This is a genomic window from Neobacillus drentensis (genome assembly GCF_036962125.1).
Taxonomy (GTDB): domain Bacteria; phylum Bacillota; class Bacilli; order Bacillales; family Cytobacillaceae; genus Neobacillus; species Neobacillus drentensis_B.
The window spans coordinates 160359-210085 of the sequence record NZ_JBALOA010000011.1 but is presented as its reverse complement, the minus strand read 5'-3'; the positions used below and the strand labels follow the sequence as shown (position 1 = coordinate 210085).

Below are 49727 nucleotides of genomic sequence, written 5' to 3'. Positions count from 1 at the left end.
AGTTTTCAAAGAACAATTACTTTTCAAAGATAATTTTCAAACGTCCGCTCGAAAGCGACTTCACTAATTTATCATATTCCTTATCGAGATGTCAACAAGTTTTTTAATTTCTTTTTTCATTTGTTGAACCCTCCAATGAGGACGAGATTTAATATAACATGATAAATTAATGTTTGCAATATAGTTTTATCAATTTTTTCAAAAACCCTTCTAATTAAAATTACATACTTTAGAAATTTAATTGAAGAATGTATAAATAATAGGTGTTTAAGCCTTTTTCGTACATTCTAAACATATAATAAGATGAACCGCATTGTTTAACAGCATTCATTCCAATAATATAAATTTGATTTTCTTCTAATTAAATCGAACCATAGATTTGGTTCTTCCATTAGATAAACTTTTATGTGTAGAATAAAAATTAGAAATCTTTTATTTTTATATGCTAATTTTTGAAAGATGCAACAATCCAGTCAACTCTGTATAATTGGACGTGATTCTGTGATGAGTAGTGTTGATATCCAAATATTAATTAAGCTAGGTGTTTCAGCTGTTTTTGGACTTATTATAGGTCTTGAACGGGAGTTAAAGAGAAAACCAGTAGGACTAAAAACTAGCCTTGTAATATCCGTGGTAAGCTGTTTGCTGACAATTGTATCAATTGAATCTGCTTACATGTTTCCCAAATCAGATGATCTCAAAATTACCATGGACCCACTTCGTTTAGCCGCACAGATTGTATCAGGGATTGGTTTCTTGGGTGCAGGTGTAATCTTAAGACGTGGAAATGATAGTATTTCTGGATTAACAACAGCTGCAATGATTTGGGGGGCAGCAGGAATTGGTATAGCTGTTGGAGCTGGCTTTTTCATTGAGGCTTTTGCTGGAGTTGCATTACTTATTATTAGTGTTGAATTTATTCCTTTTTTAATGAAAATCATTGGTCCGAAACAACTAAGGGAAAAAGAAGTGATGCTGCAACTATTTATTAGGGATCAGTGCCAAATCGATAAATCTATCTCTTTCCTATTGGAGAAAAATTATATCGTTCGAAGACTTAAAATAAAGGATCTAGACAATGGGGATCATCTTGTTCAAATTTTAGTTGCAGTTGATTACCGTGAAAAGACAACCGATGTGTATACCTCTGTGTCAAATCTAGAAGGTGTACAAAAAGTAGAAATAGAAAGTATCGGCTAACCAAAAAAGTTTATTATTTTCTAAATTTACTCTTGCAAGAATTTATTAATACAGATATAATTTTGCTTGTACCAATTATCTGGGGGATTAGCTCAGCTGGGAGAGCGCTTGCATGGCATGCAAGAGGTCAGGGGTTCGAGCCCCCTATTCTCCATTATTTGAAAACCTCTGCGTTTGCAGAGGTTTTCTTTTTTTTATAATAATATTATTTTCTCTAACCTCTACCTTTTGTGGGTATTTTTACCTTTTTTTATTTTTTCTCTTGCATCTCCCCTTATCACTATAATAATATTATATTTGTAGTTTAAAAATTTTGAAAAGTCTGTATTTTAGCGAGGTGACTTCATCTAAAAAATCCGATCTATATTTTTTTTCCATCCTTTGACCAATCAGCTATGTCATTAATTTTTACCTCATTATAATTAAGGTTTTTATTTGAGAGGGGGAGCTTCTATTGGAGGCAAAAAAAAATATGGCTAATTCTGAAAGCGATTACACCTCAGTTGTTCAATCAGCATCTTTTCAAACATTACTCTCCGAAAAGAAAAAATTCATCATCCCAGTTACCATTTTCTTCTTTTGTTTTTATTTTGCATTACCTGTACTAACATCTTATACCACCGTTTTAAATAATAAATTTATCGGAAGCATTACGTGGGCATGGGTGTTTGCCTTTTTACAATTCGTTATGACTTGGGTTTTATGTATGGTTTATTCAAAGAAAGCAGCAAGATTTGATGAATTAGCATCTAAAGTCATCCAAGAAGGAGGACATGGCGAATGAATACAGCTGCCTTTACGATGTTTCTATGTATCGTTTTTGTAACGTTAGTAATTACATACTACGCTTCAAAACGAACGAAAAATGCTAGTGAGTTCTATACGGCAGGAGGTGGATTAACGGGCTGGCAGAATGGACTGGCCATCGCTGGAGATTATATGTCAGCAGCATCCTTCCTTGGTATTGCCGGTGCAGTTGCCTTAACTGGCTTTGATGGTTTCTTTTATAGTATCGGGTTCCTGGTTGCCTATCTTGTTGTCCTTTATTTAGTAGCTGAACCACTAAGAAACCTAGGCAAATATACATTTGCTGATATGATTGCCGCTCGATTTGATGCCAAAAAGGTTCGTGGATTTGCTGCAATGAATACGGTTACGATTTCTATTTTTTATATGATCGCACAGCTTGTTGGTGCAGGTGCACTTATTAAACTATTATTAGGCTTAGAATATACCACTTCTGTATTAATCGTTGGGGTTTTGATGACCGTATACGTTATTTTTGGTGGAATGCACGCTACAAGTTGGGTGCAAATCATTAAGGCGGTTCTATTAATGGGCGGTACCTTGGTGATTTCGATTATTGTTTTTGCGAAATTTAATTGGAGTATTACCGATATGTTTGCCCAGATGAAAACCGCGACTCCATTAAAGGAATCATTCTTAAATCCTGGCGTAAAATACAAAATTGGTCTTGATACCATTTCCTTAAACATGGGGTTAGTTCTTGGAACTGCTGGTCTGCCACATATTCTTGTTCGTTTCTTTACAGTTAAGGATGCAAAAACTGCTCGTTCTTCGGTCGTATATGCCACATGGATCATTGGAATTTTCTACGTTATGACGATTTTCTTAGGTTTTGGCGCAGCTGCATTTGTAGGGAACAGCACCATTGTTGCGGCCAATCCTGCTGGTAATATGGCCGCTCCACTGTTAGCTCAAGCCCTAGGTGGAAATATGCTGTTTGCTTTTATTTCTGCAGTCGCCTTTGCCACGATTCTAGCGGTGGTTGCTGGTTTAGTTCTGACAGCTGCCTCAGCATTTGCCCATGATTTCTATAATGTAATCCTAAAAAAGGGAAAAGCAACGGAAAAGCAGCAAGTTGGGATGGCTCGCTGGGCAGCGGTTGGAGTTTCTGTTATTTCAATTCTTCTAGCCTTAGGAGCACAAACCCTTAATGTCGCTTTCCTAGTTTCCCTTGCCTTTGCAGTGGCAGCTAGTGCCAACCTGCCTGTCATTCTGTACACAATCTACTGGAAACGCTTCAATACAACCGGTGCCGTATGGGCGATGGTAGTTGGGCTTATATCAGCAATCGGCTTAGTTATCGTCAGTCCGAATGTTTTCAGCCCAGAAGTTGGAAAAGCTATATTTGTAGGCGAGCCTTGGTTCCCTTTTACAACTCCAGGGATTGTTTCCATTCCTCTTGGATTTATTGCCGGCTATCTAGGCACCATCTTCTCGAGCCAAAAAGCGGATGTGAAAAGATATGAGGAAGTCCTGGTGAAATCAAATACTGGAATTAAAGTTAATGGGTAATATAACAAATGGGACTGAATCATTTTCAGTCCCATTTTTAGAGTGCTCATCCTTGTTCTATTTAGTTCAAGATCTTGGTCCTTTTCTTCCTGAGCCTGTGCCTGTGCCTGCTCTCGGTTTGGATTTTCCCGGAGATTCGCCTCTTCGTTTAAATCGATTGTCCCTGCTGCTACTTGATTCGTTTCGTCTTCGTGATGTGTTTTGCTTTTCTTTCCCTATGCCTATTCTCTCTTTCTTTACCTTGGTATGCCTATTATCATTTTCTGTTTTCTCTCTGGTTTCTTCAGTATTTCCGATATTTTTTTTTGGAATGATGATGTTTAATTCCTGCTCAATTGTATCGAGCATGGGCATATCTGCTGAAGAATAGAAAGTAACTGCTAGCCCTGTCATACCAGCTCTGCCTGTTCGGCCAATTCGGTGGACATAACTGTCTGCATCTTCAGGAATATCGTAATTAAATACATGGGTAACCCCTTCAACATCAAGTCCGCGCGCCGCCACATCTGTAGCAACCAGCAATTGTATTTCTGCCTCCCGAAAACGCTTCATCACCCGCTCTCTTTTCGCTTGAGACAAATCACCATGCAATTCATCGCAGGAAAAACCGTTTACTTTCAAGGCATCAAAAAGTTTACTTACTCTCCGTTTTGTCCGACAGAAGATGACGGCTAAAAAAGGACGATACGTTTCGACTAATTGAAAAAGCGTTGCTTGTTTTGCTCGATCCGTGGTATGAATCGCAATCTGCTTTACATTTTCAGCTGGTCCTTGCGTTTTTTCTACTTGAATATATTCAGGTTCATGCATATGCTTTTTGGCTAGTTTGCGAATTTCAGGCGGCATTGTTGCTGAGAACAGCATCGTTTGCCTGCTTGCCGGTGTTTCTCTTATAATATCTTCCACTTCATTAAGAAACCCTATATGAAGCATTTGGTCTGCTTCATCTAAAACCAGGAAGGATATTTCTGATAATCGAATCGTTTCGCGTCTAATATGATCTAATAGTCGACCGGGCGTTCCAACGACAATCTGCATACCCCGCTTTAGTTTCTTTAATTGTTTATCAACATCCTGACCGCCATATACTGCGAGAACATTGACTCCAGCAATATCAGCAATTAGCTTTTCAATTTCATCCGTAATTTGCAAGGCAAGTTCACGTGTGGGAGTCACAATGAGCGCTTGAACATCTTCTACCTCATGAGTTATTTTTTCTAAAATTGGCAGGATGAAGGCAAACGTCTTCCCTGTTCCAGTTTGGGCCTGTGCAATAATATCGTGGCTACTCAACACTAACGGAATGGATTTTTCTTGAATCGGTGTTGGTTTGGCAATTCCCTGACTGCGTAATTTTCCCACGATTGCTTCTGAAATACCCAGTGATACAAAATCTGACAAAAATACCCCTACTTTCTATTAAAACCTATCCTATTCATATTGATTGTTTTTCCTGATAAAAGCAAATCATGGTTGCCCTTTTTAGATAAAAGATTTATAATTCAATAAAACCAACTTATTTCATCGGAATAGTAATAATTCGTTCCTAGGAGGGATTATAATGGACCAACAAAGTTTTCTTATCATTCATGGATTAGGCGGGAGTGGACCTGATCACTGGCAATCTTGGCTGGCAAAAGAATTAATAAAAAGGAACAATCACGTAATTTACCCGACTTTTACCAACTATAATTTACCAAATAAGGACATTTGGTTGGAGGAACTATCTAATGCGCTGAGGATGATACCGGAGGAAAATAACTTAACCATCATTACTCATAGTCTTGGATGTTTTTTATGGCTCCATTATGCTTCTAAGCAAAACAAACAAATTGCCAATCAGGTAATTCTAGTTGCACCACCTTCCCCAAATCATATACTTACTGAAGCAAAGTCTTTTTTTCCCGTACCATTGGTTGGAAACCAGCTTAAAAAAGTTGCTGAGCACACATTATTTATCCATTCAACTAATGATCCCTATTGCGGCTTGAAGGATTCAAGTACCTATGCAAACCTCGGGCTCCCTGCCATCACTCTCCCGAATGCTGGTCATATCAATACACAGTCCGGACATAGTGAATGGCCATGGATGTTAGAATTATGCCTATCTCAGGAAAAATTATCTCTATATGCCTAAAAAGAAGGAATGAAAATCATTCCTTCTTTTTATACTGAAATGATATGATAATATACATATAATCATCTATTTTATAAATGATAAGTAATCGACTAAACAAATATATGCGGGGAGAAGATTGGGATGGATTTACATCAGCTGTATGTTTTTACAAAGGTGGTTGAACACAGAAGCTTTTCTAAGGCTGCAGATGATATTTTTCTAAGTCAATCCACGGTTAGTTCTCATATTCAAGCATTAGAGAAAATGTTGAATATAAAGCTGTTTGACCGAGTTGGAAGGGAAAGTATTCTAACCCCTCAAGGGGAGCGCTTATATCAATGGGCTCTAAAGCTTTTGCTTATCAAGGACCAAGCTCTTCTCGATGTAAAAGAAGGAATGACGGACCTGCGCGGCATCATTCGGATTGCAGCGAGTTCTGTTCCGGGGCAATTTATGATACCGCGAATGGTGAAGCGATTCAGAGATCAGTATCCTGAAGTGACGTTTCATATCAACCAATCTTCTTCCAAAAATGTAGCTGAAAAGGTCCTACATGGGTCGGTTGATGTTGGTATTTTAGGTGATAAATACGAAAACGATAAACTTCGCTACATACCTATATTAAAAGAAAAATTAGTGTTAATTACTTCAAACCAAAATGAGATTGAGGGTCCGGTCAATATCGAAGAAATTTTGGCTTATCCCTTTGTCATGCGAAACTCTAACTCTGGAACAAACGCTCTTTTGGAACGATTCCTAAAAAAAAGGAAAATAAATAAGGACCAGATAAATATTATTGCTTATACAGAAAGCGGACAAAGTTTAATGCAATTTGTCATCCAAGATATTGCCATTTCGATTATTTCTGAAATCGCAGCTAGCGAATATTCTTCAAAAAAGATGCTTAAGATGCATGAAATAAATGGCTTTGATGATGAAAGATTTTTTTATCTAGTCTACAACATTAATAAAACCCAATCACTTTTATCAAAGTTATTTATTGAAGGAGCCTTGGACTTAGCAGGTGGTTTCGAACACAAAGTGGACTGAGAAATCCTCAGCCCACTTTTCATTTTATCTAAAACTACGGTTTTAATATTACTTTTATACAATCTTCCATTTTTGTATCAAACACTTCGTAGCCATGTTTCGCTTGATCAAGTGGTAATACATGCGTGATGATATCACCGGGATCTAACTTACCATCATTTATCATTTCGTAAAGGAATGGCATATAAGGGATAACAGGTGCCTGTCCTGTTCTAATATTCACGTTCCGCTGGAAAATATCTCCGAGAGGAAATGCATTATATCGACCGCCGTATACACCGGTTAATTGTATCGTTCCACCTTTACGAACAGCCTGACTAGCAATGACAATCGCTCCCATTGCTCCGCCATGAAGCTTTAATCCAGAAGCAAGAAACTCAAGTGGGGTCCATTTTCCATCCATTCCGACAGCATCGATGACGATGTCGGCACCACCTTGGGTAATTTCCTTCAAATATTCGCCTGTGTTTTGATGCTGTTCAAAATTAACAATTTCAACTTTATTGGTTCGTTTCGCATGTTGCAGACGGTAATCAATATAATCAACGGCAATCACGCGTTTTGCTCCCTTATACCAGGCAAATTTCTGTGCGAGTAATCCAACTGGACCACAACCGAGGATGATAACCGTATCCCCCTCTTTTACACCCGCATTATCAACACTCCAGTAAGCTGTCGGAACTGCATCGGCAAGTAATGCTAACTTTTCATCTTCCACCTCACAGTTTTCAGGAATCTTAAATGGGGTGAAATTTCCAAATGGTACTCGCATATATTCTGCCTGCCCACCTGCATAACCGCCTGTAGTTTCCGAATAACCGAAAAATCCCGCTCCTTGTCCATGTGGATTTCCGTTATCACATTGACTTGTTAAATCGTGCGTGCAATACCAACAATGGCCACAGCTAACATTAAAAGGAATGATGACTCGATCACCTTTTTTTAAGTTCGTTACCTCTGGCCCTGCTTCTTCAACGATTCCCATTGGTTCATGACCAATGACAAAACCCGTAGGCAAATTGGGAATCATCGCATGAATCAAGTGTAAATCAGAGCCACAAATGGCTGTAGAAGTAACTTTTACAATAATGTCATCTGCATTTTTTATTTTTGGATCTTTGACTTGTGTCACTTCAACATTCTTTATGCCTTGGTATGTTACTGCCTTCATCAGGTTTTCTCCTCCTTTTATTTGTATGGCGTGGCAAACATGCCAAGGCGATCAGTATCCATAGGGTAAAGGTTTAAACTAGCAATTTGTACGGCAGTTTCTGCAGACTTTAAGTCAATTGGAAATTGTTCTTTAAAGTTGTGGGGATGCAGCCATCCTTTTTTGATCATCAAATCCGATATCTCAGTGTGTAAATCGATTGCGTTCTCCATCTGTTTATGCAGTGCCCGTCTGAGTTCAGGGTTGGCCGTTTCAGTAATTGCAAAGCCGTAGTTACGAATACCATTTTTTACAGAAAGTAAAAAGTCCATGGCAAAAGCTGAATCGGCTAAGTTGGGCATTCCTTCCGCATTTCTTGGGTCTAAATAATCTTCCATTATTTTACTACCTCGCTTTATTGCAGTATTTGACTTTGTTTATAAAAGCCTAAAAGTTCATTAATGTCCTTAATTGACTGTTGCACATCTTTCTCCATTAGCGCCTTTAATTCATTATCAAAACAGATTCCTTGCATTAATTTGGAGCGAAGTAAGCAAACCGTTTTAAAGTTCAGGATTTCATGCGTTTCCATTGTTTCATGCAAGGCTAAGCTCTCTACTTCCATAAAGCACCTCCAGTTTCTTAACATATATATTTTCCCCTATTGATGTTTCCTTTTATGCATGGTGAATAAACAAGGGGCATCTAAGAAAATATAATGAGGATAAAGTACGTTGCGCCTGGAGGGAAAATAAATGACCAAGTATTTAGGGCTACATGAAACATTAGACCTTCATGAATTGCTTTCATTCAAAAATTTGTGTTTAACTAAAGCAACAACCATGAGTGCTTTAGCCCAGGATGAGGAGTTAAAAGCCATTCTTTCAGAGGATGCCGCTGCAGGAACACAGCATATCCAACAACTAAAGCAATTTTTGACAGAGCGGGAGGCAAACCAGTGAATCAATTCATTCAAAATATTATGGGAATGGGTGGTATGACTGACCAAGTGATTGCTACTGATTTTCTCATCTCTGCGAAGGCCGGTGTGAGAAATTATGCTGTAGCAATTACGGAAACGGCTACACCAGAATTAAAAGCAGCCCTACGAGCACAATTAAATGATGCTATTGCTACACATGAAAAAATCACTAATTATATGGCAGCGAAGGGCTTCTATCACCCGCACAACCTAAGTGAACAGTTGCAAGTGGACCTAACAGTTTCAGAAACAGCATTGAATCTTGCTCACAAAAAGGAAAATGCCTCAAGTTAATAAATTGGATTTGTTATAGAGGGGGATTTCTATGACTGAAAAATGTTTTTATTGTACCAATGAAATTGAAGAAAGACAGCTTCATTATGTTACATTTATCTCCTCAAACCGAGAAAGAGATGAATCGCTTTGTAATGATTGTTATCAAGAATGGCTCGAAGGGGTAAAAGGATAGCCACTAAAAAGATGCAGCATCTAGAAATTGTAATAAAAAAATGGAGAGATTATTTTACAAATCTCTCCATTTCTTTAACACTGCTTCCAATATAATCAATCGTAAGTAACTTTGCAGTCATTTCTGAAAATTGACTTATCAAGCCTTGTTCGAGCTTTTTCCCCTTTCCTTTCTCTGTAAAACAGAGTACAGTAGGGCCAGCGCCGCTCAGAGCTACTCCGAAAGCACCTAATGATTTTGCCACTTTTTCAATTTCTTGATAGCCGTGAATGAGCGGTTTTCGGTATGGCTGATGAAAGAGGTCTTGCTCCATCATTTTTCCAGCCAGCTCCCAGTTTTCAGTTAGTAGGGCAGCTACTAAAAGATTCGCAGTCGAAGAAGCTTGAATAGCGGTTTCACGGGTAAATTCTGAAGGGAGAACGCCGCGAGAATCCTTCGTTAAAAGAATTTCATTTGGGATGACTGCGACCATTTCAAAGGAAATATTAGAGATACTTAGCATGTCTACTTCGTTTTGCTGGTAGGCCCCAATAACCAATCCCCCGAAAAGGGATGCACCGACATTATCCGGATGGCCCTCAATCTCTGTTGCAATAAGTAGCTTTTCTTGCTGAGTTAAACCTATCCTTCCAACTGCATCAGCAAGTTCAATCCCCGCAATAATAGCTGCAGCACTTGAACCAAGTCCACGTGCTAAAGGAATGTTACTGTCGACTGTTATTTTGCAAGGCTGTAAATCAATTCCATACTTCGCAGCCGTTTGAATGGCAATTTGACAAATAAAATGAGTATCATCTGTTGGGAAGTCCATCAATTCAGCACTAGCAGACGAAACTTCCCATTTTACACTTTTCTCCACTTCCAATGACAAATACAAATTAACAGCAAGACCCATAGAATCAAAGCCAGGCCCTAGATTAGCTGTACTTGCTGGTACTTTTATTAAAAAACGATCATTTAAGTTCATAATGATTTCCGTACCACCTTATATGCACTTTTTATTTCCTTAACCGCTTGAAGATCATTTAATGCTAATAAAATTTTATCATAATTGGTTAAGGAGGCACGATGTGTGACTAACACAATTTCTGATGTCTCATTTTTCTTCACAGGAAGCTGTAGGATTTTTTCAAAACTAACCCCATATTTTGCAAAAATGGTTGTAATATCAGCAAAAACGCCAACTTCATCTCGGACATGAATCCTTAAGAAGTATTTAGAATATTTCTCACCATTATCTTTTAGCTTCTTTGGATATTGAGGTGTTACTGCACTACGGCCATTAACCCCAAGCCTTAAATTTTTAATCACCGCAACTAAGTCAGATACAATCGCAGTTGCCGTCGGCAAACTTCCCGCACCCGGCCCATAAAACATGGTCTCGCCTACCGACTCCCCATAGACATAAACGGCATTATACTCGTTTTGAACAGAAGCAAGCGGGTGATTATTGGATAAGAAGGTAGGAGCTACACTTACTTCAACTTTTTCCCCTTCACGATGGGCATAGCCAATTAGTTTCATGGTGTATCCCAATTGTTTTCCATAGCGCAAATCTTCATCTGTCACTTTTGATATTCCTGATACCTGAACATCTTCTAAATCGATATGCATAGAAAAACCTAGTGTTGCTAAAATGGTCATTTTACGAGCAGCATCTAGTCCTTCAACATCTGAGGTTGGATCCGCTTCAGCGAACCCAAGTTCCTGAGCTTCCTTAAGAACCTCGTCATAGGAACGGCCCTCTTCACTCATTTTTGTTAAAATATAATTAGTCGTTCCATTAACAATCCCCATTAACTGCTTAATACGGTCAGAAGCTAGTCCATCAACTAATCCTCTTAAAATCGGAATTCCGCCAGCCACACTTGCTTCATAAAATAAATCACAGCCATGTTCAGAAGCAACGGTTAACAACTCTGAACCATGTAACGCCATTAAATCCTTATTGGCGGTGACCACATGCTTGCCTTGGCTAAGTGCAGTAATTAAATAATCTTTTGTATCCTGTACACCGCCCATTACCTCAATCACTACATCTATTTCTTCATCATAAAGGATTTCGTCCGCATTTGAGGTTAACACTTTTGCATCTATTTCTACGGGTCTTGTTTTATGTAAATCCTGAACAAGAATCTTTTTTATGACAACAGGGCACCCCACTTGATGGATTAACTTATCTTGATTTTTTTTAATAATTTGGACTACCCCACAACCAACTGTCCCTAAACCTAATAACCCAATTGAGATTGCTTTCATGTTTTTCCCCCCCATGTATGTCCTCGTAAGACGCACAAATGTTTTTCTGTTGTAGACATTATATGATTCTCTTTACTTTTTTACAATAGATATGTTTCTAGTCTTCTAGTCTGTAAACGCTTAACTCCGTACCATGATAGGCTAATTTTTTTGAGCGAAATTTTTCAAAACAATATTGAAAATCTCCCCCATTTTTATCCTTGCCTAACTGTTTAGTTTCTAAGTGCACTGAGTAGTTCCTTTATTCCTATAAAATTCCTTTAATATCGAGCACCGAATCGAGAATATAATCTGCTTCATGTTTCTCAAAATCACTCCGTGCAGATTTTCCTGAGAGACCGGTCAACACGGCCGCAAACTTACAGCCCAATTCTCTTGCTGCTAACAAATCTGCTAACGAGTCCCCCACAACAAGAATGGTCTCCGCATCTGCAAGTGGCAGCTCTGCATCCAAACAATCCTGTACCGATGTTCCTTTTCCACGATGACCCATGATATATGTAAATGGATGAGGCTTTGACAGCGCCCCCTCGTCAGGAAACTCTTTCTCGGCCATTAATACATCATCAGCAGTAACAATTCGCTTTTCATCGAAATGCTTTAACCAATCTAAATGATAAAATGGCTGGATGGTTTCTAATTCAGGCCTGCCCGTCCCGATACCAATCGTCAAACCAGAGTTATTTAAAATTAGAAATAATTCCTCAATTTCCTGCTTAGGGGCTAAGGTTGTTTCATATGCCAAAAAGCCTTTTTTTCCAAGTTGAACCGAGGGTCTCCCAGTCGAGGCAAGAACATGCTTATCCCCTACATACCATTCCTGAGAAACATGCTCACAAACGTCCCAAAGTTCCCCTTTATGGAAAATCGAAGTTTCTATCCCCAGCTTTTCCTTTGCTAGCCCATTCAAATAGTTAAACAATTCCTGCTTCGTTGCATCTGAACGGACAAATTCCTTCACAAACAATCCAAAATCCAGTTTTACATCATAATTATTCAACACCGCGCCAATCTCTACTAATACTTCGCGATTAATTGGTGCCTGACACCATCGGTTAATTTTTTCAGCTTCCTTTTCCCTGATTTGCGAGAGCAGGTGGATGAGCTGGTGGCAGAAGGAAAGGTAAATCATGTCCCAGTTGGCGTTTAGACCACGGGATTTCAAAAACTTGAGAACTTGGTCCTTTTCAAATACGGTCTCTCTTATTTCTTTTATTTCCTCTTGATGATAATCAGTTTTATAGTGCCAAGGTTCAAGTCCCAAGTAATTAGAACTAATAAGCATTTCCCAAACAGTTAAGGCAGATGCATCAAAATAATGCTCCTCACTTAACAGAACCCCATCTACATCAAACAAAATTGTTTCAAACAACTACCCCACCTCATTCCCATGTACTTATTACGATATCGTAACATAGTAAGGTAAACGTTTTGAAGTAAATTTGTATAATAAACAGAAAATATTGTTAAATTGACATGCTTATTAAATTGTTATAAATTTAATCGTGCACGATTTACTTTACCAATAGGATCATCCACCTATTGATCACACTGAGGTGAGAACATGGAAATCACTCTAGAAAAACCATTTGAGGATACGAATCAACCCTTTAGAAATATCATCAAAAATCAAAAAAGCATTGTTGTTTTTGTTAGACACCCCGGCTGACCAGTTTGTCGAGAAATGCTTACGCAGTTGCGTGAGAGATATGAAGAACTTAAAGTGACAGGCTTTCAAATCCTTGTGATTACCCCGTCTCTTCAAGCGTATTTAGAGCAATTTGTTCAAGTATTTGGACCCTATCCATTCCCGATTTACGGAGATCCGGATAAAAATCTTTATCGTGAAATGGGTCACCAGACCATGCCAAAATGGAAGTTGCTCCTCCAAGCAGGAATGGCCTATCTTAAGCATGGGTCTAAAGCATTTTTGCCAGAAGATGAAGCACAAAAAAAGCTAGTCCAAAAGGCGATGAAAACCCATGATATCTATATCCAGGGTGGTACGTGGATTTATGATGAGAAGGGAAATGTTATTTGGAAACATATCGATTCAGAACCTGCCGATCACGCTTCAATTGATACTATCATATCCGTAATTAATCAACATTAAAAGAACAAGCCGCGTGACGGGATTCCCGACTGCACGGCTTGTTCTTTTTATTCAATCTACCCTTTAATTATTCTTTCTTTTTAGGATTTCATGTCCTTGTGGAGCTTTCAAGTAAAGCCAGCGAAACAATCATTAGAAAGAATACAGCTCCGATTGTTTCACTGGCAGTTTTTCACCACGTTAATTTAAATCCAACCCAATTGAAATATATTTTACTTCTAAGTATTCTTCAATCCCAAAATGACCACCTTCACGGCCAAGACCACTCTCCTTGTAGCCCCCAAATGGAGCTTGAACGACGGAAGGCAGGGCATCATTCAGGCCAATAATCCCGTACTCCAGCTGTTCTGTGATTCTAAAAGAGCGGCTTAAGTTTTCGGTATACACATAGGCAGCTAATCCGTAACAAGAATTGTTCGCCCGTCCAATTACTTCTTCCTCCGTTTTAAAAGTGGAAATCGGTGCGATTGGGCCAAAGATTTCATCCTTCATACATTCCATCTCATCATTAATGTTCGTCAAAATCGTTGGGGCATAGAAATAGCCATTATCCTTCACAGGCCCCGTCCCCTGATAAGTGACTATTCCCCCCTTTTCAACTGCTTCTTTAACCAGTCCTTCAACTTTTTTGTAGGCAGTTTGATCAATTAATGGACCAATATCCGTTCCCTCTTCAAGTCCGTTACCAACCTTTAGCTTTTCTAATTCCGCTTGAAAAAGCGTGATAAATTCATCTGCAATCCCCTCTTGAACATAAATGCGGTTAGTACAAATACACGTTTGGCCCGCATTGCGAAATTTCGATTGTACCAGTCCTTCAGCAGCCTTCGCTAAATTTGCATCATCCATCACGATAAATGGAGCATTCCCGCCAAGCTCAAGTGAAACCTTTTTGACTGTTTCCGCGGCACCGCGCATTAACCTCTTTCCCACCTCTGTCGACCCTGTAAAGGTTATCTTTGTGACGCGGGGGTCCTTCAGCCACGTTTCGCCTATTTCTGCCGACCTCCCCGTTATCACGTTCAATACCCCTGCAGGAATGCCTGCTTCATGAGCGAGCTCAGCTATTTTTAATGCCGTCAGTGGTGTTTGATTTGCTGGCTTTACAACAGCCGTACAACCTGCGGCAAGCGCGGGTGCTACTTTTCTAGTAATCATTGCGGCTGGAAAATTCCAAGGAGTAATTGCTGCGATCACCCCTACTGGTTCTTTCCTAACTAGGATTCTTTTATTTGGATGACTTGCTGGAATCGTTTCACCATAAATCCTTTTCCCCTCTTCGGCATACCAAGAGATAAAGCCATTGGCATACTGAACTTCCCCAAGAGCTTCCTTAAGAGGTTTACCCTGCTCCTTTGTCATGATTCGAGCAATTTCATGCTTGTTCTGGTCAATTAGGTAGAACCACTTCATCAAGAGCTGGTACCGCTCATCCGCTGTTTTTTTCGACCAGATTTTAAATGCTTTATGGGCAGCATCTACCGCTTGTTCTGCCTCATAAGCACCGCCTGTTGGCACCGCACCTATAACCTCTTTAGTGGCCGGATTAATCACTTCTGTTAAAATCTCGTAATCATTGCCAACCCATTCTCCATTGAGATACATCGGATAGATTTGATAATTTTGTTTTATACTATCCATTTTATTCCCCTCCAACCGATATGGCAGGATTATTTTTATAAACGGCTTCGAAGGCTTCCTCAAGAATTTGCAAACCTTCTTCCAGTTGGTCATCAGTGATGGTAATTGGCATGAGCAGACGAATGACATTGCTGTAAATCCCAGCACTTAGTAACATCAAGCCGCGTTCACTAGCAGCTTTGACCATTTTCCCTACTGCCTCTTTATCCGGTGATTTTGATTGTCTATCCTTGACGATTTCCATGGCACACATCGCACCGAGGCCGCGGACATCACCGATTCCCTCAAACCGATCAGCTAGAAGGTGCATCTTTTCAAGGACACGGTCTCCAATTTTTCGGGCACGGTCATTAAGTTGTTCACTTTCGATAATATCTAATACGGTCAGTGCAGCCCTGCAGCCAAGCGGACTTCCCGCATAAGTTCCGCCGATTTCACCAATGTCGGCAGTATTCATTATTTCTGACTTGCCAATCACACCGCTGATAGGTACACCTGCCCCCATCGATTTCGATATTGTTATTAAATCAGGAACGACGCCAAAATGTTCAATTGCAAAGTATTTTCCAGTCCGTGCGAATCCAGTTTGGATTTCATCAGCAATAAACAAGATGCCATACTGCGTGCAGATTTCTCTTACCCGTTTCACAAAGGCAGTGTCAGGTACGATAAACCCTCCTTCACCTTGCACAGGCTCCATCACGACAGCAGCAATTGTTTCAGGAGCGACTTCGGCAACTAAAAACTGTTCAAATTGTTCAATCATCATCGCACTATATTGCTGCTCATTCATTCCTTCTGGCCGGCGGTACACATAAGGATATGGCGCCTTATAAACCTCGGGGGCGAATGGCCCAAACCCATATTTATATGGCTTTACTTTACTAGTCATCGTCATCGTCATTAATGTCCGGCCATGGAATCCCCTTGTAAACGAAACAATTCCCTGACGTTTGGTGTATTTCCTAGCAATCTTTACAGCGTTCTCAACTGCTTCAGCACCACTGTTAAAAAAAGCGGCCTGCTTTTCAAATTCACCCGGCGCAAGCTCACAAAGACGCTGGGCTAAAGCAATATATGATTCATACATCATCACATTAAAGCCCGTGTGGATATATTGACTTGCTTGTTCCTGCAGAGCTCGAACCACTCTAGGGTGGGAATGACCCACATTCATCGTTCCAATAGCACCAGCAAAATCAATATAACAATTACCGTCCACATCTTCTACCAGAGCTCCTTGTGCTTTTTTTACAAAAGCTTGACAGTTATTGCTGATTCCTTTTGGGACATACTTATTTCTCCGCTCCAATAATTCCTTTGATTTGGGCCCAGGTATCTCTGTTTGGAGCTTGACATATTTCTTTTCCACTTGCTTGCTCCCCCTTTTAAGTAAATCGTTAAGCATTTATTTGCTCCAGTACTTCTTTGAAGGTTGAAACGACTTTATTAACCTCATCATAACTAATCGTTAGCGCTGGCTCGATACGAATAGTTTTGGAGTTTATTAATGTCCCAGCCACTAGGACCCCACGATCAAACATTCCTTTTGATACATCGTAGCCGATTTCATCTTGGTGGAATTCTATTCCGATCATTAGGCCTTGCCCACGGATTTCCTGCACTTTATCCTCATGACCAACTGCTGCATTTTTCAGTTCCTCAAGGAAATAGGCACCTACTTCAGCGGCTCTTTCCGGTAATTTTCCTTCAATTAAAACGCCAATCGTTGCAATCGCAGCCGCACAGGCTAGTGGATTGCCGCCGAAGGTTGTTGTATGCATAAACGGATTATCAAACCAGCTCTTAAAGACATTTTCAGTAGCTACCACAGCACCTGCTGGCATCACGCCGCCGCCAAACGCCTTGGCTAGACAGATAATATCTGGAACAACTTCATATAATTCTGCAGCGAACATTTTTCCGGTACGGCCCATTCCTGTCTGTACTTCATCAAAGATAAGCAAGGTTCCGTATTGATCACAGAGCTCACGGACTTGTTTTAAATAGTTTTCGGGTGGAAGAATAATTCCTCCCTCACCTTGAATCGGTTCTAAAATAACTGCTGCCACATCTTCACCAACGGAAGCACAAACCTCAAAGGTTTTTCTCATCATGTCAATATCACCAAAAGGCACATGACGGAAGCCAGGGATTAACGGTAAGAATGGTTTACGGAACATTCCTTTCGCCGTTCCTGACAATGAACCTAAACTTTTTCCGTGAAACGCTCGAGTGGTAGAAATAAACGTCGTCCGCTCACTGTACATTTTCGCTAGTTTTAATGCCGCTTCCACACTTTCTGTCCCACTGTTTGTAAAGAAAGCATATTTCAAATCACCTGGTGTGATTTCAGCTAGGATTTTTGCTAACATCGCTCGCAGTGGATCGAGCAAATCCTGGCTATGAAGTGCCTGACGTTTTAACTGATCCGTTACCGCCTTTACTACCTTTGGATTTCGGTGGCCGACATTATAGATGCCGAACCCGCCAAGGCAATCGATATATTCTTTTCCATTGACATCCTTGAAGCAAGAACCATTATCCGACCATTCCACTGCAGCAAATTGGCCGCCTTCAGTAACTGTTTTGCGGTATTCAAGGAATCCCGGATTTACATGCTCACGAAAACCGTCAACAGTTTCCTTAGTAATCCAAGAAGCTTCTGCTTCAGTAATTTCCTCTTTTTCTATTAAGCTTAAAACCTTATTAATATATTCACTTACATCCTGATTTAGCTTACTTTTTAACTCATGATTTAAATCGATACTCATATATCTATTCCTCCTATTTTATGATTAGTTTGAAAACCAGCCAATTGGCTCCACCTGCAGATTGATATTGATTTGTTTTATTTCTTGAAATTCTTCAAGCCCAAATGTTCCAAGGCTACGGCCAATTCCACTTTGCTTATAACCGCCCCAAGGTGCTTCGTTATATGTCGGATGATAGGAATTGATCCACGTTATCCCTGCACGCAGCTTTTTAATGACCCGTAAACCCTTCGCGCCATTATTAGTAAATACACCACCGGCTAACCCATAAACGGTACCATTCGCAAGTTTAATAGCTTCTTCTTCATCTGTGAACTTCTGGATTGTCACGACAGGACCAAAAATTTCCTCCTGAACAATTCGCATCTCTTGGTTCACATTAACAAAAACGGTTGGTTCAACAAAGTAACCTTTTTCTAAACCATTGCTTGTGATTCGGTTTCCGCCGCATGCAACGGTCGCTCCTTCTTGTTTGCCTATTTCTATATAGGAAAGGACTTTTTCTAAGTGCTCTTGACTCACCAGCGGGCCCATTTCGGTTATAGGATCATTTCCTGGCCCTACTTTAATTTGCTTGGCCCGCTCGACGAAACGATGGACGAATTTATCATAGATTTCTTCTTCGACGAGTATCCTTGAACCAGCAGAACATACTTGACCAGAACCGGCGAAGATACCAAATAGTGCATAGTCAACGGCCGTTTCAATATCAGCATCAGCAAAAATGATATTAGGCGATTTACCGCCAAGCTCTAATGATACCTTCTTCATCGTATCCGCTGCGGTTTTCATAATGTGCTTCCCTGTTTTCGTACCGCCGGTAAACGAAATCATATCCACCTCGGGATGGGAAGCGATTTCATTTCCAACCACCGCTCCAGCACCCATGACCAGATTTGCCACCCCATTTGGCAAGCCAACTTCTTCAAAAATCTCAAATAGTTTTTTGGGGGTTATTGGTGTCACTTCAGACGGTTTAAATACAATCGTATTTCCAGCAGCTAAGGCTGGGGCAATTTTCCAGACACTCATTAACAGCGGATAGTTCCAAGGAACAATCAAGCCGCACACACCGATCGGCTCACGGACAACCATTGCCTGCATCGGGTCGGCAACATGATAGGTCTGTCCATCTGGCTTGGTAATCAAGCCTGCATAATAGCGAAAACAAGCCGCTGCATCCCCAACATCGAAGCCAGCTTCTCTTAATGGTTTCCCGTTATCCATCGTCTCTAACTCAGATAATTCATCGGCATATTCTTCAATTTTGTCAGCAATTTTTAATAAATAGGAGGCTCTTTCCTGAGCGGATATCCCAGACCAAACACCCTCTTCAAAAGCTTGCCGCGCCGCATAAATCGCCGCACGAGCGTCAGCAACCGTTCCTTCAGGGGCATATGAAATCACTTCACCATTTGCAGGATTAATTACGGGGCGTGTTTCTTGATTTTCGGCATCTTTCCACTCACCATCAATAAACATCTTCAGGTTTACCACTCGTTTTTTTACCTCGACCATTTAAATTCCTCCTTTATTCACCCTCACTAACAATTATTGCAAGATTCGTGCCAACTAAAGAAACATAGCAAAATAGTTTTCTTTTGCAATATTAGAAAAAATGCCTATTCATTTTTGCATAACCCTATCGTATTTTGCATAATAAGAAAAGCCGCGGAAGATCGTTTGATCTATACCGCAGCTTTGGATTAAAGGCCGGAAAAGTTTTCAATTTTAATATTTTTTTCGTGGAGTATCTTTTGATACTTTCTACTAACCGAGGATTGGCTAATCCCCAAGGCTTTTGCCGCTTTTGTTGTTGTTTTATATTGGTCCATCGCCATCACAATTAACTGCTCCTCGACATGATCGATGGCCTCTTGCAGTGGAATGACCCTTGTAATGACTGGCTTCATCTTTTTATTTTCAAAACCCATCGATAAAAATTGGCTGACGAACTCAGCATCAATCGCTGGCTGTTCTGCAGTAACTACTAATCTTTCAATAATATTTTGAAGTTCCCTGACATTTCCCGGCCATGGATAAAACTCCAGTACATTAACAGCATCAGGTGTTAGATGGTAATTCCGTTCATATTTCTCATTCAATTGCTGTAGGAAATGGAAGGCAAGCAAGGAAATATCCTCCGTCCGTTCCCTTAATGGCGGGATATGTATTGGTATGACATTCAAGCGGTAGAACAAATCTTCACGGAATGTCCCTTCCTCTACCATTTTTTCTAATTTTTTATTTGTCGCCGCAATAATCTGCACATTCACCTTAAACGGGGTAGTGCTGCCAATCGGAATAACCTCCTGCTCCTGCAGTACTCGCAACAGTTTTACCTGGAGATGTATAGGCATCTCACCAATTTCATCGAGGAACAAAATTCCCCCATCGGCCTGTTTAAAGTATCCATCCTTCCCATTCTTATCGGCTCCAGTAAAAGCCCCTTTGGCATATCCGAATAGTTCACTTTCAAGTAAGTTTTCTGGAATTGCTCCACAGTTTAATTTAAGAAATGGTTTCACCTGGCGCCTGCCTAATTGATGGATTGCTTGAGCAATTACCTCTTTACCAACGCCCGATTCACCGTAAAGAAGCACGGTTGAAGAAAAGTCAGCAATTTTCTTTGCTTGATTGATAATCTTCTCCATCTTCGGACTGCAGTATATAAGCTTTTTCAAAAAACGGTCCTTACTTTTAAAATCATCTAATTCCTTCTTATATTGTTCTGAGATCTTTTTTATTTCCTGCAGTTCGCTTTTTAGCCTTGTTGTTTCGGTAATATCACGCGAGGCAATGATAATCCGGTCTAATTCATTTTTTTCATTAAAAACAGGATTTCCAACCGCAAGTATTTTTCTTCCTGCCTTTGTTTCTTGGACTACTGAGACCTTTTTTCTTTTTTCTAATACTAGTCTAGTCACTGAAGGCGTAAACAGCCCTTGGTCCTCAAGTTCAAGAATATTTTTTCCAATTAGTTCGTTTAAATCGACCTTCCAGAAATCTTGAATAATATTTTCACTGAACCTGATCAGTTCGCCCTTGTTATTCACAACAAGGATTTCATCATAAATACTCGACAAAATCGCATGTAAATCCTTATTTAAATCCTTAATATATTCAATTTCCATAGCCATTTCTTCAACCATTGGCAGGTCCTGTGCAACAATAATAATCCCATCGACTTCATTCTCATAGTTCAAAATCGGGCTATAGTCGACGAGAATTCCAATTTCATTTTTGATGACTAGATGATTAAGAAGCGTCTTACCGGTGGTAAATACCTGATCAAGATGGGTACGGCTAAATATTTCTGCTGCCGGAAGATTCATTACCTTTTCTGCAGTCGACCGAATCATTTTTAATCCAGCTTCATTATAATTAATAATTCTTTTTTCCCTATCTAATACAAAAATTCCCATCGGGATCGAGGTAAGAATAATCTTCAATAAGTCGACACTTTTATTTTCCTGTTTAAAAAGCTCGGCCAGAACATCTTCCCTACGAATATAGCCTGCCGGAAATCCTTCCTCACCTTTAATAATCGCAAAGGGCTCGCCAATTATTTGGAACAATGCAGGCAAAGAAATTTGTTCGCTAAGATGGCAGATACTTTCTAGCGATTTCGCTTGTTCAAGCAGATAGTCAATCGAAGCATTTTCTCTTTTATGGTTTTCCAGGATGACATATGCAAATAACTGATTTTGTCTTTTTAAAAACAAAAAGGGCTCTTTAAGGTTATTTAAGGTTGATTGAAAAACTACTTCACTTTCATCCACGTCCACTGAAATAATTGGTTTCACTTTTTCTTTGGCAACAGAAAACATCGTTTACTTCCCCCTTAACACCTTGTCACTCTAATACTATCACTTTATATAAAATATTTTATAATATTGCAAAAAAAAAAAAGAAGATGAGCGTCCCATCTTCTTTATCTCGTCATTAATCACTGCCGGTAACAAATAAGTCTTCTTTGATATAAGCGAGGACCATTCCTGGAACCACATAATCCCCTTCCTGGACTTCAAGCGATTCAACTTCACCGCTCAAACTAGTTTGAACAGTTTCTAATTCACCTGATTCTGATTTAATGATAAATAAGGTCTCCCACTCATAGATTCTTGACTCATCCAAGATTGAGATTCTTTCCACTTTCCCATAACATGGGCTAAGAACCACACCATAATACATGAACATACTCTCCTTTTTCGTTTAATACTGCTCTTGAAAAGGCCGTGGTTGTAATACTAAACTGAAAAATTCTTGAAACTCTGGGATATCTTCTGCTTCGATACCAAGTCTTTCCGCCCAATGATTATCTAAATAGGTATCCTCTTGGCATAGTAAAACCATTTTCCCTGACTGTATTGAAGTGACCATTGCTTTTCCAAAGAATTGCTCCGAATAGCCAATTGTCAAATCGTAGCGGTGGTTGTTTGAAATTAGACAAAAGTAATGTAATAGCTGCTGTTCCTTTTGTTCTGCTAATATATCCAGTTTCATATATTGTCCTCCCTTTTTCATATTTATTATTAATATTTCAACCAGCCACGAAGTCTCGAAGCCTCAGCAAGCTTTTGAATCCCTTCGATATAAGCAGCAATTTTCATATTTACACCATACCGTTTCGAGGTCTGGTAAACCTTTAAAAAGCTGTCCGTCATTTTTTCCTTGAGCCGCTCATCTACAGTTTCCTCCGTCCAGTAATATCCTTGATTATTTTGACACCATTCAAAATAAGAGACAATTACACCACCAGAATTGGCAAGAATATCCGGGACCACAAGGATCTGCTGTTCATCTAGAACCTTTAAAGCTTCTTTAGTGGTCGGTCCATTGGCGGCTTCAATGATAATTTGGCAGTTTAGTTTCTTGGCATTATACTTGTTAATAACCCCTGAGATGGCAGCCGGGATGAGAATATCACATTCTTTTTCTAATAATTCCTGGTTTGAGATCGCACTAGAATAATAATTAGATACAATGCCAAAGGAATCTCTATTTTCCAACAAAAATGGGATATCCAGGCCATTCTCATCGTATAAGCCGCCGAGCATGTCACCGATTCCAATTACTTTTGCCCCCAACTCATATAAATACTGGGCAAGGTAGCTACCGACATTTCCAAACCCTTGAATGATAACACGGGTATCTTTTACCTGCATTTTCTTTAATTCACAAACCATTTGGAGCGTATATAAAACACCTTTTGATGTCGCCGTTTCCCTGCCCTTGGATCCCCCAAGTGCAATTGGTTTTCCTGTAATAAAACCAGGGGAGTCAAATTCGCGGATATGGTCATATTCATCAAGCATCCACGCCATAATTTGCGAGTTCGTATACATATCAGGTGCTGGAATATCTTTCGTTGGACCAACCAGTTGACTAACTGCCCTTACGTAACCACGGCTCAACTTTTCTAATTCATCTAGACTCATTTTACGAGGATCACAAATGATTCCGCCTTTAGCACCGCCATAGGGCAGGTCAGTTATACCACATTTTAAGCTCATCCAGCCCGCCAATGCTTTTACCTCATCTGCTGTGACATCGGGATGAAAGCGAATACCCCCTTTGGTTGGTCCTGATGCATCATTATGCTGTGCACGATACCCCTGGAATATCTCTGTCTCTCCATTATCCATTCTAACCGGGATACTTACTTCTAAAAATCTCATTGGCTTCTTTAGAAATTCGAATACTTGCGGTGGATAGTTCAGGATGTTTACTGCTTCTTTTAACGTTTCCTGAAACTCTATCAGGGAGTTGTCCTGTTCTCTTTCTTCCGTATTCTTCATGTCGAGAGATTCGATTGCCATTCTAACACCTCATTTTTTATTGTTACCTAAGGTTAAAGCAAGTTTCGTGCCAATCCATCACCCGCAGTTTTTACAGCTTAAACTAGGATAAATGCAATGTGATTATGAGGAAATGATTTAATTATTCATTTATGCATAGATTATTAGGCATTCTAAATTTTCCTCACTAACTCTCTTATCCAAAGCAAAAACCAGGCATCAAGCCTGGCTCAGGTAACTTTATAGGGAAGTGGTACTTTCCGCGTCATCGATACTTAAATCCGCAATTTTGATTTTGAAGAACCTTGTTTGGAATAGCATATAAATCACACCAATGCCAATCCAAACAATTCCGCCAATCAGTGCATCAAATTGTAAGTTCGCCCACAAAATGCCTGTTAATCCTGCTCCAATAATCGGCATAATTAGGAAGGAGAAAATATCCTTAGCTGTTTTATATCTCTTCTGTCGAAAAACGAAATGAGCGATTACCGAGAGGTTGACGAACGTAAACGCAATTAAAGCTCCGAAATTAATAAAGGAGGAAATCAATTCAAGACTTGGGGCAATCGCAAGTAAGGATACCACACCAACTAGGATGACATTAAAAATGGGAGTCCTAAATTTTGGATGAACATAGCCAAATGTCTTTTTTGGTAGAACACCATTTCGTCCCATAACGTACAAAAGCCTTGACACACTTGCGTGGGAGGCAAGTCCTGAAGCAACAGTTGCAGCAAAAGCACCAGATAGGAAAATCAGTTTAAAGATAGTTCCACCCACAAACAAACCAATTTCAGGTAAGGTATCATCGGTCACTTTAAACCCTGAAACATCAGGAAATAAGGCTTGCGCAAAATAACTACAGACAAAAAAGATGGCTCCTCCTATAAAGACCGTTAGCATAATCGCTCTCGGCATCGTTTTTTGGTCAATTGCTTCTTCGGCATACATGGTTACTGCATCAAAACCAATAAAGGAAAAACACACTACAGTTGCCCCAGTCAAAATGGCTCCGAGATGTATATCGGAATGGAAAAGCGGGGTTGTTGTGAAAATGGTTCCTTGTCCCATTCCTTTAGAGAGTTGGACAAAGGCAAGAACAATAAATGCGCCAATTAAGACTACTTCAAAAAGAACCAGCAGGGAATTTAAACTGGATGTTTTTCCCATACTCCAGGCATTAATGGCAGTGACAATCGCAACATAGGCAACCACCCAGATCCAAGCTGGAATACTAGGAAAGACAGATACCATATAAATGCGAATAATCAAAGCATTCACCATTGGAAGCAATATATAATCAAGTAACGCTGCCCAGCCGACTATGAATCCGAGATGCGGGCTTATGGTCTCCCGGGTATAGGTATAGGCAGACCCCGCACTCGGAAAGACCTTAACCATTTTTCCATAGCTGATCGCCGTAAATACCATAACAACCAATGCAGCAATATATGCAAGAGGGACCACGCCATTTGTTTCTTCAGAGACAATTCCAAATGTATCAAATACAATCGTTGGCGTCATATAACCCAATCCCAGCATAACGATTGCCCAAAGCCCAAGTGAGCGTTTAAGAGTAGTATTCTCCAATTTAACCATCTCTCCTTTAGTATCCGGATATTCACTTATCAAAAAAAAACGATTGTAAGCATTTACATTTTGTTTTAACAGGGATGGAGTTTTACACTTAAAAAATGATTCGCCTCCTTTATTTTACCTAAAATTCTAACTATTATAAATAATTGCAACTTTCGTGCCAAGTTTAATATATTGAGTCAATGCCTACTACCAAACCTCTTCTTGTTAATTTATTCTCTATTAAAAAAGAAATTCAGTTTGATTTTTATGTAATATTGCATAACCTACTCTTTTTTGCATAAAAAAACAGCGAATTCCATATTTAGGAACTCACTGTTTCTTCGATTTTTCCAATATTAAAGGGAAATTAGTTAAAAGATTATCTCGCGAAACGATGATTACCGATTGTTACCGTCACGGGACGTGAATAGACCCACTTGCTAACAGCAGTTTTGGGATTATAGAAAAATAAAGAGCCGTTTCCTTGTCCTCTAAAGGCAAGTGCTTCATTCACAGCTTTTTTCGAGACTGCATCTGCTGCTTTATTAATCGTGCCATTTTTCACAGGTGTGAAGGCATAGTAACCATTCGACTTTTCATAAATAACACTCTTAACTGTATTTGGGAAATCAGGACTTGCGACGCGGTTAAGAATAACTGTAGCAACAGCAACTTTTCCTGCATATGGCTCACCTACTGCCTCAGCTCTTACTAAGCGGGCCATCAAGTCTTTTTCTGCTGCAGTAATTGTAGAATTTGGGATAATTAGGTTTGTTCCTGCATATAAAAGATTGCTAGTTTTATTATTAGCTTTTAATAGACTATTAACGGTTACCCCGTATTTCGCTGCAATTTTCCAATAGGTTTCACCTGATTGGACTTGATGCGTAGTTGTTGCCGCTTCTGTTGTTCCAGTTAACGTTACTGCTGACATTGATAAAATTAGTCCGGTTGCAATTAATAGTTTCTTTAATTTATTCATAGATTACCCTCCCATATTTGTTTTCCGCTTCTCTATACTATTAAGGCTAACAGTTGTAACATTGGAATTCATTAACCAAAAAGTGGTAACTTTGAACCCACAAAAATAGCGCCCACCATGAAGGCATTTAGCTGCCACCTGGGATATTTCACCAATAATTTATCTTTTCCATTAAGTGGGACAGTTGGATAAGAAAGGACCAATTATTACACTTTATTTCAGCCATGTAACAATCAAAAATGACCTTTATACCTTTGAAATCCTAAGTTTCTTCACCAAATTGACAACAAATTTCTTGAATTCATACAGGATTTCACCTCAAATTTGGGTAATAATAAATATAGAGTTAAATAAGGAGGTTATTTAGATGGAAAATCAGTTAGTCAGTGTACTTAATAAACAAATTGCAAACTGGTCTGTTTTGTATACGAAATTACATAACTATCATTGGTATGTGAAGGGTGGAAACTTTTTCACATTACATGTCAAATTCGAAGAGTTTTATAATGAGGCCGGCCTGCATGTCGATGAACTTGCAGAACGCCTGCTCTCAATCGGTGGAAAGCCAGCAGCAACCATGAAGGAATACTTAGAGATTTCTTCTATTAAAGAAGCATCTGGAAATGAGTCCGCAGATGAAATGGTTCAATCAGTTATCAATGACTTCTCGATTATTATAGGTGAGTTAAAAGAAGGCATGAACTTTGCGGAAGAGAAAAATGATGAAACAACAGGTGACATGCTGCTTGCGATTCATTCTGAACTCGAAAAGCATGTGTGGATGCTAACTGCTTTCCTTGGCAGATCAATTTAATCTTTCATCATCAAAGCAAACAGTCCAATACATTTATTGGACTGTTTTGTTATTTATAATAATTATTAAAAAGTATTGACTTTTATTTAATAGTTACATTATTATAATGTTAAAGATATACATAAAAATTGGAGGTTTGAAACTTGTCAAAGCCTGAGGTTATCGTTTACAGCAGCACTGGCTGCCCCTATTGTGAAAAAGTAAAAACGTTTCTTAAAGATCATGGATTTGAATATGAAGAGCGAAATGCGTCTATACATAAGGAATATTTTGATCAATTAAAGGAACGAAAAATTTATGGAACTCCTGCCACACTGATTAATGGAAAGCTTGTACTAGGTTTTCAAGAGAAAAAATTTAACAAACTGCTTGGGCTATCGGAAGATCAAGTTTCCGCTGAGAACCTATCAAAGCCAGAAATTAGTGAAGCAACTGAAGAATCAATCTTTCAATCAGTCAATCAAAAAGTTCTCGAAGATGTCTATGATTTTGTCACCATTGGCGGCGGTCCCGCCGGAGCATCTGCAGCTGTTTATGCTGCACGAGGGAAATTAAAAACACTTGTCATTGATAAAGCTCCAAAAGCTGGTACACTTGCAATTACTCATAAAATCGCCAACTATCCAGGTGTACGTGAGGAGGTAACAGGGCTTGAACTGTTAACAAGAATGCAGGCACAAGCGAAAGATTTTGGGGCCGAATTTGTTCGTTCCACCGTCTTGTCGGTTGATTTTTCTGAGGATATTAAAAAAATCGAACTAGCTGAAGGAACCATTAAGGCTAAGAGTGTATTTATTGGAGTTGGCGCCAAAGCCCCTTCAGGTAAAATCAAAGGGGAAGAAGAATTTACCGGGCGCGGGGTAAGCTATTGTTCTACCTGTGATGCCGCCTTTTATCAGGACCGCGTTGTGGCTGTTGTTGGTGATAATGATGAAGCAATCCATGAGGCTGAAACATTGGCCAAGTATTGTAAAACGGTGAAATTGTTAATTCCAACTGAATTAAAGGGCGACGTTGATCTTTCACTATTAGAAAATAATGCTAATGTAGACATTTATAAACGCCACCGTGTCAGAGAAATTATTGGAACCGATAGTGTCGAGCAAATTGTTGTCCTTACTGATAAAAAGGAAGAACAAGTGTGGGATGTCGATGGAATTTTCTTATACCTCGGCGGAATGATGCCAGGAACAGATTTCTTAAAAGGGGCAGTCCTACGTGATGAAGAAGGCTATGTCATCGTGGATGAATACCTCCGCACAAATGTTGATGGCGTATTTGCCGGCGGTGATGCAAGACGTACCCCTATTAAACAAGCGGTAATCTCGGCAGCAGATGGTGCGATAGCAGCCTTAAGCGCAGAGCAACACGTCAATAAACGCACCAAACTTCGTCCGCAATATTCATAGCGCAAGCGCTTATTATCCTATAAAAAAAGACGGCATCCGCCGTCTTTTTTCTATATTAAACTAGAATTGTCTCTTTACTTACCCCATTAATAACATATGAAGGTTCCTCGCCGTTTAGGACCTTGACAATGTTTCCAGCTGCAATATTTGCCATCTCATCGCGGGCTTCAAACGTAGCATTTCCGATATGCGGAGTTAATACAACGTTTTTCAGCTTTTTCAAACCTTCACTAATGACCGGTTCGAATTCAAATACGTCAATGCCGGCGCCTTCAATTTGTTTCTCTTCTAAGGCCTTTATAAGCGCTGCTTCCTCAACAATTGGTCCACGTGCGCAATTAATTAAATAGGCGGTTGGTTTCATTATTTCAAATTGCGCCGTGCTAAACATATGCTTCATCGTTGGATTGTAGGCACAATTAATCGTAATAAAATCAGCCTCAGCAATTAATTCATCAAACGATACATAAGTCGCGTTTAATGTATTTTCAATTAACGAGCTTTTGCGATTAGGGCCGGTATAGAGCACCTTCATGTCAAAAGCGGCTGCTCGTTTCGCAACTGCTTGACCAATCTGCCCAAAGCCAACAATGCCGATGGTTTTCCCAGTTACTTCACGACCGCGGAAATAGAGTGGTGCCCAGCCGTTGAAGCCAACTGTACGACAAACTTCGTCCCCTTCCGCTACTCTTCTTGCTGCGGCTAATAACAGTGCAATTGTCAGGTCAGCGGTTGCTGCAGTAGAAGCTATTGGTGTATTAGTCGTTGGAATTCCTTTCGAAGCGGCATGTTCAAAATCAATATTATTAAAACCCGCTCCATAGTTTGCAATAATTTTTAAATGGGGGGCTTGGTCAATTATTTCTTTCGTTACTGGTGTTGATAATAAACTTAGCAAAGCATCCTTATCTTTGATTCGCTCTTTTAATTCTGCTTCTGTAATCAATTTCTCTCCTGCAAACACTTCAACCAAGTGATCCTTTGCTAACATATCCAATCCCTTTTGCGGAATCTCACCTGCTACTAAAATTTTTGCCATTGCCTAACACCTCTTCGAGTAAAATGACTGACTTTACTATTAATCCAGCCTTATTATTATACTATAATAATAAATATGAAAATATTAATTTTTATAAAAGTTTATGTGGAATTTCAAAACGATAACTAGCTTATCCTGATAACATAAAAAAGGGCTGACGCTAAGAATACACTTAGTGTCAGCCCCTAATAACGGTTACTCTTTCGCTTTTCTAAAGTTCGGATGTGGTCTCCGTCTTCTTTTTTTACCTGAAGCTCCGCCCGCCTGAGAAATGGTGATTAATCCACCTAAACACATCATGGCAATACTGACTACTTGATGACCTGTAATTAATTGGGCACCAGCAATCAATAATCCTGTTCCGAACATCGCTATGACTATTTTCCTCGATTGGAAAGCTTGCTGCTCGATAATATTTTTTTCAAATGCCTTGGAAGGATGAATTCTAATTTCTCCTGATTCAAGCTGATCAATCAAGTTAAATACTTTTCGGGATGTTGGAATGACTTTTAAAAAAGTAGTTTTGATTTGGTCCAGCACCGTCTCCTTAGCGGGGTTAACAGCATCACTACTCATGATATCTTCCACATATGGCTTCGTATTCTTGATGATATCAAATTCCTTATCCAACCCGTTACAAATGCTAAAAACCGTCATAATTGCTTTTCCTAAAAAGGTAGTTCTAGAAGGGATTTGAAAAGGCTGTTCATATAAAAACTCCCGCAGTTCTTCTAGAAATCCCTCATTATTTATCTGTTCCATTTTAAATCCATCTTCAGAAAAACCTGTTAGTAGAACTTTTACATTCTTTGTTAGTGCAGACTTATCCGCCTTTTTTCTTAAAAAGCCTAAATCGTTAAAGGCTTCAACAATTCCACCGGCATCTTTCAGGTAGATAGACATAGCAAGCTTGACCATATTTTCCTTCATAGCATTTGAAATATTTCCGACCATACCAAAATCAATGTAGCAAAGGGTCCCATCCTTTTTTACTAAAAGGTTGCCAGGGTGGGGATCGGCATGAAAGAACCCATCCTCCATCAATTGCTTTAAATAAGATAGATAAAGGATTGACGCTAGATTCTTCTTGTTGATAGACATACCCTCAAGTTTATCTACCTCATTAATTTTTACACCTTCGATAAACTCCATAACGAGGACCTTACTTGTAGTAAGATTCCAATAAACCTTTGGTGTCGTCACCCCAGGAAAATCACAGAAAGATTCCTGGAAACTTTCAATATTTTTTGCTTCTTTAATATAGTCAAGTTCATCGGTTATGACTTCTTCAAACTCCTGATAAACATCCTTTAAATCAACAAATTTGCCTACTTTTGTAAACCTTCTAGCAAAGGCAATCAGTATTTTCAAAGTGGTTAAATCCAGAGCAACGGTGGCTTCAATTCCAGGGCGCATAACTTTAACCGCAACATTCTCGCCATTTTTCAATACCGCTTTGTGCACTTGACCTAAGGATGCTGCCGCAACGGGATCTTTAGCAAAGGAATCGAACACCTCAGAAACCTTACCGGACAGCTCTTCTTCAATTCTATTAACGGCAATCTCTGAATCTACTGGTGCAACTGAATCCTGCAATTCTGATAAGATGTCAGTATATTCCTTTGGTAAGATATCAACCCTAGAGCTGACAAATTGCCCCAGTTTGATAATAAGGCCGCCCATTTCTACTGCAACTCGAGCAAACTTTTTAGCTTGGGCAGTGTAAATGACCTTGTACTTTTGAGTGACTTTATCTTTATGGTAAAACTTTTTTGTTTTTCCCAGCCACCAAAATTGCATAAAAAATCCAATAAACATAAAAAACGTTTGTCGAAACCTCTTGTTGAATAGTAAGCGAGTCATCTCACGCATCCTTGTCCACACCTTTCATAGTTAGCACCACGGGACAAGCCTGCGTGGTTTACTTTCCGAACTACAACTTACTCTTTTTCTTCTTCTTCTTCGATTTCTGTTTTTTCAAAAATTTCTTTAGCAATCTTCTCGAATCTTTTTGACTTGTTAAAGAAGAAGTTAGCAAACTTGTTCATAATTTCTGATTTCACTAAAATCACAGTACCCTTTCGCGCATCACCAAAAACCACAAACTTCTCTCCGGACTTAATACCTAGTTCCTCTCTTGCTTCTGATGGGATTACCACCTGACCTCTTTCACCCATACTGGTTGTTCCAAAAATTTTCCCATGATTCATCATGATCACTCACCTCTCTTCTGTAGGATAATTCATACTTTTCATACCAACAACATAATTCACAAATTATACATATGGCGATATTTTGACCAACGGGAACTAAAATTTCAAACCCTTGTTAAATCTTCAACGTTTGTCCATTTCATTTCATGTGGCCATGCATACATTGTAATTAGTATAGTGATGGAGGTGATATTCATATGTCAGAACACGGCCGTAACAACAGCAACTTCGCTTTAATTGTTGTGTTGTTCATTTTATTGATCATTGTTGGCGCATCCTTTATGTACTAATTGCTAGTTAAGCTAGGCAATTCACAGAAAAGAGCGGCGAACCCATTGGTTCACCGCTCTTTTTAATAGTTGCTTCTTTACTTTTTATTGCGAGAAATCATCAGTAAACAGACTGTAATAATCGTAAACGCTATGAAGGCTAATAACGGAATGGTGATAAAGCCAAGCCAGTTGATATAATCCTTCGAACACGGAACTCCTGTTGTACACATTTCAAACTGCTGTAAATACGGTATTTTTTGTAATAACGTATGATATCCAGCAATCAGCCAGCCGATAATCGATAATGGCAGGGCATATCGATAAATGCTTTTATCATTCCAGTAAACGGCCACTCCTAAGATGATGGCCAGCGGGTACATGAAGATCCTTTGATACCAGCAAAGCGTACAAGGGATAAAATGCATAACCTCACTAAAATATAAGCTGCCAAGCGTAGCAACGATGGCTGCTAGCCAGGCAAGCAGTAAGGATTTATTCATATTATTCACCCTTTGCTGCTTTCTCTACCATTTCTTTCAAGTCATCAATTGTTTGTCCCTCGAACTTTTCCCCATTAACGAAGATGGTTGGAGTTCCCGTAACACCTAGATTCTTTGCATATTCCATATCCTTGTCCCAAGCCTTATCAGGTTGTTTATCTTGAAAATTCTTTAATACTTTGTCAGCGTCACTATCGCTGGCCACTTCTTTTAAGGTAGTAACCAAGAAATCTTCGGTGAAATAGTCCATCTTCTCATATTTCGGATCTTCCGGTTGCTTTTTATAAAGGAGGTCATGGAATTTCCAAAATGTCTCATTACCAAGTTCTGCAAAAACCGATTCGGCAAATTTTGCTGACCGGATCGAGTCTACGTTAATAAAGGAATCATTCATGAAATAAAACTTAGCTTTACCAGTATCGACCAATTCCTGCTGGATAATTGGAACAACATCCTTGGTAAAGTTTTTGCAATTCGGGCATTTATAATCGCCGAATTCAATGATTGAAACTGGGGCTGATTCCTTGCCTAGAAACGGCTGATTGCTATAATCAATTTTTGTGGAAGTTGTTTTATCCAGTTGTTTTGAATGATTTCCTAAGAATATAAAACCTAAAATAAAAACAGCAACCAATCCAACCATCCAAAAAACAAATGTAGATGATGATTTCGTTTCTTTTTTCTTATTTTTATTCAAATTTTTTGCCATAATAATCTCCTTTTTATGAATGAGCGTTTTCATTAGTTAGTATAAATATCACTTATCCGCTCGAATAATGCAAATAAAAGGTTCCCCTTTCCCTATGAAAAAAATGCCATCTGAAATGGCATTTTTAATGGTTAGCTAACTAGCTTTTAAGTATATCTTCAATCATTGCTAACTCTTCTTCAGTAAATTCAAGGTTATTTATAACAGCGACGTTTTCCTCAATTTGACTCACTTTACTTGCCCCAATAAGAACAGAAGTAACTTTGCCGCCGCGTAAAACCCAGGCAAGCGCCATTTGTGATAAACTTTGACCACGCTCTACTGCCATTTTATTTAGTTTTTGGACTCTTTCCACTACCTCTGCCGTCACATGCTCTTCGCGTAGAAATCCTGTCGGTCTTGCTGCCCGAGAATCGGCAGGAATACCTGTTAAGTACTTATTGGTTAACAAACCTTGAGCCAACGGACTAAAGGCAATTGAACCAACCCCATTTTCCTGTAATACATCCTGCAGACCGTCCTCAATCCAGCGATTGAACATGGAGTATTTTGGTTGATGGATTAATAACGGTGTCCCTAACTGATTCAAGATTTTGATAGCTGCAGCTGTTTGTTCCGCACTGTAGTTAGAAATCCCCACATACAATGCTTTCCCTTGCCGAACAACGGAATCTAACGCTGCCATCGTTTCTTCAATCGGTGTATTGGGGTCAGGACGGTGCGAGTAGAAAATATCCACATAATCCAGTCCCATCCGTTTCAGACTCTGATCTAAACTTGATAACAAGTATTTTCTTGAGCCCCAATCTCCATATGGTCCCGGCCACATCGTGTATCCTGCCTTGGTAGATATGATCATTTCATCACGATAGGGAGCAAAATCTGTCTTTAATATTCGACCAAACATTTCCTCTGCTGACCCTGGTGGCGGACCATAATTATTGGCTAAATCAAAATGGGTAATCCCTAAATCAAACGCCCTTCTTAACATCACCCGCCCATTTTCATATGTATCGACACCGCCAAAGTTATGCCAAAGTCCAAGTGATACTGCCGGTAGCAGTAATCCTGAACGGCCACTGCGATTATATTTCATGGATTCATACCGATTTTCTGCTGCTTGATAGACCATGTTCCTTGCCCCATTTCTATAATCTTTTGCTATGTGCTAAATATACCATATCTATTATATTTCATTCACCATAGGTGCGATATTTGAGTAATAAATTGAAATTCTGATAAAATAAACAGACTACATTATTGAGGAGCAAAAAAAATGACAACCAATAAAAAATATCTCGGTTATATTGGAACCTACACGAAGGGTGGTAGCAAAGGAATCTATTCCTTTTCCCTTGATACGAAAGAAGCTAGAATTACGGATATAAAGGAAGCGGCACAATTAGAAAATCCTACATATGTAACTATCAGTAACGACAATCGATACCTCTACTCTGTTGCCAAAGAAGGCGATCAAGGGGGAGTTGTTTCCTTTTTGATTAACGAGGATGGGACATTAAATGAGCTTAATCGTCAAATGCTTCCGGGCTCTTCTCCATGTCACGTAAATGTGGACAGTAAAAACCACTATGCTTTCAGTGCCAATTACCATAAGGGATCTGTAGAATCCTATTTAATTAACCAGAAAGATGGCTCAGTGTTACCAGCGGCCTCCGTTATTAAACATGAAGGATCTGGTCCAGACCCAAGACAGGAGAAACCTCATACCCATTACGCAGGTGTAACCCCTGATGAGAAATATTTAGCGGTTGTAGAACTAGGAATTGATGCATTAATCACCTATGCAATTAATACTGATGGTACCCTTTCAAAAGCACATTTGCTCCCGTTAAAAGCAGGAAGCGGTCCTAGACATTTGGTATTCCATCCAAATCAGAAATTTGCGTATATCATGACCGAATTTAGTTCTGAGGTCATTGTGTTAACTTATTTTAAAGAAGATGGTCACTTTACGGAAAGACAATACATATCGACACTCCCTGCTGATTTTACGGAAAATAATCAAGGTAGTGCGATTCATCTATCATCGGATGGACGATTTGTTTACGCAGGAAATCGCGGCCATAACAGTATTGCCGTATTCAGCGTCGATCAAGAATCGGGTGAACTAATGTTTGTCGAACGAGTATCTACCAAAGGAGATTGGCCGAGGGACTTTATGTTCGACCCAACGGAGAAGTTTATGGTTGCTTCTAATCAGGAGTCCAGTAATCTTGTCTTGTATTCGCGGGATGAGAATTCTGGAAAACTTACTTTAATACAGTCAGACATTGAAGTCCCTTATCCGGTATGTATCAAGTTCCTACATGTTTAGTCTAAAATTGAGCTGATTGGAGCCGTTCCAATCAGCTTTTATTTCAAAACACTACACTGTTTTAATTCGACAACTATAATTGACATATTTCTTGTCAATTATTTTTTATAATTTTAATAAGAAATACTAGTGAGTTAGGAGCAAGGATATTGGATTACCAACCGATTCAAGGTAGTAGTATACATAAGAGAAAAACAAAGAAACGATTTCTTTTTATAAAAGTTATAATGATTATTTTATGGGGACTATTTTTGTTAGTAAATACGTGGACTGAAAGTATTGAGCGGCTAATATATTTACATTCATTTAGTTTAAAATGGGTATCAAATCCAAACTTTATGTCATTTTTTAATTTTCATGATATAACTTTGATTCACTCAGAATTTATTAAAATTAAGTTAGGACATTTTATCGGTTTTGCGATAATGGATTATCTCCTCTTTAATCTTTTAAGAAATCATAAATATTCTATCGGCCTATCCACTATTTTTGCATTTTTAACAGAATTCCTACAATTATTTTTCGATAGGGATGGTAGGTTTTATGATTTAGTTATTGATTCACTCGGTATTATATCCGTTTTTTTTATATTAAAAGAGCGAAATTTGGACGATACTAAGAAGGAATTTTTTAGGTAAGGATGTGACTATTTGCCTTCAATGGATTTTTTCCAAGGTCAAGAAACACTTAATTCGCTAGAATGGATATTAAGAGCTGTAATTGGATTCTTCTTTTTGCTGATTGTTGCAAAACTAATGGGACAGCGAGCCATTTCTCAATTAAGATTACTTGATTTTGTTATGGCTTTAGTTGTTGGTAATATTATTGCCCATCCATTATCAGATGAACGCCTTGGATTGAAAGGCTCGATGATTACAACAATTGTATTGGTGGTTTTGTATACGGGTGGATTATTGATTAGTTTAAAATCTAACCGCACAGGAAAGTTTCTGGACCCGGCACCGTTCCCCCTTATAAAAGAGGGAGAAATTCTTTTTAAAGGCTTAAAGAAAGCCAGAATCTCGATTGAATATTTATTAGCAGAGTTAAGAAAAGAAAGAATCGACGATGTAAAAAAAGTAGCGTTAGCATTATGGGAATCTGATGGGAAAATTTCAACTTTTTTGGACCCAAAATATGAGGCATTAACACCTTCAAGCTATCCAATGAAAATAGAGCCCTTTGACCTTCCAAAAACAATTATTAAAGAAGGCAAGATTGACATTTCTGCATTGGAAGAAATAAACGTGGAAGAAGAATGGATAGTTAACAGGCTTCAGACTTTTCATCAGGTAGATGTAAGCAAGGTTTTGCTTTGCACTATTGATAAGAAAAAAAATGTAACGGTATTTTTATATAAATGAATTTTTACAGTTCATTATAATTTAAGTAATAGATTAAACTAAAACATCATCTCAGACAGGTGGTCCAAAATGAAAACACTCACATTAAAGTGGGTGTTTTCATAGTGTAGCTTCCATTTGATTTCTTAGTAACTTATTAAACATACTTCTTTTTTCCTTTGCCAGTTGGAGAAATTCTCCCTTTTGAATAATTTCACCTTGCTCTAACACAATAACCTGATCCGCATTTCTTATCGTAGATAACCGGTGAGCAATGACAATAATAGTCATTCTACCTTTTAATCTCTCTAATGCTTTCTGTATTTTGGCCTCATTCTCTGCATCCAAAGAACTTGTTGCCTCATCCAAAACAAGAATTGATGGATTCCGGAGTATAGCTCTTGCTAATACAAGGCGCTGACGTTCACCCCCAGAAAGTCTAATCCCTCGGTCACCTATCAAAGTATCCAAGCCATTAGGCAGCTTCTTTACAAATTCTGCCGCAGAGGAGAATTCTAATGCTTCCCAAATTTGCTCTTCATTCGCATTGGGCTCCACAATTAATAGATTTTCTCTAATACTTTCATTAAATAAAAATGGATCCTGCGGCACATAACTAATCGCCTGTCTCAGGGATAGAAGATTGACACTTGAAAGTGGTGCCCCATCCAATAACACTTGCCCTGTCTCCGGTTTATTCAGACCCATTAATAAATCTATTAAAGTACTTTTCCCAGCACCAGACCGTCCAACAACAGCTGTCATTTGATTGGATGAGATGTAAAGATTAATATCTTGAAGCGCATAGTTCGATAAGTTTTTATTGTAACGGAAGAATATATCTTTACATTCAATTCCATTTCTAATTTGTAGAGGTTTTATATCTTGAGCTTCCTCTTTACGAAACTCTCTGGCAAGTATACATTCATTTTGTAAATCAATCACAGCTTTATACGATGGAATCCTCATAGCTATTTGCTCCATAGAGGCTTGAATACCAGCCACTCTAGGCCAGAGTCTTGAGAAAATTACAATTATTAATAATAATTGGCCGCCCTGGGCATGAAACATGTTCATAGCAATAAATAAAAAGATTGCAATTAGCACAGCCGAAGCTGTCTTATAGAATAGTTGTGATTTAGTATTTAATTTCGCATATTCGACTTGTTCATTTTGCATATTTTGTGTCACCGTCCGGAACCAATTCATTCGTGACTCCTCTAGCGTATTGCTCTTAATATCTTTTATCCCATTTATTTGATCGGTTATTCCTGCAAGATAACTTTTACCAGACACATAATTTTTGTTTCCTAATGCCATTGACCTTTTAAGATATTTACGAGAAAAAATGATAAGTACTAAACCACTAATTATGACAAAGATTGTTATATTAGCCGAAAGCCAAAAGGCCAATCCAATTTGAATGAAAGTAAAAATAAGTGAGGCGATAAACTGCAGGAAGGAGTTGGTTCCAGCACTTGCAGTAGCAATTTCCGAAGTTAATAAATTAATAATGTCTGATTTTCTTTTTTTAATAAAAAAGTCCCACTTTGCATGAAGCAAGGCGTCGTATGTTTCAATCCGCAGATGGCGAAAAAAACCATGCTGTATGATAGTGTTCCTAATAGTTATTTGGCGTTGCAATATATTTTGAACAATAACCAGTACGACATATATCCCTAAAATAATAGGCATCCCTAAGGAATTAGGAATATGTTTAAGGGCTTCAAAAACCCCAGATAACGGTGTTCCGTTAGTTTCTACACTTACAATATTGCTCATGCTTATCATTGGAATTAAAAATAAAAATCCTATTCCCTCAAGTAAACTCATAATCGTCATACCAAGGAGATTAATATAAAGTATTTTCCCTGAAAATAAGTGTAATTTCTTTACAAAATAAAAGATCTCCTTCACTTAGGTTGCCCTCCTTCGTAAAACTTGCTTTTTTAGTTTTTTCCAAGTCCACAAAAAAGGACGTAGCGGAAAATAGAGAAAGTGAAACTCTTTAGGTAAGGGGAACAACTCTGCATCTTCAGGATATGGATACAGAAAACTTAGAAGGAATAAAACCTTTTGCTTACCGGACATTAATGAAAATAAATGATGCTTATGATAGGCTGCTACATCGACAGGGACAGGAAATGTATGCAAATTAACCATTCTTTCAAAATAAAATAATGCTTCTTGCGCTAATTGATTCGACCGATTTTTAATTATTAATGGTTTACTATCTTTTGGGAACTTGGAATTTAAAAGTTGTGAAGCTAGAATAAGCGCTTGCCCCCCTATATGTAAGTACTGATATTTCTTCAATGTTTTAACTAGCTTTCCCCAATCAATATCCTGTTTTAGGATTTCATTAATATCGATCAGCCAGCGAAGGCGTGACCAACCATGCCGTGCGCCATGTGTCACCAGAAAATAGAATAAATCCTCCCTTCCTAAATAGTAGACAGGGTAACTAGAAAGAGCACTTATTCTTTTACGTTCCCATAATTCATCAAAATGAGGTTCTTTCCCTGGACCTGGGTTTAATCGCCAATGAATTTCAATCTTAATTTGCTTCATTGAATGATAATAGGTTACATGATGGTGTCTCCATTTCCAATCTCCCAGGATTGTATGAATATAATCATCTTTAATATAGCCTTGATTTAGTAGAAGCCGTTCTGCTTTTTCTAAATCCTGGATAGGAACAAGGACATCTAAGTCTCCACATGTTCGAAGAGAAAGTTCACCATAAAGGTCTGTTGCAAGCACAGGTCCCTTTAAATTAAGGAGTCGTATCTTATCGTCTGAAAACAATTGACTGATTTTCCCCATTTCTGCACTCAATTGAAGCATATGGAATGTATTCCGTTTATAAAGTTGTCCTAATGAATTTATTACATTATCAGGAATCCCTTTATTATCTATCAATTTTAATTTTGGATAGATTAATGGATATATTCGATGATGCATGGATAGCTCATAAAATAGATTCCAATCTATTTCTGTTTCCACATTTATACTGCTCAAGCTATCATAATCTGCTTTTATGATTTCAAGTAATAGTCTTAATTCCTTCGGTAAACCGGTGAAATCAAGATAAAAATTTTTATTCATAGTCTTCTCCTAAAATCATTTTTTTGAATTTCCTTCTAATTTCCTAACTACGAAAAATCATCTATTTAGGACAGGTAAGTCATCACCAAGCGTAATAAAATTACCACTTTAAGTGAGTAGTTATGAGATATCTACTCTTTGTAATTTTTTTAATATTAATCCTGGTAAATCATGTGCTGTAAATTGGGAAGCTGGCCGCACAATTTGAAAAAAGTCTATTTTTTTTACTACCTGAGCCGAAGTGTTAAAGTGCCAATCCATTAATTCTGAAGGGGCAATCACAAAATTGCGATAGGTATGGTAAAACAAGGTGTGGAGTCGTTCAAGTCCTTTTACCTCACGAATTTCAATTTCCTCATCGGTTGTTTTTACAAGTTCAAAAATTCCTCCCAAGGGAATTGGCTCTCTAGAAAATTGTGAATGGACTGGTATGGCATACTTAGTTTCTCGTTCAAATAATGGTTGAAATTGATGATTTTCTAACCCGAACTCATTTAAACTTTCTTGCCAAAGCTTCTGTTGTGGATAGGATGGGGTTACAAAGGGTCGACCATCTTCAGAAAACGAAATAGCAATAATATCATCAGTTAGAATTCGAGACCCATTATTTAAGAATGCTGAAGCAAGCGTAGATTTTCCAGCACCTGAATTACCAATAAAAGCATAAGCACTTCCATCAATTTCTACTGCACTTCCATGTAACGGTAGGATCTTTCTTTGTTGTAAAATGATGCCCATACATGTACCTAAAATAAATAACCGAATCTCCCCTTCCATTGAACCAGTGAATGGTGAAACAATAATTTTGTTCCCATCCTGTATGGAAAAGATAGCGATATTAGGAACCTGAAACATAACTAAATTTTTCTTTACCATAAAATCTCCATGAGTGTTTGCACACTCAGACCAAACTTTAGTTAAATCTTTAATTATTATTCTTATATCTACCCTTTCTACCAGACTTTGAATTTGAATCAACTCTGGTAGAGTAATCTCACTGACAACATTTAGTCCGAAAACCTTATAATTAACCTTTGCAAAAGTTTTTATCATACTTCCCCCATAAAACTTTAATAAATTTTAAAAAACCCTTATACAATATTGATAGTATAAGGGCATGCATTAAGGTGTAGTTTCTATGAACACTTATTAGACATGTTTGATCTTCCATCATGCGTTTCAAAATCCTGATTATTGGTACAATAGCTATCAGCAGTCGCATTTCCAGGTCCACCCATTGTCATACTTACATCAAGTACTTCTAACATTGGTTTGCTCCATTCTTTCTTCATCAAAAATTCACCTCCCTTCAGTTAAAGTTTTTAATAAAACGATACATAACTAAACTACGAGTTAAAATTCTAAAGTTATCATCGAATATAATCTCAGGAGGAGGGGATTCCCCGATACTTGATATGGCGTTTTTTATCACTTTAATATTTAACAGTTCAGCCACTCTAGTATCCTTAATAAGTTGGTTTATTTCTTCAATAAACGTAGTCCAATTTGAATTCATTCTATGGATGACATCAGCTCCTTGTATACCACGGCTATGCTGATTCAATCTTACTTTATCTGGAAGGTATTTCTTTGTTGCTCGGCGGATTAGTGACCGTTCCAATCCGCTATTCACATATTGTTCATCTGGTATGGCTAAACAAAAACGAATCACTCTTAAGTCGTTTGTTGGGTCACGATCCCATAAAGCATATCTCAAAGATAATTTCGTATTTGCAGTACCAGTTTTATTCCAAGTATATAAATTTTCAAAGTGCTTCCTTCTAGCCTCATTTGGTTTTTCATAACTATTACCTGTAATATCTACACCAAATTCCTTTAGCTTTTCCAAAACATTTGTTTTACTTTCTAGTTCCGGGTTTACCAGCATTGGAAACATATAATCACTTTGATCGTCCTTTATTAACCTATTAGTAGCAATGGGAAATGCCTTTTTGGTCACAATAGGAAGAACCCGTGATTTTCCCGTTTTGAAATTTTTACAATACAAACCCAAATCATGATAAAGCTGGACCCATTTTAACTTTCTTAATAAAGTAGCATAGTAGTCAACCGTTAATGTTCGAGATCCCCAAGATATAGAATAGTTTCCTCTTGCACCATTTAATAGAATTTTAATTCCTTGTTGGTGCGCTTTTTCATTTATCCCCTTCAACCAAAAAGAATTATCAAAAAATTTATAAGGCATTTCCATAATGGAGAGGAAATCATCAACTTCTGTTAATGGACTCTGCCCTGGAAAATCCAAATACTGGTCATTAATATTCCCGACATAATCCACCGTTTCTTTAATAAATGGTCTCTCATCAGGAATAAAATAATACGGCGTCCAATCGATAAAACTCTCTTCCGGTATATAGCTAAAGGTATGTAATTGTTTCTCTTCTTTTTGGAGTGCATTTGCTGCAAAACTAACAACGGAGCCAGAATCTAAACCTCCACTTAACTGCGCACCAACCTTACCGTATGTTCGAATCCTTGATGTTACAGCCTTTTGGAAAACATCTTGAAACGCCTCTTCGTATTCACCATTGGATTTAAGTTTTAATTTCTCATTAAAGTTTATCGTGCTATACCTTAAAAGAGTTACTTTATCATTTGCAACGGTAATACTATGTGAGGGTGGAAGTTGATAAATTGACTTATAAGCTGTCGATTTAGTGTCAACTGCCTCAACCATTCCTGGGATTGCAAGGAATTCAGCTAACCACTCTTCATTAAGAGTTTTTACAATATACGGTAATTGGAATAGTGGTTCGATTGTCGTTGAAAAAGCAAACCGACTTTGGTCATGGTAAAAATAAAGTGTCCTCGCTCCCGAAAAGTCCCTCGCCCCAAAAAGTTTCTTATTTTTCTCATCCCATATCATAAAGGAAAAATCACCGATTAAATGCTTGGGAACCTTTTCTCCCCATTTATAGTATGCAAGTAAAATTAATTGACTATCTGGAATGGTTTTCCTTTCTTTCTTCCCCACCTGTAACCTATCAAACAATTCATCTCTATTATCGATTATCGCATCTGCAGTAATAGCAAGCCTTTTTTCGTAATCATAATATGGTAATCGTTCACCGATTGATTCTGGAGTAATCCATTGAGCGTGGCAGCCAAGAAAAATATTATTATGGTTCCATGTTTGAACATGGTCCGCAGGATATTGTTGGAAGGCTTGTATTAAGTTATTGGTTAGAACAGGAGTTAATGGTTCCTCATTATAGTGATAAATTCCAGTTATTGCGCTCATCTTTCCCACCTACGATCCATTTTTCTAAATTTTTAAACCTCACCAAGAAATATTCACTATAAAGAACAAAGGAACAAAAAAATATTACTCTCGTTAATCAATACTCTGGAATAAACGAAAATAATTAATTAATCTCTATTTAACATCTTTGGGGTTCTCTAAAAAGAACGATACATAAGTAAAATTTACCATCAAGTCATGGTATTGTCAAAGAGTTTTTTATTTAACATCCAAATATGTGCAAGATTGAAGCGCTACCTCCATAAAAAGAATAGTCGCTGTATATTTACTTTTCTACTACTTTAGCTGTAATATATTTATTTAGTGCGATACCAAATGGTACAGCAATAAGTGTAAGTAGCTTTTGAGGTGAATGCTTTAATACACCTTTTTTTTCAGCAAAAATGCTAGAGGACACATAATGTATTGCCTGTTTAAATTTGAATAATAACGAAGTGTTTGGTAACTTCATCATTTCCATTCGATAAAATCTAAAACCCTTTGGACTAACTACATATTGTTTTAATATGTTCATTGATGATCCATCTGGCAGATACTCCACACAACAAAGCGCTTCATTCATTAGTAGCATTTCATATTCTTGATCCAGCATGAAATATTTATAGGAAAGAGGAACTAATTTTTCATTTTGATATATTGGGTAAGGAAATTTCTTTGTCAGTTTCGTGCGATAGACTAGCTTTTTATCTCCTTTAACTCCGTATTTATTATACAGGTTAAATAGTGTCGAGGTTTTAATATCCTTTGGCAGCTCCGTCCCTAATATTTCCCCTCTATTATTGCAATCAAGGCCAATAATCCCAGCTATATCCTCATTACCATTTTCAACCCAAAATGACACTATCTTTTCCACAGCGTCATAGGGCATATAATCATCGCTATCTATACAAACATTTAATTCTGTATCAATCATGTTATACGCAGTATTATGAGCTCCATGCATTCCGAGGTTTTCCTGTCGATAGTATCGAATTGAAATAGCATTCTCATCTATCCAATTTCTAACTAAATCCTCCGTATTATCTGAAGATCCGTCGTCAATAATTAACCAAATAAATTCCTTATTTGATTGTCTTTTAAGGCTGTTATAACATTTGTGAAGTGTATATGCCCTATTATAGGTCGGGGTAAATATAGTTAATATCGCCAACAACTATCACCTCGAATTTAAAATATAAAAATCTTGAAGCCATTCTGCTGTATTTTTTATATCATATCCCCGATCTCTTAGCTTTTTGAGCTTTGAGGTATGACGATCTACTATTTCCCCGTTAAATTTCTCTAGTTCGGTAACCCATAAATCTCTACTTGTTAGGTTAAAAAATTTTATTAAATCTAAGCCTAAGTCAACCTCACGCGTAATCTCATCCGAAATGAAACACGGTATTCCTGCTGCTTGTGCCTCAATGAGTGTTACCGGGAGACCTTCATGTAGAGAAGGAAATAAAAATAAATCGAAAGCTTGAAGTAAATGATTTATATCGCTTCTAACACCAAGGAACTTAACTTTTTCTTGTATATTTAATTCATTTACTCTTTCTTCAATATCTTTCCGTAATACGCCGTCACCACATAATAATAAAATAGAGTTGGGTCTTCTTTTAACAAGGTCAGCAAAAACTTCAATTAAGAACTTATGATTCTTTTGCTTTGTAAATCTTCCAACATGACCCAAAACTAGTTGGTCGCTAATCTCTAATTCCTGCCTTTTCATCATTCTGATGTCAGGAGAGTAACTAAACATTTCTGGTTCTATTCCATTATTAAGTAATTTGGCATCATTTGATTTACTGCCAAATAACCATTTTGCTGCAGCTTGGGAACAGGCAAAAGTATAATTAGAATTAGAAGGAATAAATAATCCTGAATACCATTTATACCCCTTTGCCAGCATCCCACCTTCTCCACCAGTATTATGACTATGAGAAATACAATATCGAATCCCATATTTCTTTGCGGCTCGAACTACAAATCCACTCATTCTATTTAAATGAGAATGTACAATTTTATAGCCATTATGATTAGAGAAAAAATTATTTAGAGCTTTTATGTAACCAAAATGTCCCACTTCATTAATATAGGGAATTCGATGTATGGTCCCCCCGAGTTCTTTAATTTCTTGATCAAAAACTCCTTCTTTACACGTTAGAAAATCGAATTGAACCTTGGATCGATTAATATTCCGATATAGATTCATGATTAGTGTCTCAGCACCGCCTCTGTTCATATTTACTACTACGTGTAAAACTCTAATAGGTTTACTCATTTCCTACCTCCTGGAAACTTACACCGGCTTTAAATAACCCAAATTCTCTTTATACCATTCTATTGCAGCCTCAATCCCTCGCTTGAAGCTCCATTCTGGTTCATATCCCAGCATCTCTTTAGCTTTAGTGATATCAGCATTACTATGCTTAATATCTCCTACTCTAGCAGGTCCAAATATGGGTTGAATATCTTTTCCTAAAGCATTCAACAAGTGAGTATAAATATCTATCAAAAACTCTCTTCCACCATAGGCAATATTAAAAGCCTGCCCTGCCACCTCACTCCCTGCCTTACATGCCTTCAAATTAGCCTCGATTACATTTTCAATATAAGTAAAATCTCTACTCTGCTTACCATCACCATTAATAGTTGGCTGTTCATTATTAAGTAATTCTTTAATGAATTTTGGAATGACTGCCGCATATGCCCCATTAGGATCTTGCCTTCTGCCAAATACATTGAAGTAACGTAAACCATAGGTATCTAAACCATATAACTTGGTATAAAGTTTCCCATATTCCTCATCAACCTTTTTAGTAAGAGCGTATGGGGATAACAAATTCCCCTCTATTCCCTCCTTCTTTGGAAGATTTGGCTCATCCCCGTAAACGGAAGAACTTGAGGCATAAACAAACTTCTTCACTCCATTTTGTCTAGCTGCCTCCATCATATTTACAGTACCTTTAATATTAATTTCTTCGTATAGTAAAGGCATCTTAATACTCCTTGGGACACTCCCCCATGCAGCTTGATGAAGAACATAATCCATCCCATCGCAAGCTTTCAAACATGTTTCAAGCTCACAAATATCTCCTTCCATAAACTCATAGTTAGGATTATTAATAAACTGTTTCACATTTTCTTTCTTGCCAGTTGAGAAGTTATCAAGTCCTCTAACTTGATACCCTAAATCCAAAATTGCTTCCACTAAATTAGATCCAATAAATCCCGCTGATCCTGTGACTAAAAAATTTGACCCCTCTGGGAATTTTATCTGTTCATAACCCACTTTATAGCCTCCAATATAAAAAGCCTGCATTTTCTGCTTCTGTTCGATTAAATACTCCTTTGATGTCGATTAATACTCGATTGTTCCTATCATCATTTGTATTAAACTCAGATGATGCAGCTACTTCATTCATCGCTTCAGAGGGGATATACATATATCCTGATGTTCTAAACATCTTTTTTACATCTTCTAAACTAATAGCTTTAAACTCATCATGTGGAACGGCAAAGATAACTGCGTCCATCTCTTTAATCTCTTGAACTTCACATGGATTAATTCGATATTCATGCCATAAATCATCTCTATCTGCTAGAGGATCAACCACTTTTACTTCTACTCCGTACTCCTCTAGTTCTTTGATAACATCGACTACCTTTGTATTGCGAACATCCGGACAATTCTCTTTGAAGGTGACACCAAAGATCGCTACTCTCGATCCATTTATTTGTTTATTGGCCTTTATCATGTTCTTTACGGTACTTTCAGCCACGTACTTACCCATGTCATCATTTATTTTCCTTCCAGAAAGGATAATCTGAGAATAGTAGCCCATTTGTTCCGCTTTGTATGTGAGATAATACGGATCCACACCGATACAGTGGCCACCTACAAGCCCAGGAGAGAAATTAAGAAAGTTCCATTTCGTTCCGGCTGCTTTAAGAACTGCTTTTGTATCAATGCCCATCTTATTAAAAATAATCGAAAGTTCATTCATAAATGCAATATTAATATCACGTTGAGAATTTTCGATTACCTTTGCAGCTTCAGCCACTTTAATGCTTTCTGCTTTATAAACTCCAACATCAACAACTAATTCGTACACTTTTGCAATGATATCGAGTGTCTCTTTATCCATACCAGAAACAACTTTTATGATTGTTTCTAACCTATGTTCTTGGTCACCTGGATTAATTCTTTCTGGAGAATAGCCAACTTTAAAATCTAACCCACACTTTAAACCAGATTCTTTTTCCAAAATAGGAACACAAATATCCTCTGTTACACCGGGAAAAACAGTAGATTCAAAAACTACAATCGAGCCCTTGGTCAAATTTCTACCAAGTGTACGACTTGCTGATTCGATTGGTGTTAAGTCTGGTGTTCGTTCCTCTTTTACAGGCGTAGGGACAGCGACAATATGAAATTTCGCCTCTCTTAGCCTTTTTTCATCTGAAGTGAACTCAACCATTGTATTTTTGATAACTTCATTACCAACCTCTTTAGTAGGGTCGATACCATTTTTATAGAGATCAATCTTTTCATCATTCATATCGAAACCAATAACATCAACCTTCTTAGCAAAAGAAACAGCAATAGGCATACCCACATAACCAAGACCGATTAATGATACTTTTTCTTCTCTGTTAACAATTTTCTCGTATAAATTCATATTCATTTCTCCCTACCAAATTGTTAATTTCTTCAAGGTATGCATTAATGACAATTCTCCGATCATATTCTTTTTCCATTTTTTTGCGTCCTGCAATTCCCATTGCTTTCTTTTGGCTATAAGGTAGATTAATAAATTTAATAATTGCCTCAACTAAACTATCAACATTCCTAACCTCAAAACCAAGACCACTTACATCTTCATCAAAAGTTTCTATACAGCCTGGCACTCTTGAAGCCAAAACTGGTCGTCCCGATGAGGCAGATTCAAGCAGTACATTAGCTGTACCCTCATGATAGGAAGGAAGTATGGTTGCGTGGGAATTCTTAATAAATGAATGGACATCATTCTGTTGGCTGTGATAATTTATAATTCCTGATTTATTTAATTCAGCTAGTTGTTGATAATAATCCTCTTCACAGCCGCCAATTAAATCAAATTGTGTATTAAAGTATTTTTCTTTTACAATTTTTGCAGCCTTTAGAAGTTCCTCAATCCCCTTATCTTTCATCATCCGGCCAATAAAGAGGAAGTTGTTACTTTCATTTTCCGAGGGATATTCTTCAAGAGGATGGTGGTTTAAATTCACTCCGGAGCCTGGAACAACTCTAGCCTTACTATTTACCATATTTTTTTCACAGAAGAACTTTAGATTCGTTTCATTTTGGAAAAATATACAGGATGCTTTTTTTAATCCTGCCTTATAAAGCCTAAGCGTGATTTTCTGTATGATACCCTTATTTTCAATTGATGTACCTAGCCCTGTAATATTTGTGATATAGGGGGTTTTCGTGATTCTACATGCAAGGCCACCATAAACATTTGGTTTAATCGTGTAGGTTAATACAACGTCTGGTTTAATTCGCGTCAATATCTTTATGTAATTCAGCAAAAGCTTTAAATCTTTTATTGGATTGGTCCCACGTCTATCCAAATGAGTTTCTACGAATTTGCTCCCCAAATTTTTTAGTTTTGGTACATATTCATCATCATTCGGTAACGAAATATAAACTTCATTATTATGTTTTATTAGTTCTTTTAATAATTCTTTTCTGAAGTTGTATAAGCCCATCCCAAAGTTTGCTAATACAAGGATTTTCATCTACGAAACTCTCCTTACTTGAATCCAACATTGTATCCAGTTTAAGATTTATCCCCAAAATAGCTCCTTTACAACGTTCACTAAAGAGAACGAATTAATCAAAAAGAAACGAGAGGATTTATATTTAATCTATAATCCCTCTCTAGCTTATATTTATTGATGAATCAAATAATAAACCACCTAAATATCCTTTATAACGAACATAATGATAATATCATCATAATATCTCAAGGAAATGAAGTCAACACTAATTTTTGAAAGAACTGTTAATATTTTGAGCAGTATCACTTCTTAATAATTTTTTTCCAAAACCTAATAAAATTCCATCGATCATAAATATGGATAATAGTTTTACTTGCACCTTTAATCCTCTAGTGGAAACTGGTAAACCGTCTTGACATATATTTTAAAAAGGTCAATTTGTAATTATAGGTTGAATCAAACCATCAAATTGCTGTAAGTACACATTTTACTTGACGAACACACCTACTCA

Annotated in this window: 47 protein-coding genes, 1 tRNA gene and 1 pseudogene; 16 read left to right on the top strand and 33 right to left on the bottom strand. The window is 38.0% G+C overall.

Annotated features, from left to right (window positions below; genetic code table 11):
* Positions 1 to 504 precede the first annotated feature (504 nt).
* The 4 genes from V7121_RS10895 (at position 505) to V7121_RS10880 (ending at position 3519) form a co-directional block, all read left to right on the top strand.
* Entirely contained in the window at positions 505 to 1200 is a 696-nt protein-coding gene (locus tag V7121_RS10895) for an MgtC/SapB family protein (RefSeq protein WP_335499159.1), read from the top strand.
* Positions 1201 to 1281: 81 nt separating this feature from the next.
* A tRNA-Ala gene (locus tag V7121_RS10890) sits at positions 1282 to 1354 on the top strand.
* 318 nt (positions 1355 to 1672) lie between these two features.
* Positions 1673 to 1984 carry a DUF485 domain-containing protein gene (locus V7121_RS10885; RefSeq protein ID WP_335499248.1) on the top strand — a complete coding sequence of 104 codons (312 nt, stop codon included), beginning with the start codon at positions 1673 to 1675 and terminating at the stop codon, positions 1982 to 1984.
* On the top strand, positions 1981 to 3519 hold the full coding sequence (locus V7121_RS10880) for a solute symporter family protein (protein WP_335499160.1): 1539 nt from the start codon (positions 1981 to 1983) through the stop codon (positions 3517 to 3519). Before V7121_RS10885 ends, V7121_RS10880 begins: the two co-directional genes overlap by 4 nt.
* 66 nt (positions 3520 to 3585) lie before the next feature.
* On the opposite strand, the gene V7121_RS10875 is transcribed toward V7121_RS10880, so the two are convergent.
* Positions 3586 to 4920: a DEAD/DEAH box helicase gene (locus tag V7121_RS10875; protein WP_335499162.1), complete on the bottom strand. Its 1335-nt coding sequence runs from the start codon at positions 4918 to 4920 to the stop codon at positions 3586 to 3588.
* A gap of 160 nt (positions 4921 to 5080) precedes the next feature.
* On the opposite strand from V7121_RS10875, the gene V7121_RS10870 reads away from it, so the two are divergent.
* Positions 5081 to 5656, top strand: coding sequence for an RBBP9/YdeN family alpha/beta hydrolase (locus tag V7121_RS10870; protein ID WP_335499165.1), 576 nt, complete (start codon positions 5081 to 5083; stop codon positions 5654 to 5656).
* 123 nt (positions 5657 to 5779) lie between these two features.
* Positions 5780 to 6688 carry a selenium metabolism-associated LysR family transcriptional regulator gene (locus V7121_RS10865; protein WP_335499167.1) on the top strand — a complete coding sequence of 303 codons (909 nt, stop codon included), beginning with the start codon at positions 5780 to 5782 and terminating at the stop codon, positions 6686 to 6688.
* Between the two features lie 34 nt (positions 6689 to 6722).
* Here V7121_RS10865 and V7121_RS10860 read toward each other — a convergent pair whose 3' ends face one another.
* The 3 genes from V7121_RS10860 to V7121_RS10850 are packed head-to-tail and all read right to left on the bottom strand — an operon-like array spanning position 6723 to position 8463.
* Entirely contained in the window at positions 6723 to 7859 is a 1137-nt protein-coding gene (locus V7121_RS10860) for a zinc-dependent alcohol dehydrogenase (protein WP_335499169.1), read from the bottom strand.
* 17 nt (positions 7860 to 7876) lie between these two features.
* Positions 7877 to 8236 carry a spore coat protein gene (locus V7121_RS10855; RefSeq protein ID WP_335499171.1) on the bottom strand — a complete coding sequence of 120 codons (360 nt, stop codon included), beginning with the start codon at positions 8234 to 8236 and terminating at the stop codon, positions 7877 to 7879.
* Between the two features lie 17 nt (positions 8237 to 8253).
* Complete coding sequence (locus V7121_RS10850; protein ID WP_335499173.1) at positions 8254 to 8463, bottom strand: spore coat protein; 210 nt, start codon at positions 8461 to 8463, stop codon at positions 8254 to 8256.
* A gap of 130 nt (positions 8464 to 8593) precedes the next feature.
* Between V7121_RS10850 and V7121_RS10845 the strand changes: the two genes are divergently transcribed.
* From V7121_RS10845 to V7121_RS10835, 3 genes are read left to right on the top strand one after another with little or no spacing between them, the layout of a single operon-like run.
* A complete protein-coding gene (locus tag V7121_RS10845) occupies positions 8594 to 8800 on the top strand; it encodes a hypothetical protein (protein ID WP_335499175.1) in 207 nt (68 codons plus the stop codon).
* On the top strand, positions 8797 to 9114 hold the full coding sequence (locus V7121_RS10840) for a spore coat protein (RefSeq protein ID WP_335499177.1): 318 nt from the start codon (positions 8797 to 8799) through the stop codon (positions 9112 to 9114). The genes V7121_RS10845 and V7121_RS10840 overlap by 4 nt, the downstream gene beginning before the upstream one ends.
* A gap of 31 nt (positions 9115 to 9145) precedes the next feature.
* On the top strand, positions 9146 to 9289 hold the full coding sequence (locus V7121_RS10835) for a hypothetical protein (RefSeq protein WP_335499179.1): 144 nt from the start codon (positions 9146 to 9148) through the stop codon (positions 9287 to 9289).
* 49 nt (positions 9290 to 9338) lie between these two features.
* On the opposite strand, the gene thrB is transcribed toward V7121_RS10835, so the two are convergent.
* The 3 genes from thrB to V7121_RS10820 form a co-directional block, all read right to left on the bottom strand.
* Positions 9339 to 10256, bottom strand: coding sequence for a homoserine kinase (gene thrB / locus V7121_RS10830; protein ID WP_335499182.1), 918 nt, complete (start codon positions 10254 to 10256; stop codon positions 9339 to 9341).
* Positions 10253 to 11548: a homoserine dehydrogenase gene (locus V7121_RS10825; protein ID WP_335499183.1), complete on the bottom strand. Its 1296-nt coding sequence runs from the start codon at positions 11546 to 11548 to the stop codon at positions 10253 to 10255. The genes thrB and V7121_RS10825 overlap by 4 nt, the downstream gene beginning before the upstream one ends.
* Before the next feature lie 247 nt (positions 11549 to 11795).
* A complete protein-coding gene (locus V7121_RS10820) occupies positions 11796 to 12920 on the bottom strand; it encodes an HAD family hydrolase (protein WP_335546559.1) in 1125 nt (374 codons plus the stop codon).
* 309 nt (positions 12921 to 13229) lie between these two features.
* On the opposite strand from V7121_RS10820, the pseudogene V7121_RS10815 reads away from it, so the two are divergent.
* Positions 13230 to 13661: pseudogene (locus V7121_RS10815) on the top strand (AhpC/TSA family protein); the annotation flags it as partial.
* 180 nt (positions 13662 to 13841) lie between these two features.
* Here V7121_RS10815 and V7121_RS10810 read toward each other — a convergent pair.
* The 10 genes from V7121_RS10810 to V7121_RS10765 form a co-directional block, all read right to left on the bottom strand.
* The gene (locus V7121_RS10810) at positions 13842 to 15266 is read right to left on the bottom strand and encodes an NAD-dependent succinate-semialdehyde dehydrogenase (RefSeq protein WP_335499250.1); all 1425 of its coding nucleotides are present in this window, start codon (positions 15264 to 15266) and stop codon (positions 13842 to 13844) included.
* 37 nt (positions 15267 to 15303) lie between these two features.
* Positions 15304 to 16674, bottom strand: a complete 1371-nt coding sequence (gene gabT / locus V7121_RS10805; protein WP_335546557.1) for a 4-aminobutyrate--2-oxoglutarate transaminase — start codon at positions 16672 to 16674, stop codon at positions 15304 to 15306.
* A gap of 28 nt (positions 16675 to 16702) precedes the next feature.
* Positions 16703 to 18076 carry a putrescine aminotransferase gene (locus V7121_RS10800; RefSeq protein WP_335499189.1) on the bottom strand — a complete coding sequence of 458 codons (1374 nt, stop codon included), beginning with the start codon at positions 18074 to 18076 and terminating at the stop codon, positions 16703 to 16705.
* Between the two features lie 24 nt (positions 18077 to 18100).
* Positions 18101 to 19573, bottom strand: coding sequence for an aldehyde dehydrogenase family protein (locus V7121_RS10795; protein ID WP_335499252.1), 1473 nt, complete (start codon positions 19571 to 19573; stop codon positions 18101 to 18103).
* Positions 19574 to 19782: 209 nt separating this feature from the next.
* Complete coding sequence (locus tag V7121_RS10790; protein WP_335499191.1) at positions 19783 to 21906, bottom strand: sigma 54-interacting transcriptional regulator; 2124 nt, start codon at positions 21904 to 21906, stop codon at positions 19783 to 19785.
* Between the two features lie 115 nt (positions 21907 to 22021).
* Positions 22022 to 22270 (bottom strand): biotin/lipoyl-binding protein, encoded by a 249-nt coding sequence (locus V7121_RS10785; RefSeq protein WP_335499193.1) that lies wholly within the window; start codon positions 22268 to 22270, stop codon positions 22022 to 22024.
* A gap of 21 nt (positions 22271 to 22291) precedes the next feature.
* Positions 22292 to 22582, bottom strand: coding sequence for an SAV0927 family protein (locus V7121_RS10780; RefSeq protein WP_335499195.1), 291 nt, complete (start codon positions 22580 to 22582; stop codon positions 22292 to 22294).
* Positions 22583 to 22611: 29 nt separating this feature from the next.
* Entirely contained in the window at positions 22612 to 23898 is a 1287-nt protein-coding gene (locus V7121_RS10775; RefSeq protein ID WP_335499197.1) for a Glu/Leu/Phe/Val family dehydrogenase, read from the bottom strand.
* A gap of 219 nt (positions 23899 to 24117) precedes the next feature.
* The gene (locus tag V7121_RS10770; RefSeq protein WP_335499199.1) at positions 24118 to 25479 is read right to left on the bottom strand and encodes an APC family permease; all 1362 of its coding nucleotides are present in this window, start codon (positions 25477 to 25479) and stop codon (positions 24118 to 24120) included.
* A 358-nt stretch (positions 25480 to 25837) separates the two neighbouring features.
* On the bottom strand, positions 25838 to 26440 hold the full coding sequence (locus V7121_RS10765) for a cell wall hydrolase (protein WP_335546555.1): 603 nt from the start codon (positions 26438 to 26440) through the stop codon (positions 25838 to 25840).
* A 367-nt stretch (positions 26441 to 26807) separates the two neighbouring features.
* Here V7121_RS10765 and V7121_RS10760 point away from each other — a divergent pair, with 367 nt between their 5' ends.
* On the top strand, positions 26808 to 27254 hold the full coding sequence (locus V7121_RS10760; RefSeq protein ID WP_335499201.1) for a Dps family protein: 447 nt from the start codon (positions 26808 to 26810) through the stop codon (positions 27252 to 27254).
* Between the two features lie 143 nt (positions 27255 to 27397).
* Positions 27398 to 28663, top strand: a complete 1266-nt coding sequence (locus V7121_RS10755; RefSeq protein ID WP_335546553.1) for an FAD-dependent oxidoreductase — start codon at positions 27398 to 27400, stop codon at positions 28661 to 28663.
* A gap of 55 nt (positions 28664 to 28718) precedes the next feature.
* Here the strand turns inward: V7121_RS10755 and V7121_RS10750 are convergent, their stop codons facing one another.
* From V7121_RS10750 to V7121_RS10740, 3 genes are all read right to left on the bottom strand, one after another.
* A complete protein-coding gene (locus V7121_RS10750) occupies positions 28719 to 29702 on the bottom strand; it encodes a 2-hydroxyacid dehydrogenase family protein (protein ID WP_335546551.1) in 984 nt (327 codons plus the stop codon).
* 195 nt (positions 29703 to 29897) lie between these two features.
* Positions 29898 to 31574 (bottom strand): ABC1 kinase family protein, encoded by a 1677-nt coding sequence (locus V7121_RS10745; RefSeq protein ID WP_335546549.1) that lies wholly within the window; start codon positions 31572 to 31574, stop codon positions 29898 to 29900.
* Positions 31575 to 31642: 68 nt separating this feature from the next.
* Positions 31643 to 31915: an AbrB/MazE/SpoVT family DNA-binding domain-containing protein gene (locus V7121_RS10740; protein WP_335546547.1), complete on the bottom strand. Its 273-nt coding sequence runs from the start codon at positions 31913 to 31915 to the stop codon at positions 31643 to 31645.
* A gap of 197 nt (positions 31916 to 32112) precedes the next feature.
* Here V7121_RS10740 and V7121_RS10735 point away from each other — a divergent pair, with 197 nt between their 5' ends.
* Positions 32113 to 32205 (top strand): YjcZ family sporulation protein, encoded by a 93-nt coding sequence (locus tag V7121_RS10735; RefSeq protein ID WP_335499211.1) that lies wholly within the window; start codon positions 32113 to 32115, stop codon positions 32203 to 32205.
* Positions 32206 to 32282: 77 nt separating this feature from the next.
* On the opposite strand, the gene V7121_RS10730 is transcribed toward V7121_RS10735, so the two are convergent.
* The 3 genes from V7121_RS10730 to mgrA form a co-directional block, all read right to left on the bottom strand.
* On the bottom strand, positions 32283 to 32687 hold the full coding sequence (locus V7121_RS10730) for a disulfide oxidoreductase (protein ID WP_335499213.1): 405 nt from the start codon (positions 32685 to 32687) through the stop codon (positions 32283 to 32285).
* A gap of 1 nt (position 32688) precedes the next feature.
* A complete protein-coding gene (locus V7121_RS10725; RefSeq protein WP_335499215.1) occupies positions 32689 to 33396 on the bottom strand; it encodes a DsbA family protein in 708 nt (235 codons plus the stop codon).
* A 139-nt stretch (positions 33397 to 33535) separates the two neighbouring features.
* Positions 33536 to 34528: an L-glyceraldehyde 3-phosphate reductase gene (gene mgrA, locus V7121_RS10720; RefSeq protein ID WP_335546545.1), complete on the bottom strand. Its 993-nt coding sequence runs from the start codon at positions 34526 to 34528 to the stop codon at positions 33536 to 33538.
* Between the two features lie 144 nt (positions 34529 to 34672).
* Between mgrA and V7121_RS10715 the strand changes: the two genes are divergently transcribed.
* The 3 genes from V7121_RS10715 (at position 34673) to V7121_RS10705 (ending at position 37095) form a co-directional block, all read left to right on the top strand.
* Entirely contained in the window at positions 34673 to 35731 is a 1059-nt protein-coding gene (locus V7121_RS10715; RefSeq protein WP_335546543.1) for a lactonase family protein, read from the top strand.
* 149 nt (positions 35732 to 35880) lie between these two features.
* A complete protein-coding gene (locus tag V7121_RS10710; RefSeq protein WP_335499220.1) occupies positions 35881 to 36369 on the top strand; it encodes a VanZ family protein in 489 nt (162 codons plus the stop codon).
* 21 nt (positions 36370 to 36390) lie between these two features.
* Positions 36391 to 37095: a DUF421 domain-containing protein gene (locus tag V7121_RS10705; protein ID WP_335499222.1), complete on the top strand. Its 705-nt coding sequence runs from the start codon at positions 36391 to 36393 to the stop codon at positions 37093 to 37095.
* 99 nt (positions 37096 to 37194) lie between these two features.
* On the opposite strand, the gene V7121_RS10700 is transcribed toward V7121_RS10705, so the two are convergent.
* The 10 genes from V7121_RS10700 to V7121_RS10655 all read right to left on the bottom strand — a co-directional run bounded on the left by V7121_RS10700 (position 37195) and on the right by V7121_RS10655 (position 49234).
* Positions 37195 to 38991 carry an ABC transporter ATP-binding protein gene (locus tag V7121_RS10700; RefSeq protein ID WP_335499224.1) on the bottom strand — a complete coding sequence of 599 codons (1797 nt, stop codon included), beginning with the start codon at positions 38989 to 38991 and terminating at the stop codon, positions 37195 to 37197.
* Positions 38992 to 40182: a nucleotidyltransferase domain-containing protein gene (locus V7121_RS10695; protein WP_335499226.1), complete on the bottom strand. Its 1191-nt coding sequence runs from the start codon at positions 40180 to 40182 to the stop codon at positions 38992 to 38994.
* 120 nt (positions 40183 to 40302) lie between these two features.
* Positions 40303 to 41235, bottom strand: coding sequence for an aldolase (locus tag V7121_RS10690; protein WP_335499228.1), 933 nt, complete (start codon positions 41233 to 41235; stop codon positions 40303 to 40305).
* Positions 41236 to 41318: 83 nt separating this feature from the next.
* Entirely contained in the window at positions 41319 to 41474 is a 156-nt protein-coding gene (locus V7121_RS10685) for a paeninodin family lasso peptide (RefSeq protein WP_335499229.1), read from the bottom strand.
* A 17-nt stretch (positions 41475 to 41491) separates the two neighbouring features.
* Positions 41492 to 43444, bottom strand: coding sequence for an asparagine synthase-related protein (locus tag V7121_RS10680; protein ID WP_335546540.1), 1953 nt, complete (start codon positions 43442 to 43444; stop codon positions 41492 to 41494).
* 286 nt (positions 43445 to 43730) lie between these two features.
* A complete protein-coding gene (locus tag V7121_RS10675) occupies positions 43731 to 44615 on the bottom strand; it encodes a glycosyltransferase family 2 protein (RefSeq protein WP_335499233.1) in 885 nt (294 codons plus the stop codon).
* A gap of 6 nt (positions 44616 to 44621) precedes the next feature.
* Positions 44622 to 45731: a glycosyltransferase family 1 protein gene (locus V7121_RS10670; RefSeq protein ID WP_335499236.1), complete on the bottom strand. Its 1110-nt coding sequence runs from the start codon at positions 45729 to 45731 to the stop codon at positions 44622 to 44624.
* Between the two features lie 18 nt (positions 45732 to 45749).
* Entirely contained in the window at positions 45750 to 46742 is a 993-nt protein-coding gene (locus tag V7121_RS10665) for an SDR family oxidoreductase (protein ID WP_335499239.1), read from the bottom strand.
* 1 nt (position 46743) lies between these two features.
* Positions 46744 to 48132: a nucleotide sugar dehydrogenase gene (locus V7121_RS10660; RefSeq protein WP_335499242.1), complete on the bottom strand. Its 1389-nt coding sequence runs from the start codon at positions 48130 to 48132 to the stop codon at positions 46744 to 46746.
* The gene (locus V7121_RS10655) at positions 48107 to 49234 is read right to left on the bottom strand and encodes a glycosyltransferase family 4 protein (RefSeq protein ID WP_335499245.1); all 1128 of its coding nucleotides are present in this window, start codon (positions 49232 to 49234) and stop codon (positions 48107 to 48109) included. The genes V7121_RS10660 and V7121_RS10655 overlap by 26 nt, the downstream gene beginning before the upstream one ends.
* Positions 49235 to 49727: the final 493 nt, after the last annotated feature.

Excerpts from the sequence above, each read along its gene's own strand:
- V7121_RS10680 (WP_335546540.1), bottom strand. The coding sequence starts at position 43,444 with ATGAGCGCAATAACTGGAATTTATCACTATAATGAGGAACCATTAACT.
- V7121_RS10690 (WP_335499228.1), bottom strand. The coding sequence starts at position 41,235 with ATGATAAAAACTTTTGCAAAGGTTAATTATAAGGTTTTCGGACTAAAT.
- V7121_RS10705 (WP_335499222.1), top strand. The coding sequence starts at position 36,391 with ATGGATTTTTTCCAAGGTCAAGAAACACTTAATTCGCTAGAATGGATA.
- V7121_RS10770 (WP_335499199.1), bottom strand. The coding sequence starts at position 25,479 with ATGGTTAAATTGGAGAATACTACTCTTAAACGCTCACTTGGGCTTTGG.
- V7121_RS10865 (WP_335499167.1), top strand. The coding sequence starts at position 5,780 with ATGGATTTACATCAGCTGTATGTTTTTACAAAGGTGGTTGAACACAGA.
- V7121_RS10685 (WP_335499229.1), bottom strand. The coding sequence starts at position 41,474 with ATGAAGAAAGAATGGAGCAAACCAATGTTAGAAGTACTTGATGTAAGT.
- V7121_RS10765 (WP_335546555.1), bottom strand. The coding sequence starts at position 26,440 with ATGAATAAATTAAAGAAACTATTAATTGCAACCGGACTAATTTTATCA.
- V7121_RS10760 (WP_335499201.1), top strand. The coding sequence starts at position 26,808 with ATGGAAAATCAGTTAGTCAGTGTACTTAATAAACAAATTGCAAACTGG.
- V7121_RS10670 (WP_335499236.1), bottom strand. The coding sequence starts at position 45,731 with ATGAGTAAACCTATTAGAGTTTTACACGTAGTAGTAAATATGAACAGA.
- V7121_RS10860 (WP_335499169.1), bottom strand. The coding sequence starts at position 7,859 with ATGAAGGCAGTAACATACCAAGGCATAAAGAATGTTGAAGTGACACAA.
- V7121_RS10735 (WP_335499211.1), top strand. The coding sequence starts at position 32,113 with ATGTCAGAACACGGCCGTAACAACAGCAACTTCGCTTTAATTGTTGTG.
- mgrA (WP_335546545.1), bottom strand. The coding sequence starts at position 34,528 with ATGGTCTATCAAGCAGCAGAAAATCGGTATGAATCCATGAAATATAAT.
- V7121_RS10655 (WP_335499245.1), bottom strand. The coding sequence starts at position 49,234 with ATGAAAATCCTTGTATTAGCAAACTTTGGGATGGGCTTATACAACTTC.
- V7121_RS10785 (WP_335499193.1), bottom strand. The coding sequence starts at position 22,270 with ATGTATTATGGTGTGGTTCTTAGCCCATGTTATGGGAAAGTGGAAAGA.
- V7121_RS10825 (WP_335499183.1), bottom strand. The coding sequence starts at position 11,548 with ATGAAAGCAATCTCAATTGGGTTATTAGGTTTAGGGACAGTTGGTTGT.
- V7121_RS10845 (WP_335499175.1), top strand. The coding sequence starts at position 8,594 with ATGACCAAGTATTTAGGGCTACATGAAACATTAGACCTTCATGAATTG.
- V7121_RS10780 (WP_335499195.1), bottom strand. The coding sequence starts at position 22,582 with ATGAAACTGGATATATTAGCAGAACAAAAGGAACAGCAGCTATTACAT.
- V7121_RS10850 (WP_335499173.1), bottom strand. The coding sequence starts at position 8,463 with ATGGAAGTAGAGAGCTTAGCCTTGCATGAAACAATGGAAACGCATGAA.
- V7121_RS10745 (WP_335546549.1), bottom strand. The coding sequence starts at position 31,574 with ATGCGTGAGATGACTCGCTTACTATTCAACAAGAGGTTTCGACAAACG.
- V7121_RS10810 (WP_335499250.1), bottom strand. The coding sequence starts at position 15,266 with ATGTATCTCAATGGAGAATGGGTTGGCAATGATTACGAGATTTTAACA.
- V7121_RS10855 (WP_335499171.1), bottom strand. The coding sequence starts at position 8,236 with ATGGAAGATTATTTAGACCCAAGAAATGCGGAAGGAATGCCCAACTTA.
- V7121_RS10660 (WP_335499242.1), bottom strand. The coding sequence starts at position 48,132 with ATGAATTTATACGAGAAAATTGTTAACAGAGAAGAAAAAGTATCATTA.
- V7121_RS10835 (WP_335499179.1), top strand. The coding sequence starts at position 9,146 with ATGACTGAAAAATGTTTTTATTGTACCAATGAAATTGAAGAAAGACAG.
- V7121_RS10730 (WP_335499213.1), bottom strand. The coding sequence starts at position 32,687 with ATGAATAAATCCTTACTGCTTGCCTGGCTAGCAGCCATCGTTGCTACG.
- V7121_RS10800 (WP_335499189.1), bottom strand. The coding sequence starts at position 18,076 with ATGAGTATCGATTTAAATCATGAGTTAAAAAGTAAGCTAAATCAGGAT.
- thrB (WP_335499182.1), bottom strand. The coding sequence starts at position 10,256 with ATGAACTTAAATGATCGTTTTTTAATAAAAGTACCAGCAAGTACAGCT.
- V7121_RS10885 (WP_335499248.1), top strand. The coding sequence starts at position 1,673 with ATGGCTAATTCTGAAAGCGATTACACCTCAGTTGTTCAATCAGCATCT.
- V7121_RS10715 (WP_335546543.1), top strand. The coding sequence starts at position 34,673 with ATGACAACCAATAAAAAATATCTCGGTTATATTGGAACCTACACGAAG.
- V7121_RS10880 (WP_335499160.1), top strand. The coding sequence starts at position 1,981 with ATGAATACAGCTGCCTTTACGATGTTTCTATGTATCGTTTTTGTAACG.
- V7121_RS10740 (WP_335546547.1), bottom strand. The coding sequence starts at position 31,915 with ATGATGAATCATGGGAAAATTTTTGGAACAACCAGTATGGGTGAAAGA.
- V7121_RS10895 (WP_335499159.1), top strand. The coding sequence starts at position 505 with ATGAGTAGTGTTGATATCCAAATATTAATTAAGCTAGGTGTTTCAGCT.
- V7121_RS10725 (WP_335499215.1), bottom strand. The coding sequence starts at position 33,396 with ATGGCAAAAAATTTGAATAAAAATAAGAAAAAAGAAACGAAATCATCA.
- V7121_RS10750 (WP_335546551.1), bottom strand. The coding sequence starts at position 29,702 with ATGGCAAAAATTTTAGTAGCAGGTGAGATTCCGCAAAAGGGATTGGAT.
- V7121_RS10870 (WP_335499165.1), top strand. The coding sequence starts at position 5,081 with ATGGACCAACAAAGTTTTCTTATCATTCATGGATTAGGCGGGAGTGGA.
- V7121_RS10790 (WP_335499191.1), bottom strand. The coding sequence starts at position 21,906 with ATGTTTTCTGTTGCCAAAGAAAAAGTGAAACCAATTATTTCAGTGGAC.
- V7121_RS10695 (WP_335499226.1), bottom strand. The coding sequence starts at position 40,182 with ATGAATAAAAATTTTTATCTTGATTTCACCGGTTTACCGAAGGAATTA.
- V7121_RS10775 (WP_335499197.1), bottom strand. The coding sequence starts at position 23,898 with ATGGCAATCGAATCTCTCGACATGAAGAATACGGAAGAAAGAGAACAG.